The following is a 57,671-nucleotide window of genomic DNA, read 5'->3' on the forward strand; positions in this document are numbered from 1 at the left end:
CGCGCCGATGATAGTGGATGGACATCCGTGAAAGTAGGTCATCGTCAGGCTCTTTATTACAAAAAACCCCTTCAGAATTCCTGAAGGGGTTTTTTATTGCCCAATCAATGCGTGGATGACTTTGCGGTGCCAGACCAGGCGTCCTCACGCAGGTGCATCGGAGTGAATTTCCCTCACCTCACCGTCATCAACACCACACCTTCTTCAGGCGGGTACATTAAAACGGAAGGTCTTTCTTTCTTCTTCATCAATTTGCGATACAAGATTGGTTTCCCATTCCAGATATTTTCTGGCGGCCTCTTTGTTGCCGTGATGTCTGTCATGCACGAAAAACAGAAAATCAATACATTCCGCATCGGGTGGGTTGATGCTTTGTCTTTCCAGGGGCAAACCTGCAGCTTCAAAAAATGAAGGGTCAAATATTGCCTGCTGAATATTCTGATACCCTGCATTGGCCATATCTGTGGCCAATAATGCCGTTGTATCATTGCCGGTGCCCAGTAACAGTACAGGCGTTTGTTTATCAGGCGAAACATGCTTTAACAAGGTGGGACGAATGACCCACTGCGCTTGCTTTAAATGAACAGAACGGAACTGCATACTGGATCTGGTGTCCAGGATACTTGTCTGAGGATACTGTTTGATGAAGTTAACAGTTTCCTGGGGAGAAAGTGTTTGGGGATGTACCAAGGCAAGGCCTTGATCCATTTGTACCACTAATGTTGCCAGTTTATCGGTGTCTGCCAGTAGATAGACCTCCCAGCCCAGCTGTTTGAGCCAGCTGGCCATTACAGGGGCCCGAACCTGGTCGAAATCTGCTAAAACGATGCGGGCTTTTCTAACACCAATATACTCGTCGGTTGCCTGAATCAATTGCCCTCCTGGGGCATGCCGTATAACGGATGATAGCCGGCTTTCCTCGTATTCCTGGGCGGTACGCACATCAAACAGGTATGTGGTGCGATTTGTTTCTTCTTGCCAGATTTTTAGCTGCTGGCATGAAATTGTCTGTAGCTCGAATTGTTTGATTAGGCGATTTGCGCTTTGTCTGGCTTCAGCGAGCAAATCCGGATTGATTTTTTCCGGATAAAATCGGTTTGACTGGTGTTCCAGTTCATAGCCCGACAGATACCAACCCTGGGTGCCGTTTTCAAGTGCATAAACGGGGTTGGGAATGCCAAGATTGATCAGGGTTTGGGCACCAATAATGCTGCGAGTGCGACCCGCGCAATTGATGACGATTGTCGTTGATGGATCAGGCGCAAGTTGACGTGCGCGCAGGGCAAGTTCCCCGTTGGGGCAGCAGATGGATCCCGGGATGTTCATCTTCTGGTATTCCTGTATGGGGCGGCCGTCCAGGATAACCAGCTTGGCGCGTGCGGATTGTATCTGTTCATACAATTGCCTGGCACTAATATGTGGCGTTTTATAGATGTGTTCTGCCAGTTCACCAAATGTTTTACTGGGTAAATTGACCCCGGCAAAGGTGGCGTATCCAGCTGCTTGCCAGGCCTGGATACCTCCTTGCAGGATATGAATATGGGTATAGCCCAGTCGTTGCAAGGCCTGGGCAGCTGCCCTTACGACTGCTTCATCGCTATGGTCTGCATAAATAACAATACGCGTGTTTTTACGGGGTACAAGTATCCTGATGCGAAGTTCGAGCACGCTATAGGGTAAAGAAACGGCAAAGAAAAGGTGATTCTCTCCATATTGGCCGTGTTCACGGATATCCAGTACGGCTATTTCATATTCATCATGAATCCAGCTTTTCAGCAATTTGGCATCAATTGTTTTCATTGTTCATATAAAGATGGGCCTGGAAACGAAAGATCTTGTTGGTTTCAGTTGCCCTGACGGGTTTTGACACCGATATCCATGGTTTTGCAGGTATTGTTTTCCATGTCAAAGGCCAGTCTTTCGGTGAGTGTTTCCAGTGCCTTGCCATACATATGCAGGTGACGGATCTGGCTGTCTTCAATTCGAACGGCGTGAATGTCATCAGGCATTAAGGCGATACCTTCACCGGGACCTATGCTTTTGATGGCAGTTTGAATGAGATTTGCTTTTCCACTAATGCTGCCATCATCGGTGCGGTCGTACAGATAGTTGCTTTCGGTGCCCTCTACAGCGGCGATACAGGCCCATGTTGTATGGTTATGCGGCACGATTTTTTTGCCAGGCTTCATTACATTAAGATATAAGGCAAAGCTGTTGTCAGGTTCTGAATGAATTAAATAGCGGGCTTGTAATTCCTCGCCCTCCGGAGCAGGATAGTCTGCTTCTGACCACCAGCTTTTATTGGCTGCCAGTTTGATCAGGCCTTCACGCACGGATTCCAGACCTTTGCGATTTGGCTCTGGTGTTGTGTGCTGTTTGGCAAGTGTTATAAAAGCATTGATGGCGTTTTGCTTGCCGTTGTTGGTGCTCATGAGCGGTTCTCCTGTGATTTTTATGAAGTATAGTAATTTCCCTGCACATTGACTAATTAAAATTCTTGGTTAATATATTAGCAATCCTAATGGATTGGTCCTGTATTTTCTTTTATTAATGATTTTTTATATTGCCATTCCCTATGAATAACCTGGATCTGGGTTTATTACGCACGCTGGTTACTGTCGAAAAAACTAATACATTTTCCGGTGCTGCAACGATATTGTTCAAAACACAATCGGCAGTCAGTCAGCAAATGCAAAGACTGGAATCCCAGATAGGGTATCCGTTATTTGAAAAACGGGGCAGGCACAGGGAGCTGACGGTTCAAGGCAAACAGCTGGCCATGTATGCCCGGCGTTTACTGGCGATCAATGATGAAGTCTTACGCACGCTTGGTCAGCAGCAAGTGGAAGGGCATATTCGTTTTGGCGCGACCTTTGATGTAGCAGATACCATTTTGCCAATCGTGCTTACCCATATAGCGCGTCATGCGCCTAAAGTGAAACTGGATATCCAGGTTGAACGCAGTCCTGCCTTGATGGACCTGTTGGCATCCGGAGAGATAGATATGACCATTTCCACACGCGAGGCGCCAGGATTGAATGGTTTTGTGGTGCGTACTTCTCCGACGGTGTGGATATGCGCGGCGGATTTTCCTTTTAGCCGGGGTACCATCTTACCCTTGATTCTGGCCGATGAACCAAGCATTTTCCGCCAACTTGCCTTGACCGCACTTGCGCAGAGCCAGACGCAATGGCGGATTAATTATCTGGCTCCGTCTTTGGCAGGGATCAAGGCGGCTGTTCGGGCGGGGCTGGGTGTAACGGCTCGCAGTGTCGAGTTCCTTGGGCCTGATATGAGGGTTTTGGCCGAGTCGGAAGGCCTGCCGGCATTACCCTTGATGACTTACCGTTTGCTGACTCGCAAAGACACGATCAACCCATTGGTTTTGCATATTTTTGAAATGTTACGGGCACAGTTTGAAAATACAGTCTGATCCCGGTCGTGCTATGGCAGATCCGGATAAAGCAAAACGCTGCCGTTAAGCGGGCTCTATGCAGGGTAACCTCAGGACATTTGGCTGAGCATTTTCCGGAATTGGTTGAGTGAAAACAGGAACAGGACCAGGCCAATCGTAAACAGGGACAGGAACTGTGGCCATACCACGTTAAAGTCTGCCCCTCGATAAAGGATGGCCTGACCCAGTGATACAAAGTGCGTGGTAGGCGCCAGCAGCATGATGTCCTGGACAAACTGGGGCATGCTTTCCCGGGGGGTGCTGCCACCCGAGAGCATTTGCAACGGCAAAAGCACAAGCACCATTAATAGCCCGAACTGTGGCATGTTACGCGACAGTGTGGCCATGAATATGCCCATTGATGTGGTGGCAAACAGGTGCAGGGCGGCACCCGCAAGAAACAGCAGGATTGAGCCTTCAATGGGGACGCTGAGCCAGTCTTGCACAACGATCTGAAGTGAAAACGCGGATGAAACCAGTACAACCAGGCCCATTGACCAGATTTTGGATAGCATGATTTCGGCTGGCGTTACAGGCATGACCAGGAGGTGTTCGATCGTGCCGTGCTCCCGTTCACGGATAAGTGCTGCGCCGGTCAGGATGATGGAAAGCATGGTGATGCTGTTAATGATTTCCATTAAAGAACCAAACCAGGAGCGCTCAAGCGTTGGATTGAACCGCATCCGCATGACCAAGTCGACCATAGGGGTCTCGCTGGCTTTATAGCCTTGGACAAACTCCGCCACTTCGCTATTGACAATTTGCTGGATATATCCGCTGCCGGTAAAGGCCTGTGACATCCGCGTGGCGTCTACATTCAGCTGGATTTCCGGTTGTTTACCGGCCAGCACGTCTTTCTGGAAATCAGGGGGGATATTAAGAGCGAAGGTAAACCGGCCCTCATCCATTCCAGAGTCCATTTCGTTGATGGAAATCATTTCCGGGTGTGTAAAGCGCGGCGGGAAAAATGCACTGGCTATGCGGCCAGATAACGGTGAACGATCCTCATCCACGATGGCAATAGGTGCGCCATGCAAGGTTTCCGGCATGGCCGTGGCAGCGGTATAAACTGAAACGGTAAAGGTGTAGATAATCAGGAACAGCATGATCGGGTCCCTGATGAGACTCCAGAATTCCTTGATACCCAGCCGGTAAATATTTTTAAAATTGGCCATGCTCAGGTGTCCTGTTTCTTCAGCAAGATAATGGACAGCAGCAAAATCACAATGGCACCGGCCAGCATGGGCCAGTAATAAGCGATCAGATCCTGAAAACCGAGTGCCTTGTTGAAGATGCCCCGGCTGATCATGAGAAAATAGGTAGTTGGAAAAATATTGCCAATGAATGCCGCAAACCCTTCCAGGGCAGAAACCGGATTCAGGAGGCCTGAAAACTGGATGGCAGGCAATAAGGTACCTACCATGGTGAAGAACATGGCGGCAATTTGGCTTTTCGTGAAGGTGGAAGCGAACAGACCCACGCCGGTAGCAAACAGGACATACAGGAAAGCCGCCAGAAAAAGGGCCAGGAAATTACCCTTGACGGGGACATCGAAAACGGTGACGGCCAGAAAAGCCATGAGCAGGAAGTTCATCATGCCCAGAATAATGTAAGGGACCTGTTTGCCCAGCAGGAATTCGCTGCGGGTCACTGGCGTTACGTAAAGGTTGATAATTGAGCCAAGTTCTTTTTCGCGCACCACCGACAGGGCGGAAAGCATGGCCGGAATCATGAGCAGCAACAGGGGAATAACGGCCGGAACCATGGCAGGCAGGCTTTTTACATCGGGGTTATAACGGAAACGGGTTTGGATTGAGGCCAGTACCGTACTGGCTGGGTCAATGCCCAGTCGCTCGGTGGCCATGGTGGCCAACCAGCCCTGATGCATGCCAAGCACATAACCTTGAACGGTTTCCGCCCGCTGCGGGTTGGCGCCATCAATCCATGCGCCAATCTGTACGTTTTTTCCCTGCTTGAGATCACGGGCGAAGCCAGGTGGAATTTCCAGTGCCAGTACCACTTCGTTACTGCGCATGCGCCGGTCAAGATCGGCATAGTCCTTGATGGGCGGCTTTTCAATGAAGTAACGCGAACCCGCCAGGTTCAGCGTATAGTTCTGGCTAAGGGTGGTTTGGTCACGATCCAGGACGGCAAAGGTCAGATCTTCGACATCCATGCTGATGCCGTAACCCATAATGAACATGAGAATGGCGGTGCCCAGCAGGGCAAGGGTACGGCGTACGGGATCACGTTGCAGCTGAAGGGTTTCCAGCAGGGTATAACTGAAGGCCCTTGAAAAACTGAAGCCGTTTGCCCTGGCTGGTTCCGGGCTGGGGGTCTGGGCGGATGTTTCGGGTTCGGAAGGAGGGTTAGGGGACTGGTTTTGGCCTGCATCGACTTCGCGAACCGCATCTTCCAGGTAGGCAATGAACGCGCCTTCCAGCGTTTGGGTGCCGCGTTGGCGTACCAGCTCTGCCGGTGTTCCGCTCACCAGTACCTTGCCCGCATGCATAAAAGAGATCCGGTCGCATCGTTCGGCCTCATTCATGAAGTGGGTGGAAATAAAAATGGTGACACCGTCCTTGCGGGCCAGGTCTATCATGAGTTGCCAGAAAAGATCCCTGGCAACGGGATCCACGCCCGAGGTCGGTTCATCAAGAATCAGCAATTCGGGTCCGTGAACCACGGCAACGGCCAGGGACAGGCGCTGGCGCACTCCCATGGGCAGGTGGTCAGGCAGTGCGTCAATGGCATCACCCAGGCCAAAACGCTGGATCATTGCCTGGACGCGAGTCTGGATTTGCGCTTCGGGGACTTTGAACAGGCGGGCATGCAACACCAGGTTTTGCTTTACCGTGAGTTCCGAGTACAGGGAAAAGGCCTGTGACATATAGCCAACCCGACGTCGGGTGTCGATATCCTTGGGGTTGACCTCTTGTCCAAACAGCCATGCTTTTCCTTCAGAAGCCTCGAGCAAACCGGTCAGCATTTTCATGGTGGTTGATTTGCCGCAGCCGTTGGAGCCCAGGAAGCCAAAAATTTCACCTTGCCGGATGCGGAAGTTGACATGATCAACCGCTACAAAATCACCAAAGCGCATGGTTAAATCTTGCGCTTCAATGGCAATATTCGCGTTTTCATTATTGAACGGCGGGATGACGATGGCATGATGATCGGCCCGTTTTTCTTCGGGAAGCAGTCTGATGAAAGCCTGCTCAAGAGAACCGGAGCCGGTTTTTTCATGCAATTCGTGGGGTGTGCCGGTGGCCAGTACCTTGCCATCGTCCATGGCAATCAGCCAGTCGAAGCGGTCGGCTTCTTCCATATAGGCGGTGGCAACAATCACACTCATTTGCGGCCGGCTTTGCCGGATGCGATTGATCAGGTCCCAGAATTGTTTGCGGGCAAGCGGGTCAACACCAGTGGTAGGTTCGTCAAGAATCAATAAATTGGGATCGTGAATGAGCGCACAGCACAAACCCAGTTTTTGTTTCATGCCTCCGGAGAGTTTGCCGGCTGGACGGGATAAAAACGGATACAGGCCGGTGCTGCGGGTGAGGTCATCAATCCGCCTGCGCCGCTCTTGCTCATTGTGACCAAACAGGCGGGCGAAAAACTGCAGGTTTTCTTCAATGGAAAGGGTGGGATAGAGGTTTTTGCCCAAGCCTTGCGGCATATAGGCAATATGGGGGCAGACTTGGGTGCGGTGTGCCGCATCGGCCATGCTGCCCTTTAACACTTCAATACGGCCTGACTGAATGGCACGGGCACCGGCAATCAGGGATAAAAGACTGGATTTGCCAACACCATCGGGGCCAATCAGTCCTACCATGATACCTGCGGGGATATCCAGGCAGATATTGTCCAGGGCCAGCTTTTTGCCATAGCGTAGGCTGACCGCTTGAAGGCTGGCGACCGGTGCGTTCATGACTGGTTTACTCCGGCAGCTTGATGGTTAAGTGCTCGGGCCATGTCTTGTTTGGGTCAAGCTTGATCCAGGCCATACCCGGCAGTCCGGTCTTGACCTGTTCAAGATGCTTTTGCAGCAGCTCGGGTGAAATACGAGCCTTGACACGGAACATGAGTTTTTGGCGCTCACTGGCGGTTTCAACGGTTTTGGGCGTGAATTGGGCTGTACTGGCAACAAAAGAAACCTTGGCAGGTATGACATATTCGGGTGCCGCATCCAGGACAATATGAACATCGCTATCCAGGGCAATGCGGCCAGCCACGGTTTCAGGCAGGAAGAAGGTCATGTAAACATCGTTAAGGTCGATGACATTGAGGACTTTGCCACCGCCACCAACCACCTCGCCCGGCTGGGCAATGCGAAATTGAACGCGTCCGTCGCGCGGGGATTTCAGGATGCTGTCATCAATATCGGCCTGAACGCGCTTGATGGCCGCCTCTGCTGCAATAACGGCTGATTCGGCCCCACTTACCTGTGCTTTGGCTGCCTTGATGGCGGCCTGTGCAGCATTGACCTGGGCTTTTGCCGCATTCAGTCCTGCTTCGGTGCTTCGTGCGGCAGCGCGGTCATCGTCAAGGGTTTGTTTGGGGGTGGCACCACGTGCAGCCAGGGTTTCGGTTCTGCCCAGGCGTTGTTTGGCCAGGGTAAACTCGCTGTCCCTTTGTGCCATGACCGCCTGGCTGGCAATCAATTCGCTTTCGCGGGCATTGACCTGGACCTTGGCGATATTGACATTATTCAGTGCCTGCTGGTGTTCTGCCCGTGTCTGTTCAAGCTGGGCCTTCAGGACATCAATTTGCATATGGGCAAGGGGTTGGCCTGCCTTGATAAAGTCACCTTCATTGACGAGGATTTCCTGGATCCGTCCGGCAAGCTTGCTGGAAATATCCAGTTCGGTGGCTTCTATGCGGCCATTACTGCTGATAAAACCCTCAAGCTGGTTGTTGGACTCGGCCTGTTTCCAGTAATACACGCCAATAGCAATGGCTGCCAGGATAATGATGACGAGGAGAAACGGTTTTTTGTTTGATGCGCTCATTGAGGAACTCTGATAGCAGGAAAATCCGGGTTGCCATCATAAAACCAGACAAGCCCGGAAATATGATGACAGGCGATGTATGCGCTTTGCTTAGTAGCCGAAAACTTCGATGGCTTTCTGGATAATAACGAAGATCATGATGATCAGGCCCAGGCCCATGACGACAATGCCGGGGTTATGGTCTTTCAGTCCGATACCGATAAAAACAATAATAATGCCGAGGACAAAAATAAGGTGTAAAGGTACATCACTGAAAATCATGGTGAATCCTATTTTGAATGACCGTCATGGGGGTGTGGCCAATTGTTGAGAACTGCCTGACCCCATTATTATCTTTTAAGTATATCAAATGCCTATCTGGCAATTATTAAAAAGAAAATTTCAAGGCTAAAAAGAAACAGGAAGTAAATGCCGGTTTGCGCAGACCTGAAAACAGAGGAAAGCTGGCAAGTTAAATGGCAGCGCGACAGAGACACGCCAGACATCTGGCCAGCGTGCTTGCATGTTTTTTATTGGCGGGCCTGCCGGGATGTTGGCAGGGAAAGGAGGGGTGATGTGCTGCGCCAGGGGTTGATATCCAGCCCGCCCCGTCTGGTATAGCGGGCATAAACAAACAGTTTGGCGGGTTGGCAATGTTTCATGATGTCACAGAAAATCTGTTCAACACATTGCTCATGAAAACCGTCATGGTTGCGGTAGGAAATAATGTATTCCAGCAGGCTGGCATGGTTGATGGCCGGGCCTTCATAACTGATTTGCAGGCTGCCCCAGTCGGGCTGCCGGGTAACAGGGCAGTTGGATTTCAGCAGGTTGGAAACCAGGGTTTCATGGACGATGGTTTCAGGATGGCATTGCAACAGGCCGGCATCGGGTTCATATCGTTCGGGAGTTATATCCAGTTCGTCAATAAGCGTGCCGTCCAGGTTTTCTATGGTTTGCCGGGAAAAATCGGCGGGTTCGATAAGCTGGATTGAAACGGGTGCCCCGCTGGCCGCAGACAAGTCTGCCTGCAGGTGGGCCAAGAGGTTTTCACTGGCGTTCAGCCGGGTCTGGTTGAATGAATTCAGGTAAAGCTTAAAGGATTTTGATTCAATGATGTTGGGGGCTGTGGCATCAAAGCTGAAGCGGGCCATGGCCACCTGCGGCTTGCCCTTTGGATTAAGCCAGGAAAGCTCATAGGCATTCCAGATGTCGGCCCCATACCATTGGGGATGTGGCTGCAAGGAAAGTTGAGACCGGCCAATGGCGCGGGCAATGGGAAAAAGGACGGACGGGTCGTATTGATCCGGATATTGCGTTTCTTTTCCCAAAGGGGCCTGGTTAAGTTCACGGTTGGTCATGGCTTGCGAACAATTAAGGTTGAGGTTGCATGAAAATGGTTTTATGGCGGGAGACCGACTGGATCTGTGCATCGGGCAATTCTGCTGCCGGCTCAAGATCCGGGAAGGTTTCCGCATCAAAGGCCTTGTCGCCGTTTTCATCGGCCAGCCCGGTGGGTTTAAGGCCAACAAAATCAAACAGTTCGCGGTCCATCAAATGCGATGGCGCCACCGCAGACAGGGATTTGAATATATTCCATACTTTTTTGGGGCTTTCTTTTTCCCAGGCACGGATCATCTGGTTGATTTCCTGGCGTTTCAGGTTTTCCTGGGAACCGCACAGATTGCATGGAATGATGGGGAACTGTTTCATTTCGGCATAGGCAATCAGGTCTTTTTCGGCAATATAGGCAAGTGGCCTGATAACGGTATGCCTGCCATCGTCTGAAACCAGCTTGGGTGGCATGGTTTTAAGTTTGGCGGCATAAAACAGGTTCAGGAAAAAGGTGGCCAGAATGTCATCCCGATGATGACCCAGGGCAATTTTGTTTGCGCCCAGTTCATCGGCAACACGATATAAAATGCCGCGTCGCAGGCGTGAACAGAGTGAACAGGTTGTTTTTCCTTCCGGTATAAGACGCTTGACGATGGAGTAAGTATCCTGGTTTTCAATATGAAAAGGAACGCCGATTTTGCTCAGGTACTCGGGCAGGATATGTTCGGGAAAGCCCGGCTGTTTCTGGTCCAGGTTGACGGCCACAATATCGAATTTGACAGGGGCGCGTTTTTGCAGCGTCATGAGGATATCAAGCATGCCATATGAGTCTTTGCCTCCTGACAGGCAAACCATGACTTTATCGCCATCTTCAATCATGTTGTAATCAACAATAGCGGTACCGGCTTCCCGGATAACCCGTTTGCTTAGTTTGTTGTTTTCAAGGCGGATTTTTTCGGCCGCGGCGCCACGATGCTCGGTACTCATGTTTATCTTCCTGCAACAACTTCAATGCCAACTGCGTCACAATCGGCGAAAGCCATGGGTTTGCTGATCCTGAGCATGACTTTTTGAACCTCGGGGAAATCTTTCAGCAAACGGTTGGCAATCATGTCGCCCAGTGACTCCACCAGGTGAACGTGTTCACGGGTACATTCTTCAATAATGGCTTCCCGCAGCTTGCGATAGTCAAGAACACTGCTGATATCGTTGTCATTCAGCTGCCGGGGCACATGAATATCTATTTCTGCATCGATATGCAGGGGTTGGGTTGCGCGCAGCTCATGTTCAAGAATGCCAATACGGGCATCAAGGGCAAGGCGGGAGAAGAATATACGACGAGTTGACATAGAATTAAGGTTAATATGTAGAGACAAAGAAGAAAGCGTTTTCTTTGCAATTTATCAAGGGCTTAATTGTAGTGTTTATCTTATTTGAAGAGGCTGCAATGAGGCTTTCAGGGTAAAGAAAATCATTGATTTTTCATGGAAAAAAGGATTTGGCTGCATGCAACCGGTTGTTTATGATGCGATTGTGATTGGTGCAGGCCCGGCAGGCGCTTCTTGTGCTGTCTGGCTTGCCCATTTGGGCTTTTCTCCGTTAATTCTTGATGCCTCAGAGCAGGTTGGTGGCCTGGCTGCGCATAATCCCTTTGAAGATGCCTGGAATGTCACCGCTCCCGGCCTGACCGGAGAAGAGGTGGCGGTTCAGATCAAGCGCAGTCTTGATGGGGCAAGGGTGCCTGTACTCTTGAAGATGCGGGTGGACAGGGTGGATATTATTGAGGATCCTGAGCAGATCAATATCTTGCTCAAGCGGGCAGGCAACCATAAAAAACCAGCCTGTCAAAAACTGTTTCGGGTTTACTTTGACGGTCATTCTTTGCTGGCCCGTTTTGTGGTGGTGGCCAGTGGCGTTACTTCCCGCTTTCCGAAAGAACTGGCGAATCAAAAATATGATCACGTCCTGGTTGGACCGGGCAGGCATATCTCAAAATATGAGTTTGCCAACAAGAAAGTGGCCGTCTTGGGAGGGGGCGACAACGCTTTTGAAAATGCCATTTTTGCGCAAAAAAGAGGGGCTTTGTCGGTGGATATTTATGCCCGTCATGTCCGGGCGCAAAAACAATGGTTTGAGTCCCTGGAGCAAAAACGGATTCATACGGGTGAGTATGTGTTTGATCCGTTGGCCCGAACTGTCAACGGGCATCAGTATGATGTTGTTATGGTTTTTTATGGGTGGCAGGCCCAGCTCAATGGCCTGGAAAGCCTCGGTCTTTCCTGCAGCGAAAAAGGCTATGTCAATACCCACGTACATACTGCTGAAACAAATGTGCCCGGGGTATATGCCATTGGCGAGGTGGCCAACCGGCATCATCCCTGCATTATTACTTCCATGGCCGATGGGGTGGTGGCGGCCAAAGCCATACAGCGCCGGCTCGAGCAGGAAGAACTTGGCTTGATTGACTAGGGTTTCGCGCGGGCGCGAACCTGGTCGATGGATTGGCAAAGTCCGGGCAGGGCACGAATCAGGCGATCTGAGGGGCGAAATAATATATCAGGGTGTTGGGTAACAATGCCCTGATTGCCGAATGAGAACCCTCTGTTATTGAAAAAAGCCTGTATTTCTTTGGGCTTTTCTTCCCCGTAGGCACCGGCCAGTATCAGTTGGGGCTGTCGCTGCATAATGCTTTCCATACTAACAATGGGTGAAGGATTATTCAGGTCCCTGAAAATATTGTAGGCACCACAAACCTGCAACACTTCGTTCAGGACAGGCCTGCCCCCCAGCGTGTAAAGCGGGGTGCTGCCCAGAAAAATATAAACCGGTACAGGCGTTCGGGTGCTGTAGGTATGACGGGTTTGTCGGATGATGGCATCCAGCTCATTGGCCAGAAAGCGGGTTTGTGCCAGCGTACCGGCAAGTGTGGCAATTTGCAAAAGATCTGCCGTGATATCGGCCAGTTTTTCGGGTTGAAGAGATAATACCGGCACCAGGTGTTCAGCCTGTTTGAACCCCGTCACGGGCAGCCCACCCGAAGACCATGTCACGATCAAGTCTGGATTCAGGCTTAGCAATAACTCGGCATTGGGGCGCAGGCCATCGCCCACGTCGGGAATGTTTTTTACTTCAGGAGGGTAGTTGCTGCCCTTGGCAACGCCAATTAGCTGTTTGCCGGCCCGGGCCGCAAATATCAGTTCCGTGGCATGGGGCGACAGGCTGATGATGCGTTTTGCCGTTCCCGGCACGGGTGCGCTTAAGGTGCCTGCCTGGGTGGGCAGGGAGGCATTGAATGAACCGGCAAGAAGGCAGAGCCCGGAAAACAGACAGTGACGAAGCTTCATGGGCTATTCACATGCGCCAGGCAAGGTTTAGAAATACATTCGAGCCTTGGGTCTTGTAGCCATAGGCGGTCTGGTATTTCTTGTCGGTGACGTTGTTCCAGTAGATCTGGCCTTGCAGGTTTTTGTTGAACTGGTAGGACGCCTGCAGGTTGAGCAGGCCATAGCCCCCCAGTTGTTTGGCGGCGGTATTGTCTTTGTCATCATAGCGCTTGCTGACAAATTGATAGCTGGCACCCAGCTCGGCATTGTCCAGCTTGTGGGTAACCGAGAGACGATAAACCTGTTTGGCCCGGCGGATCAGGGTTTTTCCGCTTGTGTCATCCTTGGGATTCAAAAAGTCGGCACCGGCACTGAACAGGGTGTTGCCAAACTGGTGTGAGGCTTCCAGCGACAGGCCCCGGACTGTGGCTTTGTCTGTGTTTGTTGCGGTGCAGTTGTAATTGGCATCGCACACATAAGGATTGATCAAGTCCCTGAATTTGTTCTGGAACACCACCAGACTTAACTGGGTGTCCTCTGTCTTATAGCGCAGGCTGGCTTCAAGGTTTCTGGATTTTTCCGGCTTCAGGTTGGGGTTGCCCTGGTAACCCCAGCTTAATGGATAATACAGATCGGTAAAGGTGGGGGCCCGAAAGCCGGTGCTGGCCACCATGCCTAATTTGAGTGAATCGCTTAAATCATAGTCATAACCCAGGCTGCCGGTGGTTTTGTTGCCAATGCCGGAAATATTGTCATGGCGGACACTGGCCTGCAAGTGATGACGGTTAAAATCACCCCGGTAGATCAGTCCAGCCGCATTGGTGTCACGGTGCTGGCGGGTTAACAGGGCAGTGCCGTTTGCCCGTTCGTCAAGGTGTTCCAGCACCAGGGACAGGGCATTGTTTTGGTTAAGCGTAAAATTGTTTTGCCAGCTGTACTGACGCTGGATGGTACCCATTTCCGTGCGGCCAGAATCGCCATCAGAGGTTTGCAAGTCGTGGTCGCTTTTACTGTAGCCAAAACCCAGGATGCTTTCCCAATTGTCTGTAATCTGGTTGGTACTGCTAAAGGTATAGGCCTGCTGGCGGGTAATGCCATAGGTGTTTTGGTAATACTCGCCTGAATCGAAATCGCCATGGTTGTAGCCATGCAGGAATGTCAGGTCAAACCGCTGTCCTGGGTTCCATTCATAACCCAGGGAACCGGTCAAGCTGGTTTGGGTGTAGCCATCGTCGTCCGGGTTGTAAACATAGGGGCCGGCATCAGGATTGGTGGCATTAAAGCCATCGCTGGAGGCATAGCTGGCCGCCAGACTGTAGTTCCAGTTGTTTTGTGCCCCTGAAAAACCAAAACCGGTCTTGAAGGTGCTGTCAGAGCCAACACCAAAATTGCCAAAGGCGCTGAACGGGCGGTCTTGCCCGTCGGATTTGGTGATAATGTTAATGACACCACCCATGGCGCTGGAACCATACAGGCTGCTGGCCGGGCCGCGGATAATTTCAACGCGCTCAATCGTGGATGGGTCTATGGCCGCCCAGTTGGTGCTGCCACTGTTGGTGTCGTTAATACGCATGCCATTGACCAGAACCAGGGATTGTGCCGGGCTGGCCCCACGCACAAATATCCCTGAAACCGTTTGCGGGCCTCCCTGGCTATATATCTGGATACCTGGCTGGCGGGATAAAATCGCGGGCAAGTATTCCGCCCCTGCATTTTTCAGGCTGATACCGGAAATAACCGTTACATCACCCATGACATTATCCAGCGGCTGCGCCATGCGGGCAGGGGTGGCAACAATGGTGTCCAGGATGGGGACATTGGGAGCAGGGTTGGTAAGGATTTGGGCAAAAAGCAACGAGGGTGCGAAACAGGCAGCCAGTGCCAGCGCACGAGGGTGGAGCGTAAAATTCATGTAAATGGCCTTCACGGTATGTGCGACCCCGCACATAGGAATTAGGGAATGTTTATTGTTTGGCTGGTGTCGGGCTTGTTGCCGGCAGTTGAATACCTGGCAGCTTACCGTTGCGGGGGCAGCACAGACTGAACAGGGCGGTGTGAAAAAATGACCGGCTGTTTTCTGTTTCCCATTTAACTTTCACAGTTCGAACGAGCTGAAAGCACCTTGCAATAAGGGCAATACTGTAACACAGCCATAATATTTAGTACACTAGTGACCACGACAATTTAATTTTCAGGTTCAACGTGTCTTATCCTAAACTTCCTTATCCGCTTTCCGCCTATACAAAGGGTGCCGAATTTGTACGCCAGCTGGGTTCCGGCCGCATTCTTGTCCTAGATGGTGCAATGGGGACCATGATCCAGCAATATAAACTCACCGAGTCTGATTTTCGCGGTGAACGCTTTGCGGAGCATGGGAAGGATGTGAAGGGCAATAATGAGCTGTTGTCGCTGGTGCGTCCCGATCTTATCCTGGATATCCATCGCCAGTATCTGGCCGCGGGTGCCGATGTGATTGAAACCAATACCTTTGGCGCGACTGCGGTTGCCCAGGGCGATTACAATCTGGCGGAATTGGCCTACGAGCTGAACCTGGAGTCGGCCAAACTGGCGCGCCAGGCCTGTGATGAATTCAATACGGCAGAACATCCCCGTTTTGTGGCGGGTGCCTTGGGCCCGCAGCCCAAAACGGCATCCATTTCGCCTGATGTAAACGATCCGGGAGCACGCAATATTACTTTCGAAGAGTTGGCCGAGGCCTATACCGAGCAATTGAACGGCCTGCTTGACGGTGATATTGATATCGTCCTGATTGAAACCATTTTTGATACCCTGAATGCCAAGGCGGCCATTTTTGCGGTGGAAAGCGTCTTCGAAGCGCGTGGTGTCCGCTTGCCCGTCATGATTTCCGGTACCGTAACCGATGCTTCCGGACGTATTCTTTCGGGGCAAACCGTCGAGGCATTCTGGAACTCCATCCGCCATGCCCGCCCCGTCACTATCGGCCTGAACTGCGCGCTGGGGGCGGCGCTCATGCGCCCTTACGTGGCTGAACTGTCTAAAATCTGTGACACCTATACCTGTGTGTATCCCAATGCCGGCCTGCCCAACCCCATGAGTGATACGGGCTTTGATGAAACCCCTGAAGACACGTCTTCATTGCTGGCAGAGTTTGCCCAGGCCGGTTTCGTGAATATGGTGGGCGGCTGTTGCGGTACCACGCCCGGGCATATTCAGGCCATTGTGCAAAGCGTGAAGAACCTGCCGGCCCGTGAGGCGCCAGAGGTGCCGGTTAAAACCCGCCTGTCTGGCCTGGAAGCCCTGAATATTGATGGCGAGTCCCTGTTTGTCAACGTGGGAGAGCGGACCAACGTAACGGGTAGTAAGGCGTTTTTGCGCCTGATTCGTGAAGAAAAATTTGATGAGGCGCTGTCAGTAGCCCGCCAGCAAGTGGAAAACGGCGCGCAAATCATTGATATCAACATGGATGAAGCCATGTTGGATTCCAAGGCCAATATGCGCCGCTTCCTTAACCTGATTGCTTCTGAACCCGATATCGCCCGGGTGCCCATCATGATTGACAGCTCCAAATGGGAAGTCATTGAAGAAGGGCTGAAGTGTGTGCAGGGCAAACCGGTGGTGAACTCAATCTCCATGAAGGAAGGCGAGGAAGCGTTTCTGGAACATGCCCGTCTTTGCCGTAAATACGGAGCCGCCGTTGTAGTGATGGCCTTTGATGAACAGGGCCAGGCCGATACCCTGCAACGACGCAAGGATATTTGCGGCAAGGCTTATCGTTTGTTGACTGAAGAAGTTGACTTCCCGCCGGAAGACATTATTTTTGACCCAAACGTCTTTGCCGTTGCCACAGGCCTGGACGAGCATAACCACTACGGTGTTGATTTTATTGAATCCGTCAAGTGGATCCATGAGAACCTGCCCCATGCCCGAACTTCAGGCGGGATTTCCAACGTGAGTTTTTCGTTTCGTGGCAATGAAGCCATGCGTGAGGCCATTCATACCGTATTCCTTTACTATGCCATTCGTGAAGGGCTGACCATGGGTATTGTGAATGCCGGCATGCTGGGTGTTTATGCCGATCTAGATCCCAAAATCAAGGATCTGGTTGAAGATGTGATTCTTGACCGGGATCCACCTCTTGGTAAAACCGATTCTGCCGATGAGCGTACGCCGACCGAGCGGCTGGTTGAGTTTGCTGAAACCGTCAGAGGAAGTGGCACTAAAAAAGAAGAGGATTTGACCTGGCGTGAGCAGGATGTTGAAAAGCGCCTTGCCCATTCACTGGTGCATGGCATTACCACGTTTATTGTTGAGGATACTGAAGAAATCCGCCAGAAAATTGCCGATCGTGGTGGTCGTCCCATCGAGGTGATTGAAGGCCCGCTGATGGATGGCATGAATATTGTGGGCGACCTGTTTGGTGCCGGCAAGATGTTCCTGCCCCAGGTGGTCAAGTCTGCCCGTGTCATGAAACAGGCCGTGGCACATCTGGTGCCTTTCATTGAAGAAGAAAAAAAGCAGATTGAAGCGCAGGGCGGTGATGTGCGCGCCAAAGGCAAAATGGTCATCGCGACAGTCAAAGGCGATGTGCACGATATTGGCAAGAATATTGTGGCTGTGGTTATGCAGTGCAATAACTTTGAAGTTGTGAACATGGGCGTGATGGTGCCTTGTGCAGAGATTCTAGCCAAGGCCAAGGAAGAAAATGCGGATATCGTCGGGCTGTCAGGGTTAATTACACCCAGCCTGGAGGAAATGGCATATGTGGCCTCTGAAATGCAGCGCGATCCTTATTTCCGTGAGCGGAATATTCCACTCATGATTGGCGGCGCCACCACCAGCCGGGTCCACACTGCCGTCAAGATCGCTCCCCATTATGACGGCCCGGTTGTTTATACGGCCGATGCCAGTCGTGCTGTTGGCGTGGCCACGCAGCTGGTCTCCGATCAGTCCGAGGCTTTTATTCGTGAAACAGCTGAAGAATACGAAAAAGTACGCGAGCGTCACGCCAATCGCAAGGCAACCCCGATTATTCCACTAGAGGAAGCCCGTAAGGCCAAGCCTCAGATTGACTGGCAAAATTACACCCCGCCCAAGCCCAAATTCATTGGCCGCCGTACGTTCAAGCAGTACGATTTAAGTGAAATAGAAAAATTCATAGACTGGACACCGTTTTTCCAGACCTGGGGATTATTCGGTCAGTTCCCGGCCATTCTTGATGACAAAGTCGTGGGGGAACAGGCCAGAAAATTGTATGAAGATGGCAAGGCCATGCTGAAAAAAGTCATAGAAGGTCGCTGGTTGACCGCCAGTGGTGTGGTGGCTTTTTATCCTGCCAATACGGTTAATCATGAAGATATTGAAGTTTACAAAGACGAGTCCCGCACCGAAGTCCTGTTTACCTGGCGGAATTTGCGCCAGCAAACCGCCAAGCGTGCAGGGGTGGACAACAAGTGCCTGGCCGACTACATAGCCCCCAAAGAAAGCGGTATTAAAGACTATATCGGCTTTTTTGCCGTCACCGGTGGCCTGGGTATTGAAGCGCATGAAAAGCGCTTTGAGCAGGAAATGGATGATTATTCCAGCATAATGCTTAAGGCGCTGGGCGATCGTTTTGCAGAAGGTCTGGCCGAATGCCTGCATGCACGGGTGCGCAAGGATCTGTGGGGATATGTACCCGATGAAACACTTGATAATGAAGCGGTCATCGCCGAAAAATACCAGGGTATCCGTCCGGCGCCGGGCTATCCGGCTTGCCCCGAGCATACTGTCAAGCGGGCCATGTTCGATGTGCTGCAACCCGAGGAAATCGGCATGCAGCTAACCGAAAGCCTGGCCATGTACCCCGCATCGAGCGTTTCCGGCTTCTATTTAAGCCATCCGCAGTCCTCTTACTTTAACGTCGGTAATATTGGCGAGGACCAATTGCAGGACTATATCGCGCGTAGCGGGCTTGACGAAGAGGAAGTCCGCAAGGCCCTGATGAGCAGTCTCGGGTAACTCCGGTCATGGGCATCAAGTCAGGGGTTCCTGCCAATAAACAGGTGTTGGGCGAGTTTGTGCGCAATGCCCGGTCCAGGGTAACACCACAAATGGCCGGCCTCAGTCACGGCCAGCGTCGCCGTACCCCGGGCTTGCGTCGTGAAGAGGTGGCGCAATTATGTGATATTAGCGTCACCTGGTACACCTGGATTGAGCAGGGGCGCGATGTCTCTGTTTCCAGTGCGGTGTGGTCCCGGTTGGCCGATGTCCTGCACATGACAAAGGCGGAGCGGGCTTACCTGTTTGAACTGGCTGAAGTGACTGATCCAGATCATGGAAAAGCCCAGCATGGCAGTCTTCCTTTGTCCTTGCAGGCCTGTGTCAATAATTGTGCCGGACCTGCCTATATCCTTGACCGTTGCTGGAATATCCTGTTTTTCAATCAGGCACTGGACACGGTTTTCAATCACTGGCCCAGCCGCCAGCAAGCGCCCAACTTACTCAGGTTTATTTTTAAAAACCCCGATGCCCCTACGGTAGTGGTCAATTGGGAGCAGCGTGCGCGCCGCTCGGTGGCTGAATTCAGGGCCGATATTGGCGCTCATCTTGATGAGCAGGATATCAGCCAGATCATTGAGGAATTGCTTGCCTCCAGCGAGCTGTTTCAGCATTGGTGGTCAAGGCAGGCGGTGGTGGAGCGTGAGGGGGGGATACGTGAATTCATGCATCCGCAAAAGGGCTATCTCGAGTTTGAACAGATCACTTTTCGCTTGGCCACTCACCTTGACTACAAGCTGGTGATGTTACTGGTAAGACCCGATTGATTGCACGATTGAATATTCTACAAAACATTGCGGATTGTCATTAAAATATAAGAAATGTCAATTCTTAATGATATAAAAAAATATTTAAAAACAATGGCGTAGCTGATATTTTGGTTTTTTTGTCCATACAAAAGGAGATCTTGCCAGTACTTGTGTCTGACGTAGTATGTTAGTATTCCAGCGGAAAGCATATTAATTTAAGATATGGGCTTTTTAACCATATATTATTTTGATCATACTTGCCGTTGTTCATCATCAAGAACACAGATTCGAATAGGAGAAGTACATGAATTATCGTTTAACACGTCTAGCCGGTGTTCTGGTCGCCGGATCCATTCTGGCTGGTTGCGCAACACAGGGCGGTAACACCGCTGCCGGTGGCGGTATTGGCGCGGTAGTGGGTGCTGGCCTGGGGGCGTTGATTGGTGACAGCTCCAAAGCGGCAGGTATCGGAGCCGGTATCGGTGCGGTCACCGGGGCGATTGTTGGCTATAACTGGGATCGTATTGTTGGCAAGGTTGATCAGGCCGGCGGCAAGCAACTGGGTATTTCAACCACCCAAATGGCCGATGGCAGCCTGAAAGTCAATATTCCAGACGGCGCCACTTTCGATATCAGTAAAGCCACGCTTAAGCCTGCCATTTACCCTGTCCTGAATGCACTGGCAACTTCCATGATCGAAGAGCCTACGTTGCGCCTGAAATCAGTCGGTCATACCGACAGCACCGGTTCAGCCGCCTTTAACCAGACCCTCTCGGTTAACCGTGCCTCAAGCGTGGTCAACTACCTGGCTTCCCAAGGAGTTGCCGCTGGCCGCATGAGTGTAGAAGGCCGTGGTCCTAATGATCCTGTTGCCGATAACAGCACGCCAAGCGGACGTGCCATGAACCGTCGCGTAGAGCTTTATCTATATGCTGTTCGTTAAAATTCGCTCATAAGCCTGGGCTTGCCATGCAACCCTGATAAAAGACCCTTGCAGTTTGTGTGGCAAGGGTCTTTTGCGTTTTATTTGGCTGTTGGCATGGCAAACTCTGCGCCTTTGGACATGCTTTCAGGCCAGCGCTGCATGATGGATTTCTGGCGAGTGTAAAACCGCACGCCTTCTTCTCCGTACGCATGCATATCGCCAAAGAGGCTTTTTTTCCAGCCGCCAAATCCGTGCCAGGCCATGGGTACCGGAATGGGTACATTAATGCCCACCATGCCAACCAGAATGCGGCGGGCAAATTCCCGCGCCGTGTGTCCATCGCTGGTAAAGCACGATACGCCATTGCCAAACTCATGGTTGTTGATCAGTTCAATTGCTTCACCCAGATCGGCAACCCTGACGCAGGACAGCACAGGTCCAAAAATTTCCTCTTTGTAAATACGCATTGCGGGCGTGACGTGGTCAAACAGGGTGCCACCGGTGAAAAAGCCGCTTTCGTGTTCCGGAACAGTATAACCACGGCCATCAACAACCAGGCTGGCCCCTTCCTGGACACCTGATTCAATATAGGACTCAATTTTGTCCAGTGACTGACGGGTAACAATGGGGCCCATTTCAGCTTCCAGGTTCATGCCGTTCATGATTTTGAGGTTGCGGGTACGTTCTGCCAGCATTGGAATCAGTTTGTCTCCTACATCGCCCACCAGCAAGGCAACGGAAATGGCCATGCAGCGTTCACCGGCAGAGCCGTAGCCTGCACCCACCAGGGCATCAACGGCACGTTCCAGATCGGCATCGGGCATCACAACCAGATGGTTTTTGGCACCGCCCAAGGCCTGTACCCGTTTGCCGAAATGGGCAGCGCGTTCACTGATATAGTGGGCAATGGGGGTAGAGCCAACAAAGCTGATGGCGGATACGTCAGGGTGTTCCAGCAAGGCATCAACCGCAGGTTTGCCTCCTTGTACAATGTTGAAAACACCATCGGGCAGGCCGGCCTGTTTCAACAGATCGGCCATGAACAGGGAGGCGCTGGGGTCCCGCTCACTGGGTTTGAGAATAAAAGTATTGCCTGCCGCAATAGCAATCGGAAACATCCAGCAGGGAACCATGACCGGGAAATTGAACGGTGTGATGCCGGCGACTACGCCCAAAGGCTGGCGCATGGTCCAGTTGTCAATATCGGTGGAAACCTGATCGGTGTAATCGCCCTTGAGCAATTGGGGAATGCCGCAGGCAAATTCGATAATATCAATCCCTCTGGCCACTTCGCCCTGGGCATCGGTAAAGACTTTGCCATGTTCGGCGGTAATGATGGCTGCCAGGGTATCAGTATGCTCCTGCATCAGGCCCAGGAATTTGTTGATGATGCGGGCCCGGCGGATAGGGGGGGTATTGGCCCAGTTTGTGGCAGCAGCTTTGGCAGCCGCCACGGCATCGTTTATTTCCTGTTCGCCTGAAAGCACCACATGACGGGTTACAGCACCCGTGGCGGGATTGTAGACCGGCTGTTTTTCTGCCTGGGAGGGAGTGGTTTTTGTGCCATTAATATAATTAACAATATCTTCACTGCTGGCATAGGCCGGGACTGGATTCATGATGCTGATCTCCTGTTTTGAAATGATGTTTTAAAGCAGTATAGAGAGCTGCCACCTGATGATCAATACTTGAAAACTGGATTTATTGTTCATAATATTGGACAATGCTTAAATGGATATCCGAAAAATAGAACCTCTCTGGTCACACATTTACTGGCTTGGCATTCTTGATGATGCGGGCAGTTATACAGCAGCGGCACAGCGATTGGGTGTGAGCAAGGCGGCCATGAGCCAGCGCATCCAGGAACTTGAAAAAGCGCTGGGCATCATGCTGGTGCAGCGTACGACCCGTAGCGTGCGTTTAACCGAAGCCGGGCAGGCCATGGTTGCCTTAACGCGTCCGGCTTTTGCCGAGATAGAAACCGGTTGTGAAAAAATACGGGAACTGGCCGGGCAGCCAAAGGGGGTCATCAGGGTAACCGCACCGGTTGCACTGGCCCGTCAGCAAATCGTACCGCGTCTGGCTGATTTCATGCGGGTTTATCCTGAAATCAAGATTGAAATCGAGCTGTCCGATCATATCAGCACGCTTGCGCAAGAGGGGTTTGATCTGGCTATCAGACATACTTCGGCCGTGCCTGAAACCTATGTGGCATGGGTTTTGTGCCAAACCCAAACCCTGCTTCTGGCCAGTCCCGAATATATTCAGAGTCATGGCATGCCAGCCCATCCTTCAGATTTAATGAAGCACAATTGCCTGACGTATTTGCGTTCGGGGTCCCGGCCTACCTGGCATTTTGAACGCAGGAAAGGCGCAGGGGAAAGAGTCAGTGTGCCGGTTAATGGTTCTTTTTCTGCCAATAATAGTGAAACGCTGCGGGAACTGCTTCTGGCCCATCAGGGTATTGCCGCCATTCCTGATTTTTCGGTGGCTGCCGAACTGAAAAAAGGCAGCTTGGTACCGGTTTTGTCACACTGGAAACCAGTGAGTGTTTTTGGAGAAAGCATTTTCGCTCTTCGCCCCTATAGCCCGCATGTACCTAATATTATCCGGCTGTTTGTCAGTTATCTGAAAGCCGCTTTTGAAAATGAAAATTTTATTTAGATTTCAATTAAAAAATCAAACTTATTCTGGCTAACTGCCTGACCCATGGAGTTGTAAGTCATTTCACTGAACAGGGCTTGGCCATTTTTATGCACCGCAATAATGGTTGAACAGCGGGTGCCATAGTCGGGGCTGACAATAAACGGACTGCTTAGCAGTCGCTCACGTTCCAGTGAAAGCCCGGTATTGGGCAAATCGTTGTCGGCAGCCCGGGTATTATCACGCAAAATATCAAAAATATCGGGTAATTGATCGGGCAGGAAATCAAGCTCAATACTGTCCAAGGCCTTGCGTAACCGCTCCGCCTTGGGCCATGGCGTATCCATCAGGTGGTTGGACAGCACATGGCTGCCCGGTTGCAGTTCTGCGGGTTTGGTCTGGTGGCTGCGATTGCTGATATATACGCTTTTATCCGGGCTGCCCACCACCAGGTTGAAGGCATTGTAATGTTCTGCCTTGGTTAAAATGGCACTGGCATAATCAAGAGCCGGCGTATCTTTTTGCAGGAATTCGCTAACCAAGTTGCCACGGGATGGGGCATTTGGGAGAATGGAATTGATGTCGCGGTAATTGGTTAGCAGGGCAAAACGGCCATTTTTATTAATGCCAAGCCAGGTGCCGCCACCCTCGCAGTCTATGCCGGCAATAATGTCCGGGTTGCTTTGCCATGGAGCGGCTGCCAAGGCCTTGCGCTGGTGAAATTCGTCCCGGTTGGCAGCGATGAATAATGGCCACTCGGGATGTTTCCTGATGGATAGATAGGCAATACACATAAAAATTTTCCCCGTAATAATCAGACCCTGTCTTCCCAGTCAATCCATTCCACAATGTATGCATTCAGATAACCATTGACGGCCTGCCCGATCGTCGGGAAGAAACGGTCATTGTCAAAACGGTCAGACAGACCGAATTTGCGTAATTTATCCCTGACCGGATCTTTCATTTCGGCAAAACACAGTTCAATACCAGCCGCCTTGAGCTGCTCGTCCAGCTCAACCAGCATATCTGCAGACGTGACATCAACACTGGTCACCGGCTCTGAGGTGATGACAATGCGCCGCACCGGGTGGGGGGATTTGGCAATGCTATCAAGGACGCAGTGATGGAAAAGCTCGGCATTGGCAAAGAAGAGGGGGGCATCCCAACGTAGCAGGACTAAACCTGGTATGAGGCGGGCGGATGGATGACGACTAATGTCATGATAGCCCTTGAGTTGGTCAACTCGGCCAAGGATGGCGTAGTGTGGTCGCCATCCATCCCATAAATACTCCAGGATGGCAATTGATATGGCGATGCCAATACCTGGTAAAACACCGAATATGACGACACCGGCAAAACAAACGATAGAAAGCCAGAACTCCCATTGCTGAATGCGATAAATGCGCTTGAGATCTTTGAACTCAAAAAAACCGAGAATAGAGGTAATGACAACGGCGGCAAGCGCTGGGGTTGGCAGATAATAAAGCAGATCGGGGGCCAATAATAAGAGCAGCCCGATAATGACAGCGCCAGTAATGCAGGCTAATTGGGTTTTTGCACCGGCCGCTTCAGATACCGGTGTACGTGAGACACTGCTGTTGACGGGGAAGCCCTGAAAAAAACCGGCGATGAAATTGGCAACCCCAAGCCCGAAGATTTCCTTGTTGGGGTTGATGTGGTCATTATATTTGGCAGCATAGGAACGGGATAAAATACTGGTTTGAGAGTTGGATAACAGGGCGATGGCACCCGCTCCCACAAGTAATGATGACAGGTCATTGAGACTGATCAGGGGGATAGTGAATGAAGGCAATCCTTTTGGTAAAGCGCCCATGATTTTCACATCATGCCGGTCAAGCCCGTAATAAGCGCTTACGATGGTTGCCAGGGCCAGTACCAGCAATGCGCCGGGTAAACGCTTGAAACGTTTGAGACTTAACAATAATACTAAAGAAACCATGCCTATCAGCAGGGATATGTTATTGGTTTGGGTATTGGCCAGTGCCAATCCGATTTCTTTCAGCTTGAGAAAAATTCCGTCTGAACTTACCGATACGCCCAGCAAGGCAGGCGCTTGACTGATCAGTACGGTGAGTGCAATGCCGTTCATATAACCGTAGCGGATGGGTTTTGAAATCAGCTCAGTCATAAATCCAAGCTTTAATAAACTGGCAAGGATGGAGATCAAGCCTGAAAGTATGGCCAGTGCGCCGGCCAGCGTAACCAGCCGTTCGGGGTTGCCGGCAGACATGGGTACAATAATGGCAAAGATTATGCCGGCCAATGCGGAGTCGGGTCCAATGACAAGTAAGCGGCTGGGACCGAAAATGGCATAAGCCAGCAGGGGGAGAATTGTGGCATACAGACCGTAAATGCCGGGAAGTCCTGCGGCAATGGCATAGGCAATCCCAATCGGAATCAGCACGGTGGTAAGTACCAGGCCTGCGACCAGGTCATGACGAAGCCATTCCTTGCGATAGTGCAGGAGCGTGTTAAGCCCTGGCATCCACGATAATAGGCCAGTGGTGTCATCTTTGCGGGCGGCCAGTTTTCCTGAAGATGAAGGTGCCTGAATGGATGTTTTATTGTTTTTTGTCATGGTCAATCTGAAAAATCGGTAGGGTATACTCTCTAATCATTGGTATTGTAATGAAAATGTTTCATAATTTACTGAAATGTATTTTTTGGTTTGATGTCGATACCCCAACATGATTAGTGTACCTGGGTAAGTAAAGGAAATTTGTATGAATCGAAACGATCGTTTTCAGGAGCTGGTTGATATTGCTGCCGGTCTTGAAAAAAAACATGTTTGTGTGGTGGTTCATCCTTGCGATGAAGCTTCCCTGTCCAGTGCGGTACAGGCCGGTAAATTAAACTTGTTTATCCCTGTTCTGGTTGGTCCCGAAGAACGTATTCGTGTGGTTGCCCGGGAATATGATCTGGATATCAGTGGTTTGCAAATTATTAATACCGGACATAGCCATGCCTCGGCTGATACCGCAGTTGCCGAAGTGCAGGCGGGCAGGGCAACGCTTATGATGAAAGGCAGCCTGCATAGTGATGAATTGCTGCATTCGGTGCTGTGTTATAACGGTGGCCTGCGTACCGAACGTCGTATCAGTCATGTGTTTGTGATGGATGTGCCCAGCTACGATAAACTTCTATTTATTACCGATGGGGCGATTAATATTTTTCCGACCTTGTGTGAAAAAGCCGATATTATCCGCAATGCTATCGATTTGCATCTTGCGCTGGGTCTGGATACCCCGCGTGTGGCTATTTTGTCAGCGGTAGAGCAAATCAATGAAAAACTGCAAAGTACCATTGATGCGGCCGCCTTGTGTAAAATGGCTGATCGTGGGCAAATCAAGGGTGGCATTCTGGATGGTCCGCTGGCCATGGATAATGCCATCAGCCCCGAGGCAGCCGCCATCAAGGGTATCCGCTCCGAGGTGGCCGGTCATGCCCAGATTCTGGTGGTTCCGGATCTGGAGGCTGGTAATATGCTGGTGAAAAATTTAACGTTTTTGTCAGGGGCCGATGCCGCGGGTATTGTATTGGGCGCAAGAGTGCCTATTGTTCTTACTAGTCGGGCAGATAGCGAACGAACCCGTTTGGCTTCGTGTGCAGTTGCGGCAGTGTATGCCGACAGTCTGCTTCAAAACAGGGTCATTGGCAAATAAAAAACAGGTTGAATATGCAAGACACAATTTTAGTCATGAATGCAGGAAGTTCAAGTTTGAAGTTCCACCTTTATGAAACCGATGGGATCAATACGCTTGAGTTTGCTTTGGGTGGGCAGGTTTCAGGCATTGGTGGCAAGCAGCCATCGTTCAAGGTTAAGGATAAACATCAAAAAATATTGGTTGAACAGTTTTTGCGGCCGGAGCAGGCCCAGAACTTACAGCTTTCCCAACGGGTGGTTGGTGATTGGTTTGGTACGGTCATTACCAAAGAACCGTTAGCCGTTGGGCATCGCATTGTGCATGGCGGGCCTGATTATGACCGTAGTGTCATGGTTGATAATGAGGTGATAAAAAAATTGGATGCCCTGGTATCGCTGGCCCCTCTGCATCAGCACAACAACCTGGAACCGGTTCATGTGATTTTTGAGAATTGGCCCCATATCCGGCAGGTCGCCTGTTTTGATACCGCTTTTCACCGCTCCAAGCCCGAAGTGGCTGATCGTTTTGCCTTGCCACAGTTTTACTATAAAGAAGGTATTCGTCGTTACGGCTTTCATGGGCTGTCATACGAATATATCGCAGGAAAAATGAGGCAGGACTACCCGGATGTAATGGCGGGTAAAGTGGTGGTGGCCCATTTGGGTTCCGGTGCATCGGCTTGTGCCATGCTTAATGGTCGTAGCCAGGAATCAACCATGGGTTTTACCGCACTGGATGGCTTGCCTATGAGTACCCGTTGCGGGCAAATGGATGCCGGTGTGGTATTGTGGATGCTTGAACAGGGCATGACGCATGATGAAATCCAGCACTTGCTGTATAAAGAGTCTGGCCTTAAGGGACTTTCTGGCATCAGTGCTGATGTGCGTGAACTGCAAGGCAACCCTGATCCGCGAGCCAGGCTGGCGATGGATTATTTTACATATCATATCGCCAAAGGTATTACAGGTTTGCTCACTGCGACCCAAGGGTTGGATGCGCTTGTATTTACGGCCGGTATCGGGGAAAACAGCCCGCGGGTCCGTTACGAAGTATGTAAGCATCTTGCCTGGCTGGGTGTCAGCATTGATCCTGACCTGAATGACAACAATCAAGCCTGCATTAGTACGCCTGAAAGCAACATTGGCATTTATGTTATTCCCACCAATGAAGAACGGGTGATTGCCCGGCAAACACTGGCCCTGATCCGGGATTCGCACCGAGCCTAGCGTGATTGGACAGTTCCCTCATAATACGCTAGACTGCCTGCATCTTGTCGGGGTGCCTTGCTCCTAGTGGTAAAGGCTGAGAAAACACCCGTGAACCTGATCCAGTTCGTACTGGCGGAGGAAATAGGATGCAATACCACAGGCCTGCACTTGGCCGGTATTTTCTTACGATCTTCTTTTGTCCATCACGCAATGATCAGAATTATTGTTAATTGCCATACAAAAGGAATCATTTCTATTCATGTCACCCGGAATCAGCCTGCAAGCTATTGGCCTGAGCTACGCAGGCAAGCCCCTGTTCAGCCAGTTGAATGCGCATTTCAAGGGTGCTTGCTGGCATAGCATTTTGGGGCGTTCGGGCGTGGGCAAAAGCAGCCTGCTGCAAAGTATTGCCGGCCTGTTAAGCGGCACTGCGCTTGCTGGTAGTATTAATGCCAGTGACGGGCAGCCGTTACATGGCAGGGTGGCCTGGATGGGGCAGCGTGATGCCTTGCTGCCCTGGCTCACGGTACAACAAAATGTATTGCTGGGTGTCCGTTTGCGTAAACAGGTGTCGGCCCAACATCAGGAGCGTGCCAATGCCATGCTTGAGCGGGTTGGCCTGGGCGGCAAGGCACAAAGCATGCCCGAGCATTTATCGGGTGGCCAGCGCCAGCGCGTGGCACTGGCACGAACCTTAATGGAAGATAAACCCGTGGTATTAATGGATGAGCCTTTTTCGGCACTGGATGCCATTACCCGGCTTCAATTGCAAGACCTTGCGTCTACCTTGCTGCATGGTAAAACCGTGCTGTTGATTACCCATGATCCGCTTGAGGCACTTCGTTTAAGCGGGCAGGTTTGGGTCATGACAGAACGGCCGGTGGTATTGAAAATGATGTTTGCGATTGATACACCGGCACCGCGCGCCCTCGATGATGCGCAGATTTTATCCTGGCAGGGTCAGTTACTGGCCTATCTGCAAAAAGACCAGGAGACACCGGCACCATGAATATTCATAAAACCTCACCTGGCTTGCGCCTGTTGCTGATTACCGCTGGCTTGCTGGCTTTGTGGCAGGCCCTTGTATGGCTGACCAATACGCCGCATTTTATTTTGCCGGGTCCGTTTCGGGTCTTGAATGCCCTGTGGGAACAGCGTTCCCTGATTGGCGAACATGCTTTGGTTACCATGGCGGAAATTATCATGGGTATGGTGCTGGGCTGCCTGCTGGGCTTTGCCAGCGCCATGCTGTTGCAATGGTCCCGCTCATTCAGGGCATGGTTGCTGCCGGTGCTTATTGTCAGCCAGGCCATTCCGGTTTTTGCCCTGGCACCCATTCTGATGATCTGGTTGGGGTATGGCATGGCCTCCAAGGTGGTGATGGCTGCCCTGGTGATTTTTTTTCCGGTTACATCGGCCTGTTACGACGGCTTGCAGCGCACGTCGCGTGACTGGTTGCAACTGGCTCAAACCATGGGTGCAAGCTCCGCGCAGGTATTGTGGCAAATCCGTTTGCCAGCGGCCTTGCCGTCACTGGCATCGGGCCTGCGGGTGGCCGCAACGGTGGCACCTATTGGTGCGGTCATTGGCGAGTGGGTGGGTTCCAGCAGCGGCCTGGGTTACTTAATGCTGCATGCCAATGCCCGCATGCAGGTAGATACCGTGTTTGCCTCGCTTATTGTGCTGGCTTCTTTGTCATTATTGCTGTATTTCAGTGTTGATTACGTATTACGGAAATTGATTCACTGGACTGCATAATTTATTTTAGTTTTAAATTGATTTTTGGAAAAATTAATGAACGGGATCAGGAGATCAGAAAGGATATGAATAGTTCAGTTTCAGGAAAAAAATGGCTGGCCGCATGTGCCTTAAGCCTGCTGGTCAGTGCGCAGGCATTGGCCGAAGACAAGGTCACGTTATTGCTGGACTGGTTTGTGAATCCCGACCATGCTCCTATTGTGATTGCTGAAAAGAAGGGCTATTTTGCCGAACAGGGTCTGAAAGTGGATATCCAGGAACCGGCAGACCCGTCCATGCCGCCCAAGCTGGTGGCGGCTGGCAAGGCGGATATGGCGGTTACCTACCAGCCCCAGTTGCATATGCAAATTGATGAAGGCCTTCCCCTGACACGGGTGACGACGCTGATTGCCACGCCCCTGAATACCCTGGTGACCCTTAAAAGCAGCAATATCAAATCGATTGCAGACCTGAAGGGCAAAAAAGTGGGGTTTTCAGTAGGGGGCTTTGAAGACATCCTGTTAAAAGTCATGCTTAAAGAAAAAGGCCTGACTTTTGATGACGTTGAGCTGGTGAATGTGAATTGGTCCCTGTCCCCTTCCTTGATTACCGGCAAGGTGGATGCCGTGGTGGGCGCATTTCGTAATTTTGAGCTGAACCAGCTTGATATTGAAAACCATCCCGGCCATGCGTTTTATGTTGAAGAAGAGGGCGTGCCTGCCTATGATGAATTGATTATGGTGGTCAACAACAAAGACCGTGACGACGAAAAATACCGCCGTTTTAATGTGGCCCTGGAAAAGGCGGTGCAGTATATTGTGAACCATCCCGATGAGGCCTGGACGGTTTTCAAGGACTATAAACCCAAGGAACTGGATAATGAGCTTAATCGCCGGGCCTGGAAAGATACCTTGCCCCGTTTTGCCCTGCAGCCGGGGGCACTTGGCCAACGGCGCTATGAAACCTTTGCCCGCTTCATGCAAGAGCAGGGCCTGATTAAAAACAAGGTGCCGGCACTGGCCGATTATGCCATTGAACCTTGATGATTTTGAATAACAGGAGTTTTTTGGATATGTCTTTTTTTGAGCAGTTAAAGCAATCTTGTGCCCAAGACTGGCAAGCCTATACACAGCATGAGTTTGTGCGCCAGTTGGGGGCGGGAACCTTACCGGCTGAAAGTTTCAGGCATTACCTTAAACAGGATTACCTGTTTCTTATCCAGTTTACCCGTGCCTGGGCGCTGGCTGTATATAAAAGCGACAACTTCGCCGACATGCGTTACGGACAGGCTGGCATTAATGCCCTGCTTGACCTGGAAATAGGACTGCATATTGATTATTGCCGGCAGTGGGGCATCAGTGAAGCTCAGTTGCAGCAGGAAAAAGAATCCTCGGCCTGCGTGGCCTATACGCGCTTTGTGCTGGATCGTGGCTTAAGCGGAGATCTGGCCGAATTGCATGCAGCGTTGGCGCCTTGCATGATGGGCTATGCCGAAATTGGCACATGGCTGATGCAGCAACCGTACACCAGACTGGAAGGCAATCCTTACCGCAACTGGATAGAAATGTATGCGGGGCAGGCGTTTCAGGATGCCATTAAGGTGGAAAAGGAGTTGTTGGAACGTTTATGTGCCGACCTGCCCGATGCCTGGCTGAGCCGGGTGAAAAAAACCTTTGGAACGGCAACCCGCATGGAAATCGCTTTTTGGGACATGGGCCTGAACCGTACAGCTTGAACTGAACTCGTTCCTCGTTCTGTGAACTACCCCCAAATAGTTGGACACCCATTCAACTTTTTGAGGGCAGTTGGACTCGTTCCCAACGCTCCCGCGTGGGAACGTACACCAGGCAAGTCGAGCCCAGAAAAGCAAAGAGGCATGCCAATGCATGCCTCTTTTATTTGACAGTCACAGGTGGCCTTTGGTGACGCACCTGTTGGTGAAGGTTGTGTTAATTCAGGGTTTTTGATTTGGCCAGGCGATTGGATGACAGGAATGACATGCCGTTATTGACGCGCTGGTAACTGTGCTGGGTATTTTTTTCAGCATTGTTTTTGCTTTCGCTTGCGTTGTGAGTAGAAAATTCCTCACGAAGTCTGGTTAATAGTTTCATATTTTTTCTCTTTATAAAAATAATTGTTGATAATGCTTTGGTGTGAGCAAACGTCTCGGATTTGCTCCCGATTTTTACTGCAAAACGGGGTGGCACCAATAGAGTAACCCGTTTTTATTGCAATTTTATGATTGCTGGTTTTTTTTGCAAGCCCGAATGGAGAGATTGCTGGTTTTTAATATATTTATATAATAAATTGCTATAAGTGCTTGGTTTTATTGCCTTATTTCTTTAGCAATCCAGCCAAGTATATCTTATTTTTGAATTTTAAGCAAGTTGTTTTGAATAATGACCTAGGTTGTTGATTTTTAATGATTTTGTTGTTTTTGTTAAAATGTTCAGCTTGAACCTGCCTTGGCCCGCTTTTTCCGTGATGGCTAAGTAATTGTCAAGTTCTACTGCGGGCGTAGATGTTTTTCAGAGGGTTTTTACAGGTTATTACGCACGGATTATTTTCTCTATGCAGGGGAATAAACAGGGGTGGAAGCGTTAATAATGTGAAGATTTTTTCGGGCTTGCACAAGGAAGTCAGGCCATTGCTTTATCTGGCAGTTGCTTTGACAATTGCCTGGAATGATAATTTTCAAAAAAGGATTACAGGTTACGTCATGGATAAGCGCTTATCATTAAAAACCGATGCGGCTGAAAACCGCCGGCCTATTGCCAGTCGTCAAAACCGCCTGGTTATTGGCTTTGTCTCTTTTCTGGCCAGACAACCCTTTCCTACACCCAACCAGATTTCCTGCATCAGCATTTTGTTTGCCGCCATTGGCGCCCTGGCCTTACTTGTTTGGCCAGGCATATACGGGCTGGTTTTATGCGCAGTTGGCATACAGTTACGATTAATATGCAATTTGTTAGACGGGATGGTGGCTCTTGAAGGGGGCAAAAAAACGGCTACAGGGGAAATATTCAATGAGTTTCCCGACCGTATTGCCGATACTTTGCTGATTGTGGCCCTGGGCTATGCCATCAATCTTTCCTGGTTAGGCTGGCTGGGAGCCCTGCTGGCTGCCTTAACGGCTTATATCCGTGTTTTTGGCGGGAGCCTTGGTTTACCGCAAAGTTTTCGTGGACCCATGGCCAAACAGCATAGAATGGCTGTCTTCACCGTAGCCTGCCTGTTGGGGGCCATTGAGTCCCACCTTTGGTCCACTCAATACTGCCTGATACTGGCCAATAGTGTTATTGCCGTGGGATCGTTAATCACCTGCTATACGCGTACCAAAGATATTGTCACTGAACTGGAACATCGCAGGAGCCAGGCATGATTTCTCCTTTGCTTTCATTAATCACCCGCTTTCTGATTGGGGCTTTGCCACGCTGGCAGGCAAGCCAGCCAGAACACCGGCAGCGTATTTATTTTGCCAACCACACCAGTCATCTGGACACCCTGGCAATCTGGTCTTCCTTACCGGCTGAATTACGTAAAACAACGCGTCCGGTAGCCGCACGCGACTATTGGGACAAAGCCGGTGTTCGGCGGCATATTGCCACACAGGGTTTAAATGTCGTGTTTATTTCCCGTGATAAACAGTCGGGTGATCCTTTATCACCTTTATACGAGGCACTTGAAAACGGCGATTCCCTGATTATCTTTCCGGAAGGTACCCGCCATTTTTTGCCTTTACCTGCCCCATTCAAGTCCGGGCTTTATCATTTGGCCCAAAAGTTCAAGACGGTGGAGCTGATTCCTGTTTATCTGGATAATACCCGGCGCTGTCTGCCAAAAGGTAGCCTGATTCCGGTGCCCCTGGCATGTACGGTTACATATGGTGCGCCACTTGAAGTTTTTGAGCACGAAGAAAAAGCCGCCTTCCTGCAAAGAGCCAGAGAGGCGGTCATTGCCTTGGCACCCACTGAAATAACAACAGACTGAACCCGGCATCAGGAGCAAGTAAATTGGACAGTTTCATTTCAACCGTGATTACGCAGGCCCCCATTAAATTCTGGTGGATTTTGGCCGGGCTTATTTTTTTACTCGTCGTGGCCAGCAGTATCGGGCAATATCTGGCCCGGAAAAACAATAACGAAGTCATACGCAATTTGAATGACCGGATCAGGGCATGGTGGATCATGGTTGCGGTCCTGGTGGCCTGCTTTGTTATCGGAAAAGTGGCCACCCTGGTGCTGTATGCCTTGCTGTCATTTTTCGCGCTGCGTGAGTTCATTACCCTGACGCCCACCCGCAAAGGTGATCACTGGGCGTTGTGTATCTGTTTTTATATTGCCATTCCCCTGCAATACTGGCTGATTGGCGCAGACTGGTATGGGCTGTTCGTGATGTGCCTGCCGGTTTACGGGTTTTTGCTGTTGCCGGCCGTAACCGCTTTGTCGGGTGATACCGATGCCTTTATTTCCCGGGTTGCCAAAATTCAATGGGGACTGATGCTGACGGTTTATTGCTTAAGCTATGCACCGGCCTTAATGCTCTTGCCAATCCCCGGTTATGAGGGGCAAAACCTGTTGTTGTTAATGTACCTGTTACTGGTGGTTCAATTAAGCGATATTTTCCAGTACATTGTCGGGAAACTGTTTGGAAAAACCAAAATCGCACCCAATGTCAGCCCCTCAAAAACCGTCGAAGGCTTTATTGGTGGCGGGTTTTTGGCCATTGCGGCTGGCACGGCGTTGTGGTGGATAACGCCGTTCACTGCCTTGCAGGCAGCCTTCCTGTCATTCATTATTGTGGCCTGCGGTTTTCTGGGCGGGCTTTCCCTGTCTGCCATTAAAAGAAGCATAGGCACGAAAGACTGGGGGCACATGATTTCGGGTCATGGCGGTGTGCTCGACAGGCTGGACTCCGTTGTGTTTGCCGCGCCGGTTTTCTTTCACCTGACCCGTTTTGTTTTTGTTCCCTGATAAATTCAAAACTTAAAACATAAATACTTTTTTATTCAATTTTAAATAAAATTCAGGGCTATCCTGTAAGATAAAAAAACCGGACAGGGCGTCCGGCTAAAGAGGTTGTTGGTATGGGGCGTTAGCTGTTTTTACTTAGTAGCGTGCGTCCTTGGGTTTATTTCCCTTGGCCCAGTCATTGACCTTGCCCGCAAAGTCGGGGCGGGGCATATGGGTAAAATATTCGGCGATATCAACGGCTTCCTGGTCGCTGAGCACACCGCCCTGGCCCCATGCGCCATGCTGCTGTACCCCCATGGGCATATTGTATTTAATAAAAGCGGCAGCCTTGTAGGTGCGAGCCATGCCGGCACCGATATTAAAGGACTCATCTCCCCATAATGGTGGAAAAACAATATCGCCACGGCTGTCTTTCAGGCCTTCGCCATTGTCTCCATGGCAGCTGACACACTGGGCAGCATAAAGCACCTTGCCCTTCATTGGGTCGGGCACAAGGTCTTCATTGATCTTGCCGGCATTCTGTATTTGCACTTTCTGGTCTTTGGGCACTTTTTGGCCGACCCAATCAATATATGCAATCATGGCTTTCATTTCACGCGAATCCGGATCCAGTGGCTTGCCATTCATGGAGCGCTGGAAGCAGCCATTAATGCGGCCGGTCAGGTCCACCTCCTTGCCGGCCCGTGGCATGACTCTTGGATAGCTGTTGGAAGTGGTGAAATAAGGCGCGCCCATGTTTAACTTGCCTTGCGCCACGTGACAGCTGCTGCAGTTCATTGAGGCACCGACATGTTCCGGCAACAGGCGTTTGGTTTCATTCATCAGGCGCTTGCCATAAAGGATTTCTTGCGCATTGGGCTCCTGGGTTATGGCAGTGTCGTCAGGAACGATATATTGCCCAACGACATTTTTGTCTTTGTCCAGAATCTCAAAACTGATGGGGGAGGCTTCAGTTAGCGCAGGTGGCTGGGCCAGATAAATTCCCACACCAACGGCAATAACAGCAGTTGCGATGACAGACCATTTGACCGTTTTATTCATGTTGATCTCCTGTAGCGTTGATATGAGGGGCTTTACCCGATACGAAATGACGGATTTTTGCAATGTCGACAGCCCTGACTTCTGGCGCCTGGTTGGTCCAGCTGTTGCGGATAAAGTTGATGACTTCAGCCAGATCCCGGTCGCTCAGGTGATTGAAAGCAGGCATGGTGAACGCCATTCTGTCTGCGGGTGTCCCAGGCATTTTTCCACCCTCAAGGGTAATCTGGATGACCGATTGGGCATTGTTGGCGAAGATGGCGCTGTTTCCGTCAAGAGCCGGAAAAATCCGTTCTACGCCTTTGCCATCAGCGCGGTGACAGCTTGTGCAGTGCTCTGTGTATAACAAGGCACCCCGGCTGGTATAGTTGCCATTTAGCAGATCACCGGTTGTGGTATCTGTTTTGGCGGGCATGCCTGTTTCCCTGCCCTTGACCGGGGGTAGATTTTTCAGGTATTTGGCCATGCTGGAAATATCTTCAGGGGTGAAGTATTGGGTACTGTGCTGTATCACATCAGCCATGGCACCAAAGGCGGCAACCTTGTCAGTGCGGCCTGTTGACAGGAACTGTTCCAGTTCTTCCTGGCTCCAGGAGGCCAATCCCCGGGCTTCTCCCCGCAGGCTCTTGGCTCGCCAGCCGTCAATAACGGCACCGGAAAGAAACTCATCGCCATCACTCAGTTTCAGGGCCAACTCCTGATAGGCGATGCCGCGTGGGGTATGACAGGCACTGCAGTGGCCCGGGCCTTCGACCAGGTAGGCGCCACGATTGATCTCTTCATCGGCATTGGGGTCGGGTACAAAATCCCGTTCTGGCGCAAACACCAGTTGCCACCAGGCCATGGGCCAGCGCCAGTTTAAAACCGGTGGTATGGTGGAATCGGCATTTTGCTGTTTGACAGGTTTGACAGCGGCCATGAAATAGGCATAAAGTGCTGTCAGATCTTCATCGGGCATAATCGCATAAGACGGGTAAGGCATGGCAGGGTATAAAGCCTGTCCGTCCCCGCGCACACCATGCTTGACGGCACCAATGAATTGGGCCAAAGAGTAATTGCCAATGCCGGTTTCCTTGTCGGGCGTAATATTGGTTGAATAAATGGCACCTACCGGTGTTTCCATAGCCAGTCCACCCGCATACTCTGCACCGTTAGGGCTGGTGTGGCAGGCAACACAGTCTGCGGTTCGGGCAATATAAGCCCCTTGCTTGATCAGTTCCTCATTGTTAAGGTCAACGTTTGTCACGGTGTCCGGAACCCTGGTTTGTGGAAGGACGGCTGCCCCACCATAAGCCACGGCAAATAAAACTGCTGCGGCAATCAGGCTTTTATGCAGTGTTCTCATGTTACATTCCTATAAAAATTACACGGTTTTCAGTAAGACGGGCAGGCTAATGGCCTGATGCCTGTACAAACCGGATAGTGATAAGGACATTCTCGAAGTTATCCGTGGAAAGGCATATTGTGGAACTCCACATAAGCCGGATAGTTTTGATTTAGGACAAATACATAATGAAATTTTCCTGCAGGCATTTTTACCGGGTTTTGCTGCTGCTATGGCTGGGGACTTATTCAGGCATGCTTTGCGCCAAAACCTGGTATGTGGGTATCCTGGCACCACGTGGGGTACAGGCGGCCCAGCAAGAGTGGCAGCCATGGCTTAACTGGCTGTCCACTCAATGGGAAAATGAAACGTTTATTCTGGTGCCGATGAAACTGGCCGATGCCGAACGGATGATTGCCGATAACCGGGTTAATTTCGTACTTGCGCCACAGGCCCAGTTTTTGTCCATGAAAACGGGGATGGAGATGCGTTGGCTGGCTACGTTGAATCGAGTGGATGATGCCCAGCCAAAGGCTGCCGAATTGGTGGGAAGTGCATTATGGGTACGCAAAGACAGTGGTTTGCATGACATAACGCAGTTGCGTGGCAAAACGATTGCCGCCGTGCAGGAAAATGCGTTTGGCGGTTTTTTGCTGGCCTATAAATTGTTGTATGACGCACAATTGCGTGAAAACCGGGATTACGAACTGGTGTTTACCGGTTATCCGATTGACCAGACCCTGTTGCTGCTTGATCGCAAGCAGGTGGATGCCGCGATTGCCCCGTTGTGCCTGATGGAGGAAATGCAGTCCCAGGGTATTTTGGATCGCTCGCAATATCAACTGCTGCACCCGATCAATAATCAGAGCGCTTGCGCCGGCAGCACCGAACGGTTTCCGAACTGGTCCCTTGCCGCCTTGCCCACTGTTCCTGACGCCTTGGCTACCCGACTGGGTTCACTGCTGTTACAGAATCAGCCGGACTCCTTGTTGCCAGGATGGTCTCCAGTGGTGGCTTCAACACGGGTAGAGGAAATCCTGCATAGCATTCGCCGTCATCCTTTTCAGCAGTCGGTTTGGGCAGGTATTAAAGATTGGGTGGCCGAGTATAAAACCTGGGTGGGTGTTGTCTTGCTGTTTGTGTTCCTGTCTTTGCTGAATTATGCGTGGGTCAGCTGGCTGGCCTGGAGACGGCAAAAACAGATAACGCAGGCCTATGAGCAAATGCGTGCCTATGAGCGAATGATGATGCAGGCGGACAGGTTGAATATTCTTGGGGAAATGGCTTCGGGCATCGCACATGAGATCAATCAGCCGGTTTCAGTGATCAGGCATTATGCTGAAGGCACCCGGTACCGCCTGGAGAAGCAGAAAACGAATGCGGAATTAATACCTGTGCTGGACAAGGTTATTGAACAGGTGGAGCGCATTACACAAATTATTGAGAATCTGCGTAAGTGGGTCAGGTCTGATCGTCATTACCAGAGTGTGGCGGTCAATATTTCCCAGGCGGTGGGCAAAAGCGTGCAGTTTGTCCGCATGCAAAATAACAGGCACTCCATGAGCATACAGATCAATATTCCGGACGATCTGGTTCTATTTACCGTACCCAGTGTGATTGAGCAGGTATTGGTGAACAGCCTGCTTAATTGCTGGCAACAGCACGCAACACAGGTTGATATTGCGATCCGGTATTTTGATGACTCGTTTCTTGGTATTACGATCACCGATGATGCTGGCGGCTTCTCCCGGGAACAGCTTGATTTTCCATTCGTTCCCTTTAGAACCAACAAGGATAAGGGGCTTGGATTGGGGCTGGTGATTTGTGAACGTTTAATGCGTGTGATAGGGGGCAGTTTGTTATTGGACAATCGCAGTGATGGTGTTGCAGGGGCCATCGTAACGTTAAAATTGCCACTTAAAGAAAATACCATAAGCCAGAAGGAATCAACGCTTCATGATGAAAATTGAGACGCTGCCTATTCATATTGTCGATGATGATGCTTCAGTCAGGGAGGCCTTGCGGTTTTTGCTGCAAAGCCTTGGTTATGATGCCCATACCTGGCCTGATGGGCGGTCATTTCTGGATGAGGCGGATATTGGCAAAGGAGGCGTTGTTATCCTGGATATTCGTATGCCCCATTTAAGCGGACAGGAACTTTACCAGCATTTAATTGAAGCTAAAAGTACCCTGGCCGTTATTATACTTACCGGCCATGCCGATGTACCCATGGCCGTTGAAATGTTGAAAAAAGGGGTGGTGGATTTTTTGCAGAAACCGGTTGCCTTGGCCCAGATGGCGACAGCCCTTGACAATGCGCTTGCGCAGGCAGAGCGGAATTTGCTTTGCTGTCGCTTGCGTGGGCTTTATGATTCCTTGTCCCCCAGGGAAAAACAGGTTGCTGAACTGGTTTTGCAGGGTAAAACGAACAAAATGATTGCCGATGAGCTTTATATTGCCGTGCGTACGGTTGAAGTCCAGCGGGCCAGTGCCATGCAGAAAATGCAGGTGGATAACCTGCCCGAATTTGTGCGGGCAGTTAATCAGGCATGCATGAAACCATCATGAAAAAGAACTACATAATCGTGGCTTCGGGTTCGGCTCCGATAATTTCCTTGATGGTGTTGTTTTCACCCATGATGGCCACTTTGGGTTGATGGTTTCCGGCTTCCTTGGCATCAACATAAACATAAGACATGATAATGACAATATCGCCTTTCTGGACCAGGCGGGCTGCCGCACCGTTAAGGCAAATCACGCCACTGCCACGTTTGCCTGGAATAATATAGGTTTCTAGACGGGCACCGTTATTGTTATTGACAATATGCACCTTTTCATTGGCCAGCATGCCAACGGCGTCCAGGATGTCCTGGTCTATGGTTACAGAGCCGACATAGTCCAAATTCGCCTCGGTCACTTGAGCGCGGTGAATTTTGCTATTCATCATCATTCGAAACATTTGCTTGTTACCTTTATACAAAACACAATACTTGCGGTATTCATTGAAAAATATAGATGCATGGTGCCCCCTTTGGAGGGAAAATCTTAATGATAATGAGGGGAGGGGGAGTGCAAATATAAATTGGACAGGGCTAATTATATGATTTGCCGGGCAATTTTTTTGTCTGTCGGGCATAACGGCAGAAAATTTTCCGGCAAATTGCTTAAGGTCAAAAAAACCGGGTAAATGGAATTTCCATTTGCCCGGTTTCTATGTTTGCCCGTTTACTTAAAGGCTGGAGTCTGACCGAGGGCAGCCAGACCGGCCTGTTAACTTAAGCTTCGGCATTGCCATTCGCTTTTAGTTTACGGCTGGCAAAGAATTTACCCAGCGCAACGATGGTCACTGCACCAATAACTTCAGCAGCCAGTTTCAGCGTACCAGAAGGCTCGCCAATTCTTTCCACGATGAAAATGTCGGTCAACAGCATGCCGCCGGCAATCCAGCCCAGCAAAGCAGCGCCCAGGGTAATGACCCATGGGAATTTGTCGATCAGTTTCAATACGATAGTGCTACCCCAGATAATGATAGGTACACTAACGACCAGACCAAAGATAACCAGGCCAAGCTGGTGATCGGGATTGGCGGTTTGGGCGGCGCCGGCAATGGCAATCACGTTGTCCAGACTCATCACGAAGTCTGCCACAATAATGGTTTTAACGGCAGACATAATGGAAGTGCTGCCTTCAATATTGCCATGGGAATCTCCTTCGGGAATCAGCAATTTAACGCCAACCCATACCAGCAGCAAGGCACCGACAATTTTCAGGAATGGAATGCTGAGCAGGGTGAGTGCAAAGGCGATCAGGACAACCCGCAGGCCGATTGCACCGGCGGTACCCCATAAAATGCCCTGCATGCGTTGTTTTTTAGGCAGATTGCGGCAAGCCAGGGCGATTACCACGGCATTGTCACCGCCAAGCAGAATATCAATCAGAATGATCTGAAAGATGGCTGCCCAGCTGAGTGTTTGTAAAAATTCAAGCATCAGTTACCCTTTGAAATAACAAAAAATTGGAAAGAGAAACGGATCTGGCTTGAGTCTGTCCATGCGGTATCCATGTATATGAGGGGAATTTTCCGCACAAAAAAACAAAAAGGCCTGATCCATCAGGACACAGGCCGTCTTTTATTGAGAAGACGCACCTTGCCCGTAATGGCAAGGTCTTGCTTGCAACAGTTGGTATGTTGCCCGGGCACCGGACGTTTGCGTAACATGCAAACAATCGAAATGACGATGCGGCGGAATAAAGCTACTCCCCTTGATTGGCGTAATTATATGGGATACTTGAGCGAAGTCAAGAAAAAATTTTGTGAGCCATGGTAAACCCCAGTATTGGTAAAATAGGGAAATGTTTAATAAAGATCTTGCCTGATGCCTACCCGGAGAAAATGATGAGTCAGCTGAAAACCGATATTGGGAACTTACTGGGTAAGATCCGTGCCAGCACGCCACTGGTTCATCAGATCACTAATTATGTCACGGTCAATGACTGCGCCAATATGACTCTGGCCATTGGTGCCTCGCCGGTCATGGCGGACAGTATCCATGAAGTCATGGACATGGTTTCAATTGCCTCTTCTCTGGTGATTAATACCGGCACTTTGAATGAGGTAACGGTAGTTTCAATGCTGGTAGCTGCAAAACAGGCCAATGCAAAAGGCATCCCGCTGGTGCTGGATCCGGTTGGGGCGGGCGCCACCCCTTACCGGACTGAAACGGTACATCAATTGCTGCAGCAGGCCAGTTTTTCTGTTATTCGTGGCAATCTGTCAGAAATACGGGTATTGGCCGGATTGGATGAACAAACCAGGGGGGTTGATGCGGCCACTGTTTTTAATGCGGGCAGTGACAGACCGGCCATGCAGGCGTTTGCAAAAAACATGGCCAGAAAACTGAATGCCACGATTGCCATTACCGGTGCCGTGGATGTTGTTTCCGATGGTGTGCGAGTGTGTTTTATAGAAAACGGCCGTCCCGAAATGTCCCGTGTCACTGGTACGGGTTGCATGTGCACTGCTCTGGTGGGGGCATTTTTATCGGTAACAGACGACTCCTTTCTGGCTGCGGTTGCCGCGGTGGCTGGCATGGGGATTGCCGGGGAAATAGCCCATGAAAACCTGCAAAAACCAGAAGGCAATGCCAGCTACCGCAACCGGATCATTGACGCTGTTTATCATTTGACTGCAGAACAGATTACGGAAAAGGGTCGTCTACAAGAGTGACATCTAAGTTGTGCTAAAGTTTTCAGAATGTAATTGAAAAACCACCATCAACGGCAAGCGTCTGTCCATTGACGTAAGACGCAGCCGGAGATGACAGAAATAAGGCAGGGCCAATAATTTCCATAGGATTACCCCAGCGCTGCAAGGGGTTTCTTTCCTGCATTTTGGCAATGTTTCTGGTTTCCTGGGTGAGCTTTTCGTTAAACTCGGTGGCAAAGGTACCAGGGGCAATGGCATTGCTGATAATCCCATCACGACCAAATTCAACCGCAATGGCCCGGGTCATGGTGTTAAGTGCCTGTTTGGTGATTGGATAGGCAAAATCGCCAAAGCGGATCAGTTGTCCGGCAATGGAGCTGATGGTAACGATCCGTCCGTAATGATGGGTTTTCATCAATTCTATGGCATGTCGTGAAATACGGATATTGGCCAGGATATTGGTTTGGACTATCTCTTCAAGCTCAAGAGGACTTAAGTCACTAAGTGTTTTGCGGTTCCGGATGCTGGCGTTGTTTACCAGTATATCCAGACGGCCGTATTGCTGCTTTATGTCGGAAAACACGGCTTCACATTTTTTCTGGTCATTAATGTCGAAACCGACCCAGCCAGCATCAAACCCCGTGTTGATAAGGGTTTGTGCGGTTTCCCTGGCTTTGTCTTCGTTTCTGCTGTGAACAATGATGCGTGCACCGGCTTTGCCAAGTCCCTGCGCTATTTGATATCCCAGCCCTTGCGTTGAGCCGGTGATCAGGGCGACTTGCCCTGCTAATGAAAACAAGTTGTTAACGTCATTCATTGATGTGTTTTCCGATATTTCTTCTGTTATTGGGTTCAGTCTTTATAGCCTGGTGTGCGCCGGTCCAGATAACGCAGCATGGCAGGCCATTCCATTAAGCCGAAGGGCCTTCGGACAGTGGGTTGATACAGGTGATGGGTACGGTTAATGACGGCTTCCGAAGGCATGATCAGTTTTGTGCCACTGGATAAAGCATCAACCTGAACCCGGCAGGCCATTTCAAGCCAGTAGATGGCGTTAAAGGCTTCGGCGATGGAGGCCGAGGCAACCAGCAGACCATGATTGCGCAGTATCATGGCATCCTGCTTGCCCAGGTCGGCAACCAGGCGGGCCTGTTCGTCCATTTCAATGGCAACGCTTTCGTAATCATGATAGGCAATGTCTTTAAAGCGCATGGAGGTTTGGGTAATGGGCAATAAACCGCATTCCATCGCCGAAACGGCCATGCCCGCACGCGAATGGGTGTGAATGACACAGCTGACATCATGGCGGGCACCATGAACCGCGCTGTGAATGACATAACCTGCCTGATTAACGCCCAGTTCCTCGCCATGGGGGTTATGCAGCACATCACCCTTGATGTTGATTTTGATCAGGCTGGAGGCGGTAATCTCTTCATACATGTAGCCGTAAGGATTGATGAGAATTTCATCATCGGTACCGGGGATGCGGGCGGTAATGTGGTTGTAGATCAAGTCGCTCATGCCAAACAAGGGCATGAGCCGGTAGCATGCCGCCAGATTGACGCGGGTTTCCCATTCTTCTTTACTGTAATTCATTGTTTTTCAATTCCTGCTGTTTTGACTAGGTTTCCCCATGTTTCGTAGTTTTCTTTCACCATTTCGGCAAATGCCTTGGGGGATTCGCTGCTGACCACTTCCGAGCCCAGGGCAATGAGTTTTTTCCTGGTTTCGGGGTCGTTAAGTGATTCATTCAATGTGCCGTGCAGCTTCTGAATGATTTCCGGAGAGGTTCCTTTCGGAGCAAAAAAACCAAGCCAGGCACCCATATTGAAGTTTGGAATACCCTGTTCTTCGATAGTTGGGATATCGGGTGCCAGTTCGGCGCGTTTATTGACGCTGACGGCAAGCGCATTCAATCTGCCCGCTTTTACATGAGGCAGGGCGGAAACGACGGTATCAAAAGTCATATCCACATTGCCGCCAATCACATCGGATTGTGATTGGGTGCTGCCGGAGTAGGGGACATGCACCATTTCAATGCCGGATGTTTTGCTGAGCATTTCCATTAACAGGTGGCTGGTAGTGCCTTTGCCGATTGAGGCATAGGTGAGTTCTCCCGGATGGGCTTTGGCATAATCAATCAGTTCTTTGAAGCTGTTTACGTTTTTTGTTTTGTTCATCACAAGTACGTAAGGCAGCCAGGTGCTTTGCCCGATCGGCTCAAGATCTTTCAACGGGTCGTAAGTGAGTGATTTATACACATGCGGGTTGATATTCATGGGGGCTGTTGCAGACAGTACCAGGGTGTAGCCATCGGGTTTGGCTTTGGCCACCTGTGCTACGCCCAGGCTGCCACCGACACCCGGCTTGTTTTCTACAATAATGCTTTGCCCCAGTTTTCTTCCCATGCTTTCCCCCAGGATGCGGGCGACAGCATCAGTGGATGTGCCTGGTGGAAAACCGACCACAAAGGTAATGGGTTTTTCCGGATAACTGGCATATGCCTGGGAACAGATGGTTAGCGTTAGTGCTGATGATAGGGCAATAAGTGATTTTTTGAGCATTGTCATGATGTCTCCTCCTGAGTTTTACATCTAAAATATTAATATAATAATTGATTTATATCAATATAAAAGATGATAAGGGGCGTGGAATTGTTGTTTTTCACTTTTTTGAACAAAATTCAGGCGCATTCCCCCGCCTGAACGCTAAACGTCAGGTGAGGTGATTGTTTATGGGAGAGTGGTCAGGCTTGAGTGGATTTCTGCAGTGTCTGATTGGCCAGCTCACCCACCCGTTTTACTTCAGTCTCAAAGGCTTGCAGTAAATTTTGGGCAGCCAGGCTCAGGGGACGACGTGGGTGATAAACGGAAATAAGCTCACGGTGGATCGGGTCGGTAATACGGGCGATACACAGTACTTTGTTTTCCAGGTCCCGGGAAATGGCGCTGACAGGTAAAATGGTTGCCCATTCACCGGTTTTTACCAGTTCCATGGTAGGCATCAGTGCATCCAGTTCAAGATGGGACTGCATGGTTTTGCCTGTCTTGCGCAAGTGGTCGTCAATCAGGCTGCGCAATACCTGGCCACTGCTGGGAACAATCAGGCGTCCGGGGGGGATCTGGTTGAAGTCGGGCGTGTCAGAACTCAGGAACTTGCTTTTGCGGGCTACGACCAATACCAGTTCTTCACTCATGATCGGGCTGGAAATAAGACTGCCCAGTTTGGGGGTGTCATTGGTAATGGCGAAATCAATTTTCCCTGCATCCAGATTTTCAATCAGAATGTTGGTATAACCCACTGAGAGCTGAATGGTCACATTAGGGAAATCAACGCAGTATCTGGACAGTGCATTTGGTACAACATTGACCCCAAGGGAAGGCGCAAGGCCTACCCTGACCAGGCCGGATGCCTCTCCGCCAAGATCCAGCATTTGTTGCTGGATGCTGTCTACTTCCCGGGCAAGGGGCAATAGCATTTTGTGCAGTTTTTCACCTGCCGTGGTGGGGGTTACGCCCCGACTTGAGCGGTCAAACAGACGGATGTCCAGGTCTTTTTCAAGTTTGCTGATTTGCGTGCTTAAGGCAGACTGGACAATGCCCAGTTGTTTGGCAGCCCGGGTAACGTTACCGTTTTGGAAAAGGCATAAAAAACACTCTATTTGACGTAAGTCCATAATTTCCTGGCAGGTAAGTTGGCGGATGTGAAGGAATTGTACTACAGGCGTTGCCGTGTATATTTGCAATGAAGATCAGGCGTCATGTTATGAATCCTTGTTCGGGCCAACGTTTTTCTGCAGGCAGAAAGTGTGTGTTTTTCTTAAGTTGGTGAGTTTTTTTCATGAAGTGGTGACATAAGGTCGTTTGACCGGTTCAGGGCGGGTACCGTAGAATTTCTACAGGCTTTTGTTTCCCAGGCCTTTTCCGGCCGGTGAAACCCCTTATCCGTATTCAATTTATTTTCAAACTGCCAATAATTTATGATGATTTCTTTTGTTTCCGCCAACGAGATTCGCTCCCGTTTTTCTTTTGCCATGTCAGAAATGTATCGTGAAGAGGTGCCCCTGTATGGCACGCTTCTGGATATCGTGGCTGAGGTGAACCGGCAGGTGCTGGAAAAAAATCCGCTTATGCATGAAGCGTTGTCCAATGCCAATGAACTAGGCAGGCTGGATGTGGAAAGGCATGGCGCCATCCGGTTGGGCACGGCAGAAGAGTTGCATACCTTGCGGCGTATTTTTCGTGTTATGGGCATGTATCCGGTTGGCTATTATGATTTATCGGTAGCCGGTGTGCCGGTGCATGCCACCGCATTCCGCCCAGTTACTGAAGAGGCCTTGAAAATCAATCCATTCAGGGTATTTACTTCATTGTTGCGCCTGGAGCTGATTGATGACGAGGCTTTAAGGCAAGAGGCTGCGGCCATTCTGGCACAGCGCCGGATATTTTCGGCAACCCTGCTGGCCCTGCTTGAAAAGTGCGAAGCGGAAGGTGGCCTGTCCTGTCAGGATGCGGGCAGTTTTGTTGCCGAGGTCAAGTCGGTTTTCCGCTGGCATCATGAAGCGACCGTTTCAAAGGACACATACCGTCAATTGCATGACGCCCACCGCCTGATTGCGGATGTGGTCTGTTTCAAAGGGCCGCATATCAATCATTTGACACCCCGCACACTGGATATCGACGAAGTCCAGGAACAGATGAAACAGCGCAACCTTAATCCCAAAGACGTGATTGAAGGGCCGCCAAAAAGAAAATGTCCGATTCTGTTGCGCCAGACCAGTTTCAAGGCGCTGGAAGAGAAGATTGTTTTTGCAGAGGATAGCCAGGCCGGCACGCATACGGCCCGTTTCGGTGAAATTGAACAGCGTGGCGTTGCGCTGACGCCCAAAGGCAGGGCCTTGTATGACCGTTTGCTGGAGCAGGCGCGCAGTCATAACAATGAGGGCAGTGCCGGGCAAGGTTATGCGGATCGTCTGCTTGAGGCTTTCAAGGTATTTCCTGATGACCTTGAACAATTAAGAAAAGAGCGGCTGGCCTATTTCCGTTATGTCCTTAAAGACGAAAACCGGTTCAATGCCCTTGCCCTGGCAGAATCGGAGCCTGATCTGGAAGCCTTGCTGACGGCTGGAGCGATTGCTGCCGAACCGATTGTGTATGAAGATTTTCTGCCTGTCAGTGCAGCCGGTATTTTCCAGTCGAACCTGGGCGGGACCGAACAAAAACACTATGCGGCAAATGCTTCCAAAGCACAGTTTGAAAAAGATCTGGGTGAGGCCGTACAGGACGAGCTGAAGTTATATGAAGTGATGCAGCAGGAATCCATTGACATGCTTTTCAGCCGGTTGGAACAGGCGGTTTAATGCTGCTTTGTGATGTTGGAAGTATGGTAAAGGGCATGCTTGAATGTATTGAGTACGCGTGATCGGAAATGGTTTTCCGGTCTGTGTTATTTGCCAGGCTCCCGGCTGCTCCGGCATTCGTCCAGCAGCCATGTGCGGAACAGTGTCAGTGCTGTTCCGTGACTGTATTCGGTGGGGTAAACCAGGTAGTAGGCGGCGTCTTCCGTTCCGGCTGCGTCAAAAGGAATGATAATGCCCAATTGATCCAGCCGTCCTTCTATGAAAAATTTCGGGATCAGTGCAATGCCCATGCCGGCCGCCGCACCGCTTATAAGCATGGTGTGCAGTTCATAGCGCACGCCGGTTTTTGATTTTGGCGTATCAATACCCTGTGATTTGAACCAGTGATGCCAGCTGTTGGGGCGGGTGGTTGAGTGTAGCAAGGGGTATTCAAGCAAGTCTTCAGCGCGGGTGAGCGGCTTTTTCAGGAGCCCGGCAGAGCAGATCGGGACCACTTCCTCTTTGAAAAGATAATCGGCGGACGTGCCAACCCAGGTGGGGCTGCCGAAATGGATGGCCGCTTCGAAATGGGTTTGTTCAAAATGAAAAATATCGGTTTGGATACCCATATTGATGGAAATGTCGGGGTGTTGCCGGTTAAAGGCCGGCAAGCGCGGAATAAGCCAGTGTGAGGCAAATGTGGGTAAAACGGCCAGTTCAAGGTGCCCGCTCCGGTCGCCGAAAGCGATTAAATCCAGCGTGTTCCTGTCCAGGGCTGCCATGGGCTCACGAATGCGTGATGCATAAAGCGAGCCAGCACGGGTCAGGATGACCCTTTGTTTGTTGCGGACGAATAAACGGACGCCCAGATTGCTTTCCAGCGTGGAAATTTGCCGGGAAATGGCACTTTCAGTCAGGGAAAGTTCTTTGGCGGCAAGGGCGAAGCTTTCATGCCGGGCTGCGGCTTCAAAGGCCGAAAGTGCGGAAATGCTGGGGATGTTGAATTTTCTCATGAAATTTAGGAAAGCCCGGCAGGTATGGTTCTTGTTGCTTGAAATATGGATGCTTGAACAAAGGTGCAAGCTGTCACGCTGGTGCCTGATTCAGGAAATAAAGTAAAAACGGTATGTTTTTAGCCGTCAGGCGACTCACCCAGCAGCCGTCCCAGAAGAGCGCCCAGAACAAGATCGTCAATCTGACCGAAATGGTTGAGCCGTACATATCCCTGTTTATCCAGTACAAGCAGGCTGGGCGTGCCTTGCAAATTCCATTGCGCCATGGTTTTCGGAATGGCGCTGTTTTCGGAAGGGGTATCCACGCCAACCGGAAAGCGTAGCCGGAATTCGTGAATGAAAACTTCAAGCGCATGCGGCTGCATGGCATTATGATGTTCGAATACCGTGTGCAGGCCAATGACTTTCAAGCCTTCGCCAGCCAGGGCCTGATGGGCCCGTATGGCCTGTGGAACGCCATGCAGCACACAGCCCGGGCAGAGCATCTGGAAAGTGTGGATCATGACAACCTGGCCACGAAGGTCGGCCAGCTGCAATGGTTGCGGTGTATTGAACCATTGCGACACATGCCATTCCTGAAGGGGGAAGTAACTTTTGCTCATGTTCTACGCTCCTTGGAAACAGGTAAATCCGGTGGATGGTATGTCAGGCGGATTCTGGATGTTCAGGAGGTATTGTGGCGGTTTCCAGCAATTCCTGCAATGCTGCCAGCAATGCTTCCGGCGACGAGCTGGCATCAAGTACCGGTATTTTCCCTTCTTCTACGGCAGGCGGTTTTTTCAGCGACTGGATATAGTCGCCCCAGTGTTCAAGTTTCCATTGGTCGCGCGGGTCTGCCCGTTTAATGATGCGTTCTTTGCGAATTTCATGAGGCAGGTCAAGCCAGACATGGATCAGGCGCGTGTTTGCCGGCAGGCCCAGTGCCATTGCGGAAAACAGGGCGCCCGAAGCCAGTTCACGGCTCCAGGGTCCGGGAAATACCACATTCAGGCCCAGTTCCAGCTGTTCTTTGCCAATCAGCAGGGTGCTTTTGTATTGCAGGTCACGTATTTTTTCCTTGAAAAAAGGGCTGTCCCTGTCATTCGGGTCCTGGCCGCAGGCTTGCAGGAAAGGGCCGGTCCAGTATTCACCAACGGTATCTTTGTCCAGGACGCACCAGGTGTGCTGCCGTTGCAGCTGCTGCCGGATAAAACGGGTGGTTAATACGGATTTGCCGGTACCGGCATGACCCAGTATGAAAAGTGCGCAAGGGGCAGGCATATGTGGCCTTTTGGAAAGACGGTTCGGGTTTGGATTGTCCGGTTGTGTTTGGCCGGACAGGTGAAAACCGTCATTATATGCCGTGCCGCTTTGCCGGAAACCGTTTTTGCAGGAACCGTCTGAATCAGCTGGCTTGGGTCTGGGTCATGATGGCCGTGCCACATTCGGGTAAAAGCCGCAAAGGCAGTTGCTGTTTGTCCAGCCATGCCTGCAGATTGACGCAGGCGGGGGCCGTCTCCTGTTCCGCACGGACAGGGTGGGCATAATCTGCCCACATCAGCATATTGAGTGCCTGCAGCAATAAACCGGGTTCCGCCTTGAATGGCGGTATCTGGCGCAGCTCGTAAAAAGATTGGGGGCCTTGTGCCAGGGCAGCCAGCAGGGGAGAAAACATTTCTGCCGGTCCGGGAATGGTGCCAATGGGTGTTTTGAATTCCAGCGGGCCTGGAGAAGGCATGCCGGGAAGTGCCCTGAAAACGGTTTGGTTCATCAGGTCGAGGTGATTTTCATTATCCAGTGTTTGGGGGCTTGATTGAAAAACATCCAGCCGCTGGTGCTGGTTGCGAGCCATGTCCTTGACGGTTTCCCGCAGCGCCTGGCCAGGCAGGTTTTTCAGGATTGGCTGGAGATTGCCGGGAACAGACAGGGTATCCATATTTTCAAAGCCATCCGCACTGCCAATGAAACGGACCCCGGTCTGGCTGATAATACGGTGCAGGTCGGCTGAATGCTGGGGGTGCCAGTAATCGGTCAGGAACTCGTGCGCCAGATACGCAGGCAATTCTTTTTCAAGTGCCAGCAGCTCTTTTTCAATTTCGGGGTTGTCCACAAACAGGCCCGCACCGTTATTGGCCAGAATGCGTAACAGTTGCATGCCGTTTTGAATGCCTTGTACTGAATTGCCCCCTGTTATTTTGGCGGTTTCATAAAGTACTTTTTGCAGACCCGTCAGGCGGGCGGCACCGGGATAACACATGTAGTGCAAATACACCAGGCCTTGCGGTTTAAGCGATTGGTAAATCAGTTGAAGAATGCCGGCCTGTGCCTTGGGTGGCAGCCATGACCATGTGCCGTGGCTAACGATAAAGTCAAATTTTTCGCTGTTGTTTGTGGCAAATTCCTCGAAACCCGACTCAATAAAACGGATGTTTTCAATATTCAGTTTCTTGGCCAACGCCTGGGCGCTGGCAATATGTGCCTGGTTGAAGTCAATTCCGGTGAATTGTCCGGCAGGGTTGCAGGCCGCGGCAACCAGCAGGTTGATGCCGGGCCCGCAACCCAATTCGCAATAGCGGTAAGGCTTACTGATATCCGGTACGGCACAGCCTAATGTCTGTATGGTGTGGCATAGCCAGACCGGCTGCATTTCCTTGTGAAAATGAAGGGGATAGGAAACATCAATGATATAACCGTCACGGTGTTGCATTAGTGGCTTCTTGAAGGTTTGTGGGCTGGGAAAGTATATCGCTAAAAACAAGGGGAACTTCGGGGGCGCATGGCCGAAGTTCCCGGTTGTATAAACGGTATTATGTTAGAAACGGGCGGTCACACCCATGTAGTAGGTACGGCCATTTCCATCTCCGTAATCGTCATCGGTTCTGGCGATATTGTTGGTCAGGTTTTGAATGCCGGCACGCAAAGTCAGGTTTTTGTTAACGGCATAGTTAACACCGATATCAAGCGTGGTGTTCGCATAGGCAAAATGGTTGTTCGCGGTAGAGTCTGCGGGCGGGGTGTAAAGTTGTTTGCCAATATATTGTACCGATGCATAGGTGGACAGTTTTTCAGTGGCCTGCCAGTCAAGCAGGGCATTGGCCGTCCATTTGGGCGTCATGTTCAGCCAGCTTCCAGTGGTTTTGTTTTTTGACTTGATCATGTAAGTGGCATTGCCGCTCAGTCTTAAACCATCTGTAACAGGCAGGCCAAATGAAGCTTCCAGGCCGGCGGTTTCTCCCTCTTCAATATTGAATTGCTGGGTATACCAGGTGCCGTTGATATTGCCCAAAAAGCCATTTTGGATCATATCCTTGATTTTGCTTTGGAAGTAGGTCAGATCAAACGAGTAACCGGCCTGGTCAAAAGCGATACCCAGCTCATAGTTGGTGCTGACTTCAGGCTTAAGATCGGGGTTGCCAATCATGTAGCATTGACCGCCGGTATAGCCCAAAGGGCGCAATGAAGTACAACCCATGCCCATGGATGATGTTCCAGAGGTCAGTGAGCGCTCTTTCAGGTTGGGGGCACGGAAGCCTTTTGAAACGCCACCCTTGATGGTCCATGACTCGGTAGGATGATAAACCAGATATCCACGTGGACTGACATGCAAATCGAATTCGTCTGATTTGTCGCCACGCACCCCCAAGGTCAGGATCAGGTCGTCCCGCAGGAAAATCTGGTCTTCAACAAACAGTGACCATGCCCAGCCCTTTGGCTTTTTTTCAGCGGTGACCGTATCACCACCAGGCAACAGGACGCTAAGGATATTACCAATGTTGCTGGGATTTTCAACTTCTTCCCGTTTGTATTGGGCACCTACTGTCAGCCAGTGCTCCACGCCAGCAGTGCTAAAGGGCATGTCAACCTTGAAATCGGCAACATGCTCTTTGGATTTTGCGCCCAATTGATCTCCATCACCTTTGTTTTCATAGCTGTTGGCATACAGATCCAGTTTAGTACGGATTTCACCGAAACGTCCTTCGTGCCCAATCCCAAAATAGGTATGTCGCATGTCAGAACCAAAAATTTCATTGGTCACGTCTTCTTCGGCTTCACGCTGGGCCTGGTTTGGGAATTCTTCAGCCTTGTTGCGTCCAACGGAGCCATCCAGATAGAAGCTGTGGTTTTCGTTGAGTTGCCAATTGAGTTTTGCATTCATGTTCTGGTTGGCTGAGCCACTTGAACCACGGGTGCCTGTATCGGGTTCGCGGTTGGTATAACTGCCACCCAGCCGTATGCCCAGGCTTTCGGTAATGGGACCGCTAATATTAAAGCTGTGAGAGTTGGTGTCACCGGATTTGCCGGAATCGGGCACGCTCAGGTTGTTCGTTAGCGAGCCGCTCCAGACATTGTCAATTTTGCGGGTAATGATGTTAATGACCCCGCCCATGGCTTCAGAACCGTACAGGGTGGACATGGCACCACGCACGACTTCAATTCTCTCAATGGCATCGGGGGACAGCCAGTCCAGGTCTTGGGGGATGGTGTCAGGACGGTGTCCCAACAGGTTGGAGCCACCAATACGCTTGCCATCAACCAGGATCAGGGTGTATTTGTCAGGCATGCCGCGGAAGGCAATTTTAGAGCCTGCACCGGCAGGTGCAAAGCCACCGGTCACACCGGGAATAGTGCCAAGTACTTCGGCAATGCTGGCGTTGGGTTTGCGATCCAGTTCTTTACGGGTAATCACGCTGACGCTGGCAGGCGCATCACGAATTTCGCTTTCAACACTGCTTGCGGAGGCGAAGATGGTCTCCAGCTCAACAGCGGAGGTGTCATTGACATTGGTGTTGTCCTGTGCATAAGAAGAAGTGGCGGCCGTTGCCAGTAAAATGGCGCTTGCTAAACGGTTTAGTTTGAAAGAGTGGGGCAGCCTGGGGGTTTGTGTATTGCTCATGTTATAAATTCTTAAGATTAATATTTTTAAGATTGATATTGATAATGATTATCATTAAATATATAGCATGATAATTAAAAACCTGTAAAGATTTATATGGGAAATGGTTGCTGGGATGTTGTTTTTAGCCAAGAAGGAGTGCGCGTCCCGGTTTGGTAAAATTTGCCCTGGCTGAACAGAAAGATCGTATTGTTTAACCAGTTTTGCTACACTAAACAACAGTCTAACCAGTTGAAAGGCATTTCATGAAACTAGCGTTGTTGCTAACGGTTCCCGTCCTGTTTGTCGTGTCAGGCTGCGCCCATCCGGTTAATGTTGTGCCAGCGCTTGATGAGGCCGAAAAACAAACCTTGACGTGCAAGGACATAGGCAGAGAGTCCGATCGCCTGAATATTTTGTTGAACCAGCTGCGTCATGGCAATGAGCCGCTGTTTGGCAATGATCCTGCGCGGGTGCAAGAGGCAGAACAGGCCGCGCAAATGCGCCTGAACCAGATTCGTGAGTTAAGTGTCCAAAAACTGTGTGTTTTTGGTTAAAGTTAAATAAGTCCGGATTAGTGAATCCATTTGCCTTTTAAGGTTAAGTCAATGAAAAAAATTATTATTCTTCCATGCCTGTTATTGGCAGCCTGTGCCAATGGTCCGGTTGATGACAGCAAGGTTGCTGAATGCGCACAGGTCCAGTCCCGGATTATCCAGCAACCTGGTATTCCCGGAACCAGCAATTTTCTGTCGCGTGCCAATGATAATGTCCGTTCGGATGCCGAACGTGAGCGTGCCCGACGCATGGGGTGTCTTGAATAAACCCGATTCCCGCTTAAATCACTCTGCGGAGTGATTTTTTTTTGCCATCAGGACGCCTTCATTGGCCAGCTGGTCTGCGCGTTCATTTCCCGGGTCACCCGCATGTCCTTTGACCCATTTCCAGGTAATGTCATGCTGTGCCACCTGTTCATTCAGTTCAAGCCATAAATCCATGTTTTTCACCGGTTTTTTATCGGCGGTTTTCCAGTTTCTCCTGATCCAGCCGTCCATCCATTCGGTAATGCCTTTTTGTACATATTGTGAGTCAATGTGAAGCAGGACCCTGCAGGGGCGCTTCAGGGCTTTAAGTGCCTGGATGACCGCGGTCATTTCCATCCGGTTATTGGTGGTTTCGGACTCTCCTCCGCAAAGTGTTTTCTCATGATGGCCCTGTTTTAGCAATACGCCCCACCCACCAACGCCGGGATTGCCCTTGCAGGCACCGTCAGTCCATATTTCGACTAGTTTTTTATCCATTTTCCGTATTGAACAATTGAGTTATATTTCTTTGGGTAACAATGGCAGGTCGTCTGTTTGCCAGACTTCTTCTGCGTTTTTTCTTTAGCAAGGGCCCGACAAGATGCATGCCGCGCGCCCTTTTTTCGGCTGAAAGCAGGTAGACGCCTCCGGCCACTGGCCACCAGCGGTCTCCGGCCCTGTTCATGAAGTCCCAGCGTTTAAGCCACTTTTCAGTTTGGCAGGCAGGAGTATAGCAGCCGAAATGGCCCCTATCGATGTCGAGGGATAATAATTTGAACCAGTCTTTCAGGCGACGGACCGAGACCATGTTGCGGTTGGGAATGGGGATCCAGGGGTCCAGGAATGGCATGCCATTGCGAAGGCCCCATAAGCTGTTGGGATTGAAACCGGAAATGACAACCCGGCCTTCGTAAACCAGTACCCGTTCCACTTCCCGTAAAATCTGGTGCGGGTCTTGTGAGCACTCAAGAATATGTGGAAGGATGACCAGATCCAGGCTGCAATTGGGAAAGGGGAGTTGGTCCAGGCGGCCGTGAATGATTTTTGGCTGATCGGTCGATGTTACATTTTTTTTGGATTCATCCGTTAAAATCACTTTTGACCTGATCCGGTTATTTCGCAGAAAATCCCACGCCGGCAAGCCAATTTGCAATGCATTGAAGCCAAATGCGTTGGCGACGATTTGATCAAATTTATCCGTTTCCCAACGGATAACCGTTTGACCGGGATCAGTGTTCAGCCATTGCGTAAGGTTTAAAATCTGCGAATTGGTTTGTGTCACGCCTGCCTCGGGGTAAGTGTAGATATTTCTTGGAACATTTAAGTATTGGATATGACCTGTAAAATTCTGCCCATCAGTGCCTTTAACGATAATTATATCTGGATAATTGTACAGGGTGACAATGCCGTGGTGATTGATCCCGGCCAGGCCGAACCGGTGCTTAAGGTGCTTCGGGCCCAAAACCTGAACTTGCGGGCCATTCTGGTCACCCATCATCATGCCGACCATGTGGGGGGGATTGCCGGTTTGCGTGAGCACACATCTGCCAAAGTGTATGGCCCTGCCACTGAGTCTATTCCTTTTTGTGATGTGCCACTGCAGGAAGGCGACAGGATTGGCATAGACGGTTTTTCCTGGTCGCTTTCAGTCCTTGAGGTACCCGGGCATACTTTGGGGCATATTGCCTATTACGGCGATATCAATCCCAACGAACCCGTACTCTTTTGTGGTGATACCCTGTTTGCCACCGGTTGCGGCAGAATATTTGAAGGGAATTCTACGCAAATGTACCAAAGTATTGATAAATTTAGGAAACTGCCGCAAAATACGCTGGTGTTTTGCGCTCATGAGTATACCTTGGGTAATATTGAGTGGGCGCTTGCGGTAGAGGAGAGCAATCCTGATTTACAGCAGTGGTCACAAGAAGCCCGCGTCATCAGGAGCCAGCAAAAACCAACCGTTCCCACTACGGTCGGTCACGAACTTAAGACCAATCCGTTTATGCGGGTTGAGTGCGAATCTGTTATTAATGCAGCACAGGGCAAAGCCGGGCGCAGTTTGAATGCCCCCGATGAGGTATTTGCCGTGTTGCGCGATTGGAAGAATTCATTCTAGGGATACTCATGAAATTAGTTAAGCTTGCCGTTATAGCTTCAGTTGTTGTTTTAACCGGGTGTGCATCCTCCGGCAATTCTTCCAAAAATTATTCTTCCTCAAATGGGCAGCAAAAAGATGTTTGGGAAAGAATCCGCAAAGGGCTAAAGATGCCCGATCTGCAAGATGACAGGGTTGAATACTGGACCAATTACTATGCGGCCCGTCCTGCTTCCGTGCAAATAATGGCGCAGCGCTCAAGCAAGTATATTCACTATATTACCCAGGAACTGGAAAGACGCAATATGCCCACTGAACTGGCTTTGTTGCCGTTTGTTGAAAGTGCCTATAATGCGAAAGCGGTTTCCAGTGCCAAAGCGGCCGGTCTGTGGCAATTCATTCCAAGTACGGGCACGCATTACAACTTGACGCAAGACTGGTGGAAAGACGAAAGACGGGATCCGGTCCAGTCTACCCATGCCGCGCTAAATTACCTTTCTTATCTGCACGGTTTTCAGGATAATGACTGGCATTTGGCCCTGGCTTCTTACAATTGGGGAGAGGGTGCGGTTAAACGTGCCCGTGACCGTAATGCCAATACGGGTCTTGGCACCGACTACCTGTCCCTGAGAATGCCCAAGGAAACGCGCGATTATGTTCCCAAGTTACAGGCTTTCGAAAACATCATAAGAAACCCCGCCCGTTATGGTATTAAACTGCCTCATGTGGCAGACCAGCCTTATTTCGAGAAGGTCAGTAACACCCATGACATTGATCTGGACGTTGCGGCCCGACTGGCCGAGATTTCCGTTGAGGAATTTCGTGAACTGAATCCATCGTTCCAGAGAAATGTATTGCTGGACGAGCACGCTTCGCAAATTCTGTTGCCCAAACATAAAGTGACTGCCTTCAAGCGTAATCTTAAAAATTACCAGGGAGAACTCTCGGCGTGGGAAGGTTATACCCCTGCTCCGGGCGAGTCCC

The 57,671-nt window shown here is 50.6% G+C and carries 53 protein-coding genes and 2 riboswitches (1 of these 55 running past the window's edge); of the genes, 23 read left to right on the plus strand and 30 right to left on the minus strand.

From position 1 onward, the window contains the following. Positions 1-204: 204 nt before the first annotated feature. The gene (locus IE074_RS11940) at positions 205-1,800 is read right to left on the minus strand and encodes a rhodanese-like domain-containing protein (protein WP_189385686.1); all 1,596 of its coding nucleotides are present in this window, start codon (positions 1,798-1,800) and stop codon (positions 205-207) included. A gap of 44 nt (positions 1,801-1,844) precedes the next feature. Beyond that, positions 1,845-2,432: a cysteine dioxygenase family protein gene (locus IE074_RS11945; RefSeq protein WP_189385687.1), complete on the minus strand. Its 588-nt coding sequence runs from the start codon at positions 2,430-2,432 to the stop codon at positions 1,845-1,847. Between the two features lie 143 nt (positions 2,433-2,575). Here IE074_RS11945 and IE074_RS11950 point away from each other — a divergent pair, with 143 nt between their 5' ends. After that, the gene (locus IE074_RS11950) at positions 2,576-3,433 is read left to right on the plus strand and encodes a LysR substrate-binding domain-containing protein (protein WP_189385688.1); all 858 of its coding nucleotides are present in this window, start codon (positions 2,576-2,578) and stop codon (positions 3,431-3,433) included. Between the two features lie 71 nt (positions 3,434-3,504). Here IE074_RS11950 and IE074_RS11955 read toward each other — a convergent pair whose 3' ends face one another. The 7 genes from IE074_RS11955 to folB form a co-directional block, all read right to left on the minus strand. Next, positions 3,505-4,629, minus strand: a complete 1,125-nt coding sequence (locus IE074_RS11955; RefSeq protein WP_189385689.1) for an ABC transporter permease — start codon at positions 4,627-4,629, stop codon at positions 3,505-3,507. 2 nt (positions 4,630-4,631) lie between these two features. Further along, complete coding sequence (gene rbbA / locus IE074_RS11960) at positions 4,632-7,382, minus strand: ribosome-associated ATPase/putative transporter RbbA (RefSeq protein ID WP_189385690.1); 2,751 nt, start codon at positions 7,380-7,382, stop codon at positions 4,632-4,634. A gap of 7 nt (positions 7,383-7,389) precedes the next feature. After that, positions 7,390-8,463, minus strand: a complete 1,074-nt coding sequence (locus IE074_RS11965) for an HlyD family secretion protein (RefSeq protein ID WP_189385691.1) — start codon at positions 8,461-8,463, stop codon at positions 7,390-7,392. 90 nt (positions 8,464-8,553) lie between these two features. Then, positions 8,554-8,724 (minus strand): hypothetical protein, encoded by a 171-nt coding sequence (locus tag IE074_RS11970; RefSeq protein WP_189385692.1) that lies wholly within the window; start codon positions 8,722-8,724, stop codon positions 8,554-8,556. 248 nt (positions 8,725-8,972) lie between these two features. Continuing rightward, on the minus strand, positions 8,973-9,803 hold the full coding sequence (gene queF / locus IE074_RS11975) for an NADPH-dependent 7-cyano-7-deazaguanine reductase QueF (RefSeq protein WP_189385693.1): 831 nt from the start codon (positions 9,801-9,803) through the stop codon (positions 8,973-8,975). 13 nt (positions 9,804-9,816) lie between these two features. After that, complete coding sequence (gene ttcA, locus IE074_RS11980) at positions 9,817-10,764, minus strand: tRNA 2-thiocytidine(32) synthetase TtcA (RefSeq protein WP_189385694.1); 948 nt, start codon at positions 10,762-10,764, stop codon at positions 9,817-9,819. A gap of 2 nt (positions 10,765-10,766) precedes the next feature. Further along, positions 10,767-11,126: a dihydroneopterin aldolase gene (folB, locus tag IE074_RS11985; protein WP_189385695.1), complete on the minus strand. Its 360-nt coding sequence runs from the start codon at positions 11,124-11,126 to the stop codon at positions 10,767-10,769. Between the two features lie 157 nt (positions 11,127-11,283). Here folB and IE074_RS11990 point away from each other — a divergent pair, with 157 nt between their 5' ends. Further along, entirely contained in the window at positions 11,284-12,246 is a 963-nt protein-coding gene (locus IE074_RS11990) for an NAD(P)/FAD-dependent oxidoreductase (RefSeq protein WP_189385696.1), read from the plus strand. On the opposite strand, the gene IE074_RS11995 is transcribed toward IE074_RS11990, so the two are convergent. Further along, on the minus strand, positions 12,243-13,121 hold the full coding sequence (locus IE074_RS11995) for an ABC transporter substrate-binding protein (RefSeq protein ID WP_189385697.1): 879 nt from the start codon (positions 13,119-13,121) through the stop codon (positions 12,243-12,245). The genes IE074_RS11990 and IE074_RS11995 overlap by 4 nt on opposite strands. Before the next feature lie 7 nt (positions 13,122-13,128). Then, positions 13,129-15,012 carry a TonB-dependent receptor domain-containing protein gene (locus IE074_RS12000; RefSeq protein WP_189385698.1) on the minus strand — a complete coding sequence of 628 codons (1,884 nt, stop codon included), beginning with the start codon at positions 15,010-15,012 and terminating at the stop codon, positions 13,129-13,131. Positions 15,013-15,056: 44 nt separating this feature from the next. Continuing rightward, positions 15,057-15,240, minus strand: a riboswitch (cobalamin riboswitch). 62 nt (positions 15,241-15,302) lie between these two features. On the opposite strand from IE074_RS12000, the gene metH reads away from it, so the two are divergent. The 3 genes from metH to IE074_RS12015 all read left to right on the plus strand — a co-directional run bounded on the left by metH (position 15,303) and on the right by IE074_RS12015 (position 20,810). Further along, entirely contained in the window at positions 15,303-19,079 is a 3,777-nt protein-coding gene (metH, locus tag IE074_RS12005) for a methionine synthase (protein WP_189385699.1), read from the plus strand. Positions 19,080-19,087: 8 nt separating this feature from the next. After that, on the plus strand, positions 19,088-19,885 hold the full coding sequence (locus IE074_RS12010) for a helix-turn-helix transcriptional regulator (RefSeq protein WP_189385700.1): 798 nt from the start codon (positions 19,088-19,090) through the stop codon (positions 19,883-19,885). A gap of 286 nt (positions 19,886-20,171) precedes the next feature. Further along, complete coding sequence (locus tag IE074_RS12015) at positions 20,172-20,810, plus strand: YiaD family glycine zipper/OmpA-like lipoprotein (protein WP_189385701.1); 639 nt, start codon at positions 20,172-20,174, stop codon at positions 20,808-20,810. An 80-nt stretch (positions 20,811-20,890) separates the two neighbouring features. Here IE074_RS12015 and IE074_RS12020 read toward each other — a convergent pair whose 3' ends face one another. Beyond that, on the minus strand, positions 20,891-22,411 hold the full coding sequence (locus IE074_RS12020) for a CoA-acylating methylmalonate-semialdehyde dehydrogenase (protein ID WP_189385702.1): 1,521 nt from the start codon (positions 22,409-22,411) through the stop codon (positions 20,891-20,893). A gap of 112 nt (positions 22,412-22,523) precedes the next feature. Here IE074_RS12020 and IE074_RS12025 point away from each other — a divergent pair, with 112 nt between their 5' ends. After that, the gene (locus IE074_RS12025; RefSeq protein ID WP_189385703.1) at positions 22,524-23,456 is read left to right on the plus strand and encodes a LysR family transcriptional regulator; all 933 of its coding nucleotides are present in this window, start codon (positions 22,524-22,526) and stop codon (positions 23,454-23,456) included. Here IE074_RS12025 and IE074_RS12030 read toward each other — a convergent pair. Next, entirely contained in the window at positions 23,453-24,229 is a 777-nt protein-coding gene (locus tag IE074_RS12030; protein WP_189385704.1) for an NRDE family protein, read from the minus strand. The two genes, IE074_RS12025 and IE074_RS12030, sit on opposite strands and share 4 nt — an antisense overlap. Positions 24,230-24,249: 20 nt before the next feature. Beyond that, entirely contained in the window at positions 24,250-25,983 is a 1,734-nt protein-coding gene (locus tag IE074_RS12035; protein WP_373297820.1) for a SulP family inorganic anion transporter, read from the minus strand. 196 nt (positions 25,984-26,179) lie between these two features. Between IE074_RS12035 and IE074_RS12040 the strand changes: the two genes are divergently transcribed. The 6 genes from IE074_RS12040 to tenA all read left to right on the plus strand — a co-directional run bounded on the left by IE074_RS12040 (position 26,180) and on the right by tenA (position 31,780). Further along, the gene (locus IE074_RS12040; RefSeq protein WP_189385706.1) at positions 26,180-27,118 is read left to right on the plus strand and encodes a phosphate acetyltransferase; all 939 of its coding nucleotides are present in this window, start codon (positions 26,180-26,182) and stop codon (positions 27,116-27,118) included. 14 nt (positions 27,119-27,132) lie between these two features. Beyond that, positions 27,133-28,326 (plus strand): acetate/propionate family kinase, encoded by a 1,194-nt coding sequence (locus IE074_RS12045; RefSeq protein WP_189385707.1) that lies wholly within the window; start codon positions 27,133-27,135, stop codon positions 28,324-28,326. 38 nt (positions 28,327-28,364) lie between these two features. Beyond that, a riboswitch (TPP riboswitch) is annotated at positions 28,365-28,466 on the plus strand. A gap of 101 nt (positions 28,467-28,567) precedes the next feature. Continuing rightward, complete coding sequence (locus IE074_RS12050; RefSeq protein ID WP_189385708.1) at positions 28,568-29,317, plus strand: ABC transporter ATP-binding protein; 750 nt, start codon at positions 28,568-28,570, stop codon at positions 29,315-29,317. Continuing rightward, the gene (locus tag IE074_RS12055; RefSeq protein ID WP_189385709.1) at positions 29,314-30,066 is read left to right on the plus strand and encodes an ABC transporter permease; all 753 of its coding nucleotides are present in this window, start codon (positions 29,314-29,316) and stop codon (positions 30,064-30,066) included. The genes IE074_RS12050 and IE074_RS12055 overlap by 4 nt, the downstream gene beginning before the upstream one ends. 65 nt (positions 30,067-30,131) lie before the next feature. Next, positions 30,132-31,088 (plus strand): ABC transporter substrate-binding protein, encoded by a 957-nt coding sequence (locus IE074_RS12060; protein WP_189385710.1) that lies wholly within the window; start codon positions 30,132-30,134, stop codon positions 31,086-31,088. A 29-nt stretch (positions 31,089-31,117) separates the two neighbouring features. After that, positions 31,118-31,780, plus strand: coding sequence for a thiaminase II (tenA, locus tag IE074_RS12065; RefSeq protein WP_189385711.1), 663 nt, complete (start codon positions 31,118-31,120; stop codon positions 31,778-31,780). Between the two features lie 214 nt (positions 31,781-31,994). Here the strand turns inward: tenA and IE074_RS12070 are convergent, their stop codons facing one another. Beyond that, on the minus strand, positions 31,995-32,156 hold the full coding sequence (locus IE074_RS12070; RefSeq protein WP_189385712.1) for a hypothetical protein: 162 nt from the start codon (positions 32,154-32,156) through the stop codon (positions 31,995-31,997). A 608-nt stretch (positions 32,157-32,764) separates the two neighbouring features. Between IE074_RS12070 and IE074_RS12075 the strand changes: the two genes are divergently transcribed. Genes IE074_RS12075 through IE074_RS12085 form a run of 3 tightly spaced genes read left to right on the plus strand, consistent with a single transcriptional unit; the run spans position 32,765 to position 35,018 of the window. After that, the gene (locus tag IE074_RS12075; protein WP_189385713.1) at positions 32,765-33,427 is read left to right on the plus strand and encodes a CDP-alcohol phosphatidyltransferase family protein; all 663 of its coding nucleotides are present in this window, start codon (positions 32,765-32,767) and stop codon (positions 33,425-33,427) included. Further along, positions 33,424-34,035 carry a lysophospholipid acyltransferase family protein gene (locus IE074_RS12080; RefSeq protein ID WP_189385714.1) on the plus strand — a complete coding sequence of 204 codons (612 nt, stop codon included), beginning with the start codon at positions 33,424-33,426 and terminating at the stop codon, positions 34,033-34,035. Before IE074_RS12075 ends, IE074_RS12080 begins: the two co-directional genes overlap by 4 nt. 23 nt (positions 34,036-34,058) lie before the next feature. Continuing rightward, entirely contained in the window at positions 34,059-35,018 is a 960-nt protein-coding gene (locus IE074_RS12085) for a phosphatidate cytidylyltransferase (RefSeq protein ID WP_189385715.1), read from the plus strand. A gap of 135 nt (positions 35,019-35,153) precedes the next feature. Here the strand turns inward: IE074_RS12085 and IE074_RS12090 are convergent, their stop codons facing one another. Further along, complete coding sequence (locus IE074_RS12090) at positions 35,154-36,059, minus strand: c-type cytochrome (protein WP_189385716.1); 906 nt, start codon at positions 36,057-36,059, stop codon at positions 35,154-35,156. Then, a complete protein-coding gene (locus tag IE074_RS12095) occupies positions 36,052-37,401 on the minus strand; it encodes a c-type cytochrome (RefSeq protein WP_189385717.1) in 1,350 nt (449 codons plus the stop codon). The genes IE074_RS12090 and IE074_RS12095 overlap by 8 nt, the downstream gene beginning before the upstream one ends. A gap of 167 nt (positions 37,402-37,568) precedes the next feature. Between IE074_RS12095 and IE074_RS12100 the strand changes: the two genes are divergently transcribed. Together IE074_RS12100 and IE074_RS12105 are read left to right on the plus strand one after the other, a co-directional pair. Further along, complete coding sequence (locus IE074_RS12100; RefSeq protein ID WP_189385718.1) at positions 37,569-39,350, plus strand: sensor histidine kinase; 1,782 nt, start codon at positions 37,569-37,571, stop codon at positions 39,348-39,350. Beyond that, positions 39,337-39,948, plus strand: coding sequence for a response regulator (locus IE074_RS12105; protein ID WP_229794014.1), 612 nt, complete (start codon positions 39,337-39,339; stop codon positions 39,946-39,948). The genes IE074_RS12100 and IE074_RS12105 overlap by 14 nt, the downstream gene beginning before the upstream one ends. A gap of 7 nt (positions 39,949-39,955) precedes the next feature. Here the strand turns inward: IE074_RS12105 and panD are convergent, their stop codons facing one another. Both panD and IE074_RS12115 read right to left on the minus strand, forming a co-directional pair. Further along, entirely contained in the window at positions 39,956-40,339 is a 384-nt protein-coding gene (gene panD, locus IE074_RS12110; RefSeq protein ID WP_189385719.1) for an aspartate 1-decarboxylase, read from the minus strand. 316 nt (positions 40,340-40,655) lie between these two features. Beyond that, positions 40,656-41,369: a TerC family protein gene (locus tag IE074_RS12115; protein ID WP_189385720.1), complete on the minus strand. Its 714-nt coding sequence runs from the start codon at positions 41,367-41,369 to the stop codon at positions 40,656-40,658. A gap of 407 nt (positions 41,370-41,776) precedes the next feature. Here IE074_RS12115 and thiM point away from each other — a divergent pair, with 407 nt between their 5' ends. Next, on the plus strand, positions 41,777-42,607 hold the full coding sequence (gene thiM / locus IE074_RS12120; RefSeq protein WP_229794015.1) for a hydroxyethylthiazole kinase: 831 nt from the start codon (positions 41,777-41,779) through the stop codon (positions 42,605-42,607). 22 nt (positions 42,608-42,629) lie between these two features. Here thiM and IE074_RS12125 read toward each other — a convergent pair whose 3' ends face one another. The 4 genes from IE074_RS12125 to IE074_RS12140 form a co-directional block, all read right to left on the minus strand. Next, the gene (locus tag IE074_RS12125; protein ID WP_189385722.1) at positions 42,630-43,403 is read right to left on the minus strand and encodes an SDR family oxidoreductase; all 774 of its coding nucleotides are present in this window, start codon (positions 43,401-43,403) and stop codon (positions 42,630-42,632) included. A 35-nt stretch (positions 43,404-43,438) separates the two neighbouring features. Next, positions 43,439-44,182, minus strand: a complete 744-nt coding sequence (locus tag IE074_RS12130) for a class II aldolase/adducin family protein (RefSeq protein ID WP_189385723.1) — start codon at positions 44,180-44,182, stop codon at positions 43,439-43,441. Beyond that, positions 44,179-45,156: a Bug family tripartite tricarboxylate transporter substrate binding protein gene (locus IE074_RS12135; protein ID WP_229794016.1), complete on the minus strand. Its 978-nt coding sequence runs from the start codon at positions 45,154-45,156 to the stop codon at positions 44,179-44,181. The genes IE074_RS12130 and IE074_RS12135 overlap by 4 nt, the downstream gene beginning before the upstream one ends. A 176-nt stretch (positions 45,157-45,332) precedes the next feature. Next, positions 45,333-46,262 (minus strand): LysR family transcriptional regulator, encoded by a 930-nt coding sequence (locus tag IE074_RS12140; protein WP_189385724.1) that lies wholly within the window; start codon positions 46,260-46,262, stop codon positions 45,333-45,335. 303 nt (positions 46,263-46,565) lie between these two features. Here IE074_RS12140 and hglS point away from each other — a divergent pair, with 303 nt between their 5' ends. Beyond that, entirely contained in the window at positions 46,566-47,945 is a 1,380-nt protein-coding gene (gene hglS, locus IE074_RS12145) for a 2-oxoadipate dioxygenase/decarboxylase HglS (RefSeq protein WP_189385725.1), read from the plus strand. An 86-nt stretch (positions 47,946-48,031) separates the two neighbouring features. On the opposite strand, the gene IE074_RS12150 is transcribed toward hglS, so the two are convergent. The 5 genes from IE074_RS12150 to IE074_RS12170 all read right to left on the minus strand — a co-directional run bounded on the left by IE074_RS12150 (position 48,032) and on the right by IE074_RS12170 (position 53,810). Beyond that, positions 48,032-48,937, minus strand: a complete 906-nt coding sequence (locus IE074_RS12150; protein ID WP_189385726.1) for a LysR substrate-binding domain-containing protein — start codon at positions 48,935-48,937, stop codon at positions 48,032-48,034. Positions 48,938-49,056: 119 nt separating this feature from the next. Beyond that, the gene (locus IE074_RS12155; RefSeq protein WP_189385727.1) at positions 49,057-49,539 is read right to left on the minus strand and encodes a redoxin domain-containing protein; all 483 of its coding nucleotides are present in this window, start codon (positions 49,537-49,539) and stop codon (positions 49,057-49,059) included. A 43-nt stretch (positions 49,540-49,582) separates the two neighbouring features. Next, on the minus strand, positions 49,583-50,197 hold the full coding sequence (locus tag IE074_RS12160) for a P-loop nucleotide/nucleoside kinase family protein (RefSeq protein ID WP_189385728.1): 615 nt from the start codon (positions 50,195-50,197) through the stop codon (positions 49,583-49,585). 124 nt (positions 50,198-50,321) lie between these two features. Then, a complete protein-coding gene (locus tag IE074_RS12165) occupies positions 50,322-51,623 on the minus strand; it encodes a class I SAM-dependent methyltransferase (protein WP_189385729.1) in 1,302 nt (433 codons plus the stop codon). Between the two features lie 105 nt (positions 51,624-51,728). Then, a complete protein-coding gene (locus IE074_RS12170) occupies positions 51,729-53,810 on the minus strand; it encodes a TonB-dependent receptor domain-containing protein (RefSeq protein ID WP_189385730.1) in 2,082 nt (693 codons plus the stop codon). Between the two features lie 245 nt (positions 53,811-54,055). Between IE074_RS12170 and IE074_RS12175 the strand changes: the two genes are divergently transcribed. Together IE074_RS12175 and IE074_RS12180 are read left to right on the plus strand one after the other, a co-directional pair. Then, complete coding sequence (locus tag IE074_RS12175; RefSeq protein ID WP_189385731.1) at positions 54,056-54,346, plus strand: hypothetical protein; 291 nt, start codon at positions 54,056-54,058, stop codon at positions 54,344-54,346. Between the two features lie 51 nt (positions 54,347-54,397). Continuing rightward, positions 54,398-54,613, plus strand: a complete 216-nt coding sequence (locus IE074_RS12180; RefSeq protein WP_189385732.1) for a flagellar basal body L-ring protein FlgH — start codon at positions 54,398-54,400, stop codon at positions 54,611-54,613. An 18-nt stretch (positions 54,614-54,631) separates the two neighbouring features. Here IE074_RS12180 and rnhA read toward each other — a convergent pair whose 3' ends face one another. Continuing rightward, positions 54,632-55,090 carry a ribonuclease HI gene (gene rnhA / locus IE074_RS12185; RefSeq protein ID WP_189385733.1) on the minus strand — a complete coding sequence of 153 codons (459 nt, stop codon included), beginning with the start codon at positions 55,088-55,090 and terminating at the stop codon, positions 54,632-54,634. Continuing rightward, on the minus strand, positions 55,083-55,874 hold the full coding sequence (locus IE074_RS12190; protein ID WP_189385734.1) for a class I SAM-dependent methyltransferase: 792 nt from the start codon (positions 55,872-55,874) through the stop codon (positions 55,083-55,085). The genes rnhA and IE074_RS12190 overlap by 8 nt, the downstream gene beginning before the upstream one ends. Before the next feature lie 51 nt (positions 55,875-55,925). On the opposite strand from IE074_RS12190, the gene gloB reads away from it, so the two are divergent. Then, positions 55,926-56,708 (plus strand): hydroxyacylglutathione hydrolase, encoded by a 783-nt coding sequence (gene gloB, locus IE074_RS12195; protein WP_189385735.1) that lies wholly within the window; start codon positions 55,926-55,928, stop codon positions 56,706-56,708. An 8-nt stretch (positions 56,709-56,716) separates the two neighbouring features. After that, positions 56,717-57,671 carry the 5' portion of a lytic transglycosylase gene (locus IE074_RS12200; protein WP_189385736.1) on the plus strand. It continues 698 nt past the right edge of the window, so only the first 955 of its 1,653 coding nucleotides appear in the window; the start codon lies at positions 56,717-56,719; the stop codon falls past the right edge of the window.

The organism is Advenella faeciporci, from assembly GCF_014652395.1.
Taxonomy (GTDB): Bacteria; Pseudomonadota; Gammaproteobacteria; order Burkholderiales; family Burkholderiaceae_B; genus Advenella; species Advenella faeciporci.

Excerpts from the sequence above, each read along its gene's own strand:
- IE074_RS12130 (WP_189385723.1), bottom strand. The coding sequence starts at position 44,182 with ATGAATTACAGTAAAGAAGAATGGGAAACCCGCGTCAATCTGGCGGCA.
- IE074_RS11945 (WP_189385687.1), bottom strand. The coding sequence starts at position 2,432 with ATGAGCACCAACAACGGCAAGCAAAACGCCATCAATGCTTTTATAACA.
- gloB (WP_189385735.1), top strand. The coding sequence starts at position 55,926 with ATGACCTGTAAAATTCTGCCCATCAGTGCCTTTAACGATAATTATATC.
- IE074_RS12140 (WP_189385724.1), bottom strand. The coding sequence starts at position 46,262 with ATGGACTTACGTCAAATAGAGTGTTTTTTATGCCTTTTCCAAAACGGT.
- IE074_RS12100 (WP_189385718.1), top strand. The coding sequence starts at position 37,569 with ATGAAATTTTCCTGCAGGCATTTTTACCGGGTTTTGCTGCTGCTATGG.
- IE074_RS12160 (WP_189385728.1), bottom strand. The coding sequence starts at position 50,197 with ATGCCTGCCCCTTGCGCACTTTTCATACTGGGTCATGCCGGTACCGGC.
- IE074_RS11940 (WP_189385686.1), bottom strand. The coding sequence starts at position 1,800 with ATGAAAACAATTGATGCCAAATTGCTGAAAAGCTGGATTCATGATGAA.
- thiM (WP_229794015.1), top strand. The coding sequence starts at position 41,777 with ATGAGTCAGCTGAAAACCGATATTGGGAACTTACTGGGTAAGATCCGT.
- IE074_RS12105 (WP_229794014.1), top strand. The coding sequence starts at position 39,337 with ATGATGAAAATTGAGACGCTGCCTATTCATATTGTCGATGATGATGCT.
- IE074_RS12015 (WP_189385701.1), top strand. The coding sequence starts at position 20,172 with ATGAATTATCGTTTAACACGTCTAGCCGGTGTTCTGGTCGCCGGATCC.
- IE074_RS12075 (WP_189385713.1), top strand. The coding sequence starts at position 32,765 with ATGGATAAGCGCTTATCATTAAAAACCGATGCGGCTGAAAACCGCCGG.
- rnhA (WP_189385733.1), bottom strand. The coding sequence starts at position 55,090 with ATGGATAAAAAACTAGTCGAAATATGGACTGACGGTGCCTGCAAGGGC.
- IE074_RS12125 (WP_189385722.1), bottom strand. The coding sequence starts at position 43,403 with ATGAATGACGTTAACAACTTGTTTTCATTAGCAGGGCAAGTCGCCCTG.
- panD (WP_189385719.1), bottom strand. The coding sequence starts at position 40,339 with ATGTTTCGAATGATGATGAATAGCAAAATTCACCGCGCTCAAGTGACC.
- IE074_RS12000 (WP_189385698.1), bottom strand. The coding sequence starts at position 15,012 with ATGAATTTTACGCTCCACCCTCGTGCGCTGGCACTGGCTGCCTGTTTC.
- IE074_RS12080 (WP_189385714.1), top strand. The coding sequence starts at position 33,424 with ATGATTTCTCCTTTGCTTTCATTAATCACCCGCTTTCTGATTGGGGCT.
- tenA (WP_189385711.1), top strand. The coding sequence starts at position 31,118 with ATGTCTTTTTTTGAGCAGTTAAAGCAATCTTGTGCCCAAGACTGGCAA.
- IE074_RS12030 (WP_189385704.1), bottom strand. The coding sequence starts at position 24,229 with ATGTGTATTGCCTATCTATCCATCAGGAAACATCCCGAGTGGCCATTA.
- IE074_RS12010 (WP_189385700.1), top strand. The coding sequence starts at position 19,088 with ATGGGCATCAAGTCAGGGGTTCCTGCCAATAAACAGGTGTTGGGCGAG.
- IE074_RS11955 (WP_189385689.1), bottom strand. The coding sequence starts at position 4,629 with ATGGCCAATTTTAAAAATATTTACCGGCTGGGTATCAAGGAATTCTGG.
- IE074_RS11950 (WP_189385688.1), top strand. The coding sequence starts at position 2,576 with ATGAATAACCTGGATCTGGGTTTATTACGCACGCTGGTTACTGTCGAA.
- IE074_RS11970 (WP_189385692.1), bottom strand. The coding sequence starts at position 8,724 with ATGATTTTCAGTGATGTACCTTTACACCTTATTTTTGTCCTCGGCATT.
- IE074_RS12165 (WP_189385729.1), bottom strand. The coding sequence starts at position 51,623 with ATGCAACACCGTGACGGTTATATCATTGATGTTTCCTATCCCCTTCAT.
- IE074_RS11990 (WP_189385696.1), top strand. The coding sequence starts at position 11,284 with ATGCAACCGGTTGTTTATGATGCGATTGTGATTGGTGCAGGCCCGGCA.
- IE074_RS12170 (WP_189385730.1), bottom strand. The coding sequence starts at position 53,810 with ATGAGCAATACACAAACCCCCAGGCTGCCCCACTCTTTCAAACTAAAC.
- rbbA (WP_189385690.1), bottom strand. The coding sequence starts at position 7,382 with ATGAACGCACCGGTCGCCAGCCTTCAAGCGGTCAGCCTACGCTATGGC.
- queF (WP_189385693.1), bottom strand. The coding sequence starts at position 9,803 with ATGACCAACCGTGAACTTAACCAGGCCCCTTTGGGAAAAGAAACGCAA.
- IE074_RS12070 (WP_189385712.1), bottom strand. The coding sequence starts at position 32,156 with ATGAAACTATTAACCAGACTTCGTGAGGAATTTTCTACTCACAACGCA.
- IE074_RS12180 (WP_189385732.1), top strand. The coding sequence starts at position 54,398 with ATGAAAAAAATTATTATTCTTCCATGCCTGTTATTGGCAGCCTGTGCC.
- IE074_RS12040 (WP_189385706.1), top strand. The coding sequence starts at position 26,180 with ATGAATCGAAACGATCGTTTTCAGGAGCTGGTTGATATTGCTGCCGGT.
- ttcA (WP_189385694.1), bottom strand. The coding sequence starts at position 10,764 with ATGAGTACCGAGCATCGTGGCGCCGCGGCCGAAAAAATCCGCCTTGAA.
- IE074_RS12155 (WP_189385727.1), bottom strand. The coding sequence starts at position 49,539 with ATGAGCAAAAGTTACTTCCCCCTTCAGGAATGGCATGTGTCGCAATGG.
- IE074_RS12150 (WP_189385726.1), bottom strand. The coding sequence starts at position 48,937 with ATGAGAAAATTCAACATCCCCAGCATTTCCGCACTTTCGGCCTTTGAA.
- IE074_RS12090 (WP_189385716.1), bottom strand. The coding sequence starts at position 36,059 with ATGAATAAAACGGTCAAATGGTCTGTCATCGCAACTGCTGTTATTGCC.
- IE074_RS12020 (WP_189385702.1), bottom strand. The coding sequence starts at position 22,411 with ATGAATCCAGTCCCGGCCTATGCCAGCAGTGAAGATATTGTTAATTAT.
- IE074_RS12060 (WP_189385710.1), top strand. The coding sequence starts at position 30,132 with ATGAATAGTTCAGTTTCAGGAAAAAAATGGCTGGCCGCATGTGCCTTA.
- IE074_RS12045 (WP_189385707.1), top strand. The coding sequence starts at position 27,133 with ATGCAAGACACAATTTTAGTCATGAATGCAGGAAGTTCAAGTTTGAAG.
- IE074_RS12135 (WP_229794016.1), bottom strand. The coding sequence starts at position 45,156 with ATGACAATGCTCAAAAAATCACTTATTGCCCTATCATCAGCACTAACG.
- IE074_RS12055 (WP_189385709.1), top strand. The coding sequence starts at position 29,314 with ATGAATATTCATAAAACCTCACCTGGCTTGCGCCTGTTGCTGATTACC.
- IE074_RS12025 (WP_189385703.1), top strand. The coding sequence starts at position 22,524 with ATGGATATCCGAAAAATAGAACCTCTCTGGTCACACATTTACTGGCTT.
- IE074_RS12115 (WP_189385720.1), bottom strand. The coding sequence starts at position 41,369 with ATGCTTGAATTTTTACAAACACTCAGCTGGGCAGCCATCTTTCAGATC.
- IE074_RS11965 (WP_189385691.1), bottom strand. The coding sequence starts at position 8,463 with ATGAGCGCATCAAACAAAAAACCGTTTCTCCTCGTCATCATTATCCTG.
- folB (WP_189385695.1), bottom strand. The coding sequence starts at position 11,126 with ATGTCAACTCGTCGTATATTCTTCTCCCGCCTTGCCCTTGATGCCCGT.
- IE074_RS12095 (WP_189385717.1), bottom strand. The coding sequence starts at position 37,401 with ATGAGAACACTGCATAAAAGCCTGATTGCCGCAGCAGTTTTATTTGCC.
- hglS (WP_189385725.1), top strand. The coding sequence starts at position 46,566 with ATGATGATTTCTTTTGTTTCCGCCAACGAGATTCGCTCCCGTTTTTCT.
- IE074_RS12175 (WP_189385731.1), top strand. The coding sequence starts at position 54,056 with ATGAAACTAGCGTTGTTGCTAACGGTTCCCGTCCTGTTTGTCGTGTCA.
- IE074_RS12050 (WP_189385708.1), top strand. The coding sequence starts at position 28,568 with ATGTCACCCGGAATCAGCCTGCAAGCTATTGGCCTGAGCTACGCAGGC.
- IE074_RS11995 (WP_189385697.1), bottom strand. The coding sequence starts at position 13,121 with ATGAAGCTTCGTCACTGTCTGTTTTCCGGGCTCTGCCTTCTTGCCGGT.